General features: G+C 63.2%; 54 protein-coding genes and 1 tRNA gene (2 of these 55 only partly in view). 20 read left to right on the top strand and 35 right to left on the bottom strand.

The features are described 5' to 3' along the window. From KF827_RS01085 to KF827_RS01065, 5 genes are all read left to right on the top strand, one after another. On the top strand, window positions 1–193 hold the end of the coding sequence (locus KF827_RS01085; protein WP_290998484.1) for an ABC transporter substrate-binding protein. It extends 1361 nt beyond the left edge of the window; the window shows 193 of its 1554 coding nt (coding positions 1362–1554); its start codon lies off the left edge, out of view; it ends in the stop codon at window positions 191–193. Window positions 194–265: 72 nt separating this feature from the next. Next, window positions 266–1201, top strand: a complete 936-nt coding sequence (locus tag KF827_RS01080) for an ABC transporter permease (protein ID WP_290998482.1) — start codon at window positions 266–268, stop codon at window positions 1199–1201. 2 nt (window positions 1202–1203) lie between these two features. Beyond that, the gene (locus KF827_RS01075) at window positions 1204–2037 is read left to right on the top strand and encodes an ABC transporter permease (RefSeq protein ID WP_290998478.1); all 834 of its coding nucleotides are present in this window, start codon (window positions 1204–1206) and stop codon (window positions 2035–2037) included. Between the two features lie 7 nt (window positions 2038–2044). Continuing rightward, window positions 2045–3028, top strand: a complete 984-nt coding sequence (locus KF827_RS01070) for an ABC transporter ATP-binding protein (RefSeq protein WP_290998475.1) — start codon at window positions 2045–2047, stop codon at window positions 3026–3028. Beyond that, window positions 3025–3999, top strand: a complete 975-nt coding sequence (locus KF827_RS01065) for a dipeptide ABC transporter ATP-binding protein (protein WP_290998467.1) — start codon at window positions 3025–3027, stop codon at window positions 3997–3999. Before KF827_RS01070 ends, KF827_RS01065 begins: the two co-directional genes overlap by 4 nt. Window positions 4000–4005: 6 nt before the next feature. Here KF827_RS01065 and KF827_RS01060 read toward each other — a convergent pair whose 3' ends face one another. The 3 genes from KF827_RS01060 to KF827_RS01050 are packed head-to-tail and all read right to left on the bottom strand — an operon-like array spanning window position 4006 to window position 6408. Continuing rightward, the gene (locus KF827_RS01060; protein WP_290998464.1) at window positions 4006–4776 is read right to left on the bottom strand and encodes an SDR family oxidoreductase; all 771 of its coding nucleotides are present in this window, start codon (window positions 4774–4776) and stop codon (window positions 4006–4008) included. Window positions 4777–4784: 8 nt separating this feature from the next. Then, complete coding sequence (locus tag KF827_RS01055; protein WP_290998460.1) at window positions 4785–5702, bottom strand: amidohydrolase; 918 nt, start codon at window positions 5700–5702, stop codon at window positions 4785–4787. Further along, window positions 5683–6408 carry an RraA family protein gene (locus tag KF827_RS01050; protein WP_290998452.1) on the bottom strand — a complete coding sequence of 242 codons (726 nt, stop codon included), beginning with the start codon at window positions 6406–6408 and terminating at the stop codon, window positions 5683–5685. Before KF827_RS01050 ends, KF827_RS01055 begins: the two co-directional genes overlap by 20 nt. Window positions 6409–6522: 114 nt before the next feature. Here KF827_RS01050 and KF827_RS01045 point away from each other — a divergent pair, with 114 nt between their 5' ends. Further along, window positions 6523–7896 (top strand): FAD-binding oxidoreductase, encoded by a 1374-nt coding sequence (locus KF827_RS01045; protein WP_290998449.1) that lies wholly within the window; start codon window positions 6523–6525, stop codon window positions 7894–7896. Between the two features lie 23 nt (window positions 7897–7919). Further along, a complete protein-coding gene (locus KF827_RS01040; RefSeq protein WP_290998446.1) occupies window positions 7920–9104 on the top strand; it encodes a 3-hydroxybenzoate 6-monooxygenase in 1185 nt (394 codons plus the stop codon). 40 nt (window positions 9105–9144) lie between these two features. On the opposite strand, the gene KF827_RS01035 is transcribed toward KF827_RS01040, so the two are convergent. From KF827_RS01035 to KF827_RS00990, 10 genes are all read right to left on the bottom strand, one after another. After that, entirely contained in the window at window positions 9145–9867 is a 723-nt protein-coding gene (locus tag KF827_RS01035) for a hypothetical protein (protein ID WP_290998440.1), read from the bottom strand. Between the two features lie 2 nt (window positions 9868–9869). Then, window positions 9870–11807, bottom strand: a complete 1938-nt coding sequence (locus KF827_RS01030) for an adenylate/guanylate cyclase domain-containing protein (RefSeq protein ID WP_290998436.1) — start codon at window positions 11805–11807, stop codon at window positions 9870–9872. Between the two features lie 14 nt (window positions 11808–11821). Then, window positions 11822–13669 (bottom strand): caspase family protein, encoded by a 1848-nt coding sequence (locus KF827_RS01025; protein ID WP_290998433.1) that lies wholly within the window; start codon window positions 13667–13669, stop codon window positions 11822–11824. A 340-nt stretch (window positions 13670–14009) separates the two neighbouring features. Beyond that, window positions 14010–14085: transfer RNA gene (locus tag KF827_RS01020), tRNA-Lys, on the bottom strand. 124 nt (window positions 14086–14209) lie between these two features. After that, window positions 14210–15358, bottom strand: coding sequence for a rod shape-determining protein RodA (gene rodA, locus KF827_RS01015; RefSeq protein ID WP_290998430.1), 1149 nt, complete (start codon window positions 15356–15358; stop codon window positions 14210–14212). A 1-nt stretch (window position 15359) separates the two neighbouring features. Further along, the gene (mrdA, locus tag KF827_RS01010) at window positions 15360–17279 is read right to left on the bottom strand and encodes a penicillin-binding protein 2 (protein WP_290985703.1); all 1920 of its coding nucleotides are present in this window, start codon (window positions 17277–17279) and stop codon (window positions 15360–15362) included. Between the two features lie 9 nt (window positions 17280–17288). Next, a complete protein-coding gene (gene mreD / locus KF827_RS01005) occupies window positions 17289–17810 on the bottom strand; it encodes a rod shape-determining protein MreD (RefSeq protein ID WP_290998419.1) in 522 nt (173 codons plus the stop codon). A 60-nt stretch (window positions 17811–17870) separates the two neighbouring features. Continuing rightward, on the bottom strand, window positions 17871–18737 hold the full coding sequence (gene mreC / locus KF827_RS01000; RefSeq protein WP_290985697.1) for a rod shape-determining protein MreC: 867 nt from the start codon (window positions 18735–18737) through the stop codon (window positions 17871–17873). 67 nt (window positions 18738–18804) lie between these two features. Continuing rightward, complete coding sequence (locus KF827_RS00995) at window positions 18805–19848, bottom strand: rod shape-determining protein (RefSeq protein WP_290985694.1); 1044 nt, start codon at window positions 19846–19848, stop codon at window positions 18805–18807. An 81-nt stretch (window positions 19849–19929) separates the two neighbouring features. Beyond that, on the bottom strand, window positions 19930–21510 hold the full coding sequence (locus KF827_RS00990; RefSeq protein ID WP_290998415.1) for a 2-isopropylmalate synthase: 1581 nt from the start codon (window positions 21508–21510) through the stop codon (window positions 19930–19932). Window positions 21511–21977: 467 nt separating this feature from the next. Between KF827_RS00990 and KF827_RS00985 the strand changes: the two genes are divergently transcribed. After that, a complete protein-coding gene (locus KF827_RS00985) occupies window positions 21978–22436 on the top strand; it encodes a helix-turn-helix transcriptional regulator (protein ID WP_290998412.1) in 459 nt (152 codons plus the stop codon). Window positions 22437–22517: 81 nt separating this feature from the next. Here KF827_RS00985 and ilvD read toward each other — a convergent pair whose 3' ends face one another. The 5 genes from ilvD to miaA all read right to left on the bottom strand — a co-directional run bounded on the left by ilvD (window position 22518) and on the right by miaA (window position 29012). Then, window positions 22518–24350, bottom strand: a complete 1833-nt coding sequence (gene ilvD, locus KF827_RS00980; protein WP_290998409.1) for a dihydroxy-acid dehydratase — start codon at window positions 24348–24350, stop codon at window positions 22518–22520. Window positions 24351–24476: 126 nt separating this feature from the next. Beyond that, entirely contained in the window at window positions 24477–25499 is a 1023-nt protein-coding gene (ilvC, locus tag KF827_RS00975) for a ketol-acid reductoisomerase (RefSeq protein ID WP_290998406.1), read from the bottom strand. 99 nt (window positions 25500–25598) lie between these two features. Then, complete coding sequence (gene ilvN / locus KF827_RS00970) at window positions 25599–26117, bottom strand: acetolactate synthase small subunit (RefSeq protein ID WP_290998403.1); 519 nt, start codon at window positions 26115–26117, stop codon at window positions 25599–25601. Window positions 26118–26146: 29 nt separating this feature from the next. Further along, window positions 26147–27928 carry an acetolactate synthase 3 large subunit gene (locus KF827_RS00965; RefSeq protein WP_290998400.1) on the bottom strand — a complete coding sequence of 594 codons (1782 nt, stop codon included), beginning with the start codon at window positions 27926–27928 and terminating at the stop codon, window positions 26147–26149. 97 nt (window positions 27929–28025) lie between these two features. After that, a complete protein-coding gene (miaA, locus tag KF827_RS00960; protein ID WP_290998395.1) occupies window positions 28026–29012 on the bottom strand; it encodes a tRNA (adenosine(37)-N6)-dimethylallyltransferase MiaA in 987 nt (328 codons plus the stop codon). 27 nt (window positions 29013–29039) lie between these two features. On the opposite strand from miaA, the gene serB reads away from it, so the two are divergent. The 4 genes from serB (at window position 29040) to KF827_RS00940 (ending at window position 33340) form a co-directional block, all read left to right on the top strand. Beyond that, on the top strand, window positions 29040–29942 hold the full coding sequence (serB, locus tag KF827_RS00955) for a phosphoserine phosphatase SerB (RefSeq protein ID WP_290998392.1): 903 nt from the start codon (window positions 29040–29042) through the stop codon (window positions 29940–29942). 382 nt (window positions 29943–30324) lie between these two features. After that, window positions 30325–31071 (top strand): helix-turn-helix transcriptional regulator, encoded by a 747-nt coding sequence (locus KF827_RS00950; protein ID WP_290998388.1) that lies wholly within the window; start codon window positions 30325–30327, stop codon window positions 31069–31071. Window positions 31072–31915: 844 nt separating this feature from the next. Beyond that, window positions 31916–32371 carry a helix-turn-helix transcriptional regulator gene (locus KF827_RS00945; protein WP_290998385.1) on the top strand — a complete coding sequence of 152 codons (456 nt, stop codon included), beginning with the start codon at window positions 31916–31918 and terminating at the stop codon, window positions 32369–32371. Window positions 32372–32536: 165 nt separating this feature from the next. After that, on the top strand, window positions 32537–33340 hold the full coding sequence (locus KF827_RS00940) for an inositol monophosphatase (protein WP_290998382.1): 804 nt from the start codon (window positions 32537–32539) through the stop codon (window positions 33338–33340). Here KF827_RS00940 and KF827_RS00935 read toward each other — a convergent pair. The 3 genes from KF827_RS00935 to KF827_RS00925 all read right to left on the bottom strand — a co-directional run bounded on the left by KF827_RS00935 (window position 33304) and on the right by KF827_RS00925 (window position 35257). Continuing rightward, complete coding sequence (locus KF827_RS00935; RefSeq protein WP_290998379.1) at window positions 33304–34155, bottom strand: carbon-nitrogen hydrolase family protein; 852 nt, start codon at window positions 34153–34155, stop codon at window positions 33304–33306. The genes KF827_RS00940 and KF827_RS00935 overlap by 37 nt on opposite strands. A 5-nt stretch (window positions 34156–34160) precedes the next feature. Further along, window positions 34161–34421: a glutaredoxin 3 gene (gene grxC, locus KF827_RS00930; protein WP_290998375.1), complete on the bottom strand. Its 261-nt coding sequence runs from the start codon at window positions 34419–34421 to the stop codon at window positions 34161–34163. Between the two features lie 68 nt (window positions 34422–34489). Beyond that, window positions 34490–35257 (bottom strand): ComF family protein, encoded by a 768-nt coding sequence (locus KF827_RS00925; protein WP_290998373.1) that lies wholly within the window; start codon window positions 35255–35257, stop codon window positions 34490–34492. Window positions 35258–35331: 74 nt separating this feature from the next. Between KF827_RS00925 and KF827_RS00920 the strand changes: the two genes are divergently transcribed. From KF827_RS00920 to ada, 3 genes are read left to right on the top strand one after another with little or no spacing between them, the layout of a single operon-like run. Next, entirely contained in the window at window positions 35332–37182 is a 1851-nt protein-coding gene (locus KF827_RS00920; RefSeq protein WP_290998371.1) for an acyclic terpene utilization AtuA family protein, read from the top strand. A gap of 25 nt (window positions 37183–37207) precedes the next feature. Next, a complete protein-coding gene (locus KF827_RS00915; protein WP_290998369.1) occupies window positions 37208–38161 on the top strand; it encodes a methyltransferase domain-containing protein in 954 nt (317 codons plus the stop codon). Window positions 38162–38194: 33 nt separating this feature from the next. After that, entirely contained in the window at window positions 38195–39280 is a 1086-nt protein-coding gene (ada, locus tag KF827_RS00910) for a bifunctional DNA-binding transcriptional regulator/O6-methylguanine-DNA methyltransferase Ada (protein ID WP_290998361.1), read from the top strand. Here ada and KF827_RS00905 read toward each other — a convergent pair. The 4 genes from KF827_RS00905 to KF827_RS00890 form a co-directional block, all read right to left on the bottom strand. Continuing rightward, window positions 39277–39714, bottom strand: coding sequence for a hypothetical protein (locus KF827_RS00905; RefSeq protein WP_290998357.1), 438 nt, complete (start codon window positions 39712–39714; stop codon window positions 39277–39279). The genes ada and KF827_RS00905 overlap by 4 nt on opposite strands. 131 nt (window positions 39715–39845) lie before the next feature. After that, window positions 39846–40316: a GNAT family N-acetyltransferase gene (locus KF827_RS00900; protein ID WP_290998354.1), complete on the bottom strand. Its 471-nt coding sequence runs from the start codon at window positions 40314–40316 to the stop codon at window positions 39846–39848. A gap of 96 nt (window positions 40317–40412) precedes the next feature. Then, on the bottom strand, window positions 40413–41210 hold the full coding sequence (locus tag KF827_RS00895; protein ID WP_290998350.1) for a PhzF family phenazine biosynthesis protein: 798 nt from the start codon (window positions 41208–41210) through the stop codon (window positions 40413–40415). Window positions 41211–41306: 96 nt separating this feature from the next. Beyond that, window positions 41307–41573, bottom strand: a complete 267-nt coding sequence (locus KF827_RS00890) for a DUF1127 domain-containing protein (RefSeq protein WP_290998347.1) — start codon at window positions 41571–41573, stop codon at window positions 41307–41309. A gap of 115 nt (window positions 41574–41688) precedes the next feature. Here KF827_RS00890 and KF827_RS00885 point away from each other — a divergent pair, with 115 nt between their 5' ends. Together KF827_RS00885 and KF827_RS00880 are read left to right on the top strand one after the other, a co-directional pair. Beyond that, window positions 41689–43122 (top strand): PLP-dependent aminotransferase family protein, encoded by a 1434-nt coding sequence (locus KF827_RS00885; RefSeq protein ID WP_290998344.1) that lies wholly within the window; start codon window positions 41689–41691, stop codon window positions 43120–43122. Window positions 43123–43151: 29 nt separating this feature from the next. Further along, window positions 43152–44606 carry an L-lactate permease gene (locus tag KF827_RS00880; protein WP_290998342.1) on the top strand — a complete coding sequence of 485 codons (1455 nt, stop codon included), beginning with the start codon at window positions 43152–43154 and terminating at the stop codon, window positions 44604–44606. An 11-nt stretch (window positions 44607–44617) separates the two neighbouring features. On the opposite strand, the gene thiD is transcribed toward KF827_RS00880, so the two are convergent. From thiD to KF827_RS00850, 6 genes are all read right to left on the bottom strand, one after another. Next, entirely contained in the window at window positions 44618–45424 is an 807-nt protein-coding gene (thiD, locus tag KF827_RS00875) for a bifunctional hydroxymethylpyrimidine kinase/phosphomethylpyrimidine kinase (RefSeq protein ID WP_290998338.1), read from the bottom strand. Next, window positions 45421–46767 (bottom strand): phosphoglucosamine mutase, encoded by a 1347-nt coding sequence (gene glmM, locus KF827_RS00870; protein WP_290998334.1) that lies wholly within the window; start codon window positions 46765–46767, stop codon window positions 45421–45423. Before glmM ends, thiD begins: the two co-directional genes overlap by 4 nt. 45 nt (window positions 46768–46812) lie before the next feature. Next, window positions 46813–47721: a dihydropteroate synthase gene (gene folP / locus KF827_RS00865; RefSeq protein WP_290998332.1), complete on the bottom strand. Its 909-nt coding sequence runs from the start codon at window positions 47719–47721 to the stop codon at window positions 46813–46815. A 28-nt stretch (window positions 47722–47749) separates the two neighbouring features. Then, window positions 47750–48337 (bottom strand): hypothetical protein, encoded by a 588-nt coding sequence (locus tag KF827_RS00860; protein ID WP_290998327.1) that lies wholly within the window; start codon window positions 48335–48337, stop codon window positions 47750–47752. A 6-nt stretch (window positions 48338–48343) separates the two neighbouring features. Further along, entirely contained in the window at window positions 48344–49993 is a 1650-nt protein-coding gene (locus KF827_RS00855) for a 3-(methylthio)propionyl-CoA ligase (protein ID WP_290998323.1), read from the bottom strand. 160 nt (window positions 49994–50153) lie between these two features. Beyond that, complete coding sequence (locus tag KF827_RS00850; protein WP_290998319.1) at window positions 50154–50930, bottom strand: enoyl-CoA hydratase-related protein; 777 nt, start codon at window positions 50928–50930, stop codon at window positions 50154–50156. A gap of 228 nt (window positions 50931–51158) precedes the next feature. Here KF827_RS00850 and KF827_RS00845 point away from each other — a divergent pair, with 228 nt between their 5' ends. Beyond that, on the top strand, window positions 51159–51923 hold the full coding sequence (locus KF827_RS00845) for a TorF family putative porin (protein WP_290998316.1): 765 nt from the start codon (window positions 51159–51161) through the stop codon (window positions 51921–51923). Between the two features lie 119 nt (window positions 51924–52042). Here the strand turns inward: KF827_RS00845 and KF827_RS00840 are convergent, their stop codons facing one another. Continuing rightward, complete coding sequence (locus KF827_RS00840; protein ID WP_290998311.1) at window positions 52043–52498, bottom strand: thiamine phosphate synthase; 456 nt, start codon at window positions 52496–52498, stop codon at window positions 52043–52045. Between the two features lie 131 nt (window positions 52499–52629). Here KF827_RS00840 and KF827_RS00835 point away from each other — a divergent pair, with 131 nt between their 5' ends. Then, window positions 52630–53295, top strand: a complete 666-nt coding sequence (locus KF827_RS00835; protein ID WP_290998307.1) for a YggS family pyridoxal phosphate-dependent enzyme — start codon at window positions 52630–52632, stop codon at window positions 53293–53295. A gap of 2 nt (window positions 53296–53297) precedes the next feature. On the opposite strand, the gene KF827_RS00830 is transcribed toward KF827_RS00835, so the two are convergent. The 3 genes from KF827_RS00830 to KF827_RS00820 form a co-directional block, all read right to left on the bottom strand. Next, a complete protein-coding gene (locus KF827_RS00830) occupies window positions 53298–53561 on the bottom strand; it encodes a hypothetical protein (RefSeq protein WP_290998297.1) in 264 nt (87 codons plus the stop codon). 61 nt (window positions 53562–53622) lie between these two features. Next, window positions 53623–55197 (bottom strand): phosphoglycerate dehydrogenase, encoded by a 1575-nt coding sequence (serA, locus tag KF827_RS00825; RefSeq protein ID WP_290998293.1) that lies wholly within the window; start codon window positions 55195–55197, stop codon window positions 53623–53625. An 81-nt stretch (window positions 55198–55278) separates the two neighbouring features. Beyond that, the gene (locus KF827_RS00820) at window positions 55279–56445 is read right to left on the bottom strand and encodes a phosphoserine transaminase (protein ID WP_290998289.1); all 1167 of its coding nucleotides are present in this window, start codon (window positions 56443–56445) and stop codon (window positions 55279–55281) included. A 227-nt stretch (window positions 56446–56672) separates the two neighbouring features. On the opposite strand from KF827_RS00820, the gene KF827_RS00815 reads away from it, so the two are divergent. Continuing rightward, on the top strand, window positions 56673–56897 hold the beginning of the coding sequence (locus KF827_RS00815; RefSeq protein ID WP_290998285.1) for an LTA synthase family protein. Its footprint extends 1794 nt past the window's final position; the window shows 225 of its 2019 coding nt (coding positions 1–225); it begins with the start codon at window positions 56673–56675; its stop codon lies off the right edge, out of view.

Genomic DNA, 56897 nt, shown 5'->3' with positions numbered 1-56897 from the left:
CGTGACCTTCGACGACAAGGAACGCGCGGCGATCTATGCCGAAGCGCTGAAGCGCATCGCCGAGGATAGCCCGGCGATTCCGCTTACGCTGGAACTCAACACCTACGTGGTGCAGAACTACGTGAAGAACCTCTCCACCTATCGCGTGCCGGAAAATGCCCCGGCGCTCGAAATGGCGTCCATCGAGAAATAATCGAGACACGCCTCCCCCGCAAAGAGCCATGGCCCCGCCGGGCCATGGCTCTTCATGGTATATAGACGGATCATGGGCCTTTTGACGCGCTTTATTTTCCAGGCTGTGCCGACCCTTATCGGGGCGGTTACGATCCTGTTCCTGCTGTTGCGCATGATCCCAGGCGATCCCGCGCAGGCGATGCTTGGCGCCGATGCCACTGCCGTGGATCTGGCGCGCATGCGCCATGAGCTTGGCCTTGATCAGCCGATCTGGGTGCAATACGGCCTTTACCTGCGCGATTTCCTTACCGGCAATTGGGGCAATTCCATCGTCAGCAAAACGCCTGCGCTGGACCGCGTGCTGGAAGCCCTGCCCGATACGCTGATGCTGTGCGGCATGGCCATTGTCATCATCATCGGCATCAGCCTGCCGGCCGGCGTGCTGAGTGCGGTGCGCCGCGATAGCTGGGTGGATTACGGCGTATCGGTAGCGGTATTCCTGCTGATGTCGATGCCGCAATTCTGGCTCGGCCTGCTGCTGTTGCTGGTGTTGTCTTATTGGCTCGACTGGTTTCCGATCTTCGGCACCGGCGATGCCGGCGACCCGCTTTCGATCCTGCATCATCTGGTGCTGCCGGCCCTCACGCTGGCGGCCGGTTTCCTCGGCCTCGTCACTCGCCTCACCCGCTCCAGCATGCTGGAAGTGCTGGGCCGCGAATATGTGCGCACCGCGCGCGCCAAGGGCCTGCGCGAGGGCGTGGTGATCGTGAAACATGCCCTGCGCAATGCGCTGCTGCCTGTCGTCACCGTGATCGGCCTCACCATGGGGCAATTGCTGGGCGGCGCAGTGATCGTTGAAGTGGTGTTCGCCCGGGCCGGCGTGGGCACCATGATCTGGGATGCCATCCTGCAGCGCGATTATCCGCAGGTGCAGGCCGCCGTGGCGGTATTCGCCGCCTTGTTCATCACCACCAATTTCCTCACCGATTTGCTGTATGGGTTGCTGAACCCACGGATCAAGATCTGACCATGGTTTTCTCGCGCATATTGAAAAGCCCGAAAGCGCTGACCGGCCTGGTGCTGGTGGGCAGCATGGTGCTGCTGGCGCTGTTTGCGCCCTGGATCGCGCCTTACGATCCGCTGGCGATAGATCCGGTGGCCTCCAACCAGGCGCCATCGGCGGAGTATTGGCTGGGCACGGATTTCTTCGGCCGCGATGTGCTGTCGCGCATGATCTGGGGCGCCCGGCCTTCGCTGCTGATCGGCTTTGCCAGCGTGTTCATCGGCTGCGTGATCGGCAGCCTGATCGGCGTGACGGCCGGTTACTTTCGCGGCTGGGTGGATGCCGTGCTGATGCGGCCGGTGGATGTGCTGCTCAGCTTTCCCATCGTGGTGCTGGCGCTGGCGATGGTGGCCGCCCTGGGCCCCAGCCTGATCAACCTGATCCTCACCATCAGCCTGCTGTTCGTGCCGCGTTTTGCCCGCGTGGTGCGCGGCGAGGCGATGGCCTTGCGCGAGTTGGATTACGTGGAAGCCGCCCGCGCCTGCGGCCAGCGGCCCTTCACCATCATTCTGCGCCATGTGCTGCCCAATGCCACGGCGCAGATCATCGTTACCTGCACGGTCTTCATGGCCAATGCCATCCTGGTGGAAGCCGGGCTGTCTTTCCTGGGCGTTGGCGTAACGCCGCCTGAACCCTCCTGGGGCAACATGCTGGCGGATGGCCGCAACAACATTCTGGGCGCGCCCTGGCTGACCACCTTCCCCGGCCTGATGCTGACCTTGACGCTGGTGGGCTTCAACCTGCTGGGCGATGCCCTGCGCGACATCCTCGATCCGCGCCTGCGCGGCCTGCATAATTGAGCGCGCCATGGCTTTGCTGGACGTAAGAAACCTCGTTACCGAATTCACCACCCCGGCCGGCCCGCGCCGGGCGGTGAACGATGTGAGCTTTGCCGTGCAGCGCGGCGAGATATTGGGCCTGGTGGGCGAAAGCGGCTCGGGCAAGAGCGTCACCGCACTTTCCGTGATGGGCCTGGTCGACAACCAGGTGGGTCGCGTCACCGGCGGCAATATCCTGTTCGACAACACCGATCTCACCGCCCTGCCGGCCGCCGCGCTGCGCGCCCTGCGCGGCAAGCGCTTGTCGATGATCTTCCAGGAGCCGCTTTCGGCGCTGAATCCCTGCTACACGATCGGCGACCAGATATCCGAAGCCTTCGTGGCGCATGGCGACAGCGATACGCGCAAGAATCACCAGCGTGTTTTGGAATTGCTGCGCCTGGTGCATATCCCGGATCCCGAAGGCGTACTGCGCCGCTATCCGCATGAAATCAGCGGCGGCATGCGCCAGCGCGCCATGATTGCCATGGCCTTGGCCTATACGCCGGATCTGCTGATCGCCGATGAGCCAACCACCGCGCTGGATGTGACCATCCAGGCCCAGGTGCTGAACCTGATCGACCGGTTGCGCCGCGAACTCGGCCTTGGCGTGCTGCTGATCACCCATGATATCGGCATCGTGGCGCAATATACCGATCGCGTGGCGGTGATGTATGGCGGCCGCATCGTGGAGACCGGGCCAACGGCGCAGGTTTTCGCCACGCCGAAACATCCCTACACCATCGGCCTGCTGGGATCGGTGCCGCGGCTTCGGCATCGCAAGCCCGGCGAAAAGCGCACGCGACTGCAAGAGATTCCCGGCAGCGTGCCCAGCATTGCGCAAGTAACCCAGGGCTGTCGCTTCGCCGGCCGCTGTAGCCATAGCATGCCGCAATGCGAACAGCAGATGCCGCCGATGCGCGAGCGCGGACCGGGGCATGATGCTGCCTGCTATTGGGAGGGCCCGGCATGAGCGGCGGGAAAGACGACATGCTGCTGGAAGTGACCGACCTTTCCATGCGTTTTGCGCTGCGCTCCGCGCCGTTCAAGCCCAAACGCCATGTGCATGCCGTGAACGGCATCAATATCCGGCTACGGCAAGGCGAGACGCTGGGCATCGTGGGCGAAAGCGGCTGCGGCAAAACCACGCTGGCCCGCTGCATTCTGCGCCTGCTGGAGCCGACCGGCGGCAGCATCAAATTGAATGGCCGGGATATCACCCATGCCAAGGGCCGTGCCCTGCGCGAGGCACGCCGCGACATGCAATTCGTGTTTCAGGATCCTTATGCCTCGCTGGATCCGCGCATGCGGGCCTTCGAGCTGGTGCGCGAACCGCTGGATGCATTGACCGACCTGCCGCGCAAACAGGCCGATGAACGCGCCATCGCGCTGCTGGAGAAGGTGGGCCTTACGGCGGCCCAGGCCCGGCAATATCCGCATCAGTTTTCCGGCGGCCAGCGCCAACGCATCGGCATCGCCCGCGCCCTGGCGCTGAATCCCAAACTGGTTCTGGCCGACGAGCCGGTGAGCGCGCTGGATGTTTCGGTGCGCGCACAGATTTTGAATCTGATGGCCGACCTGCGCGCCGAATTCGGCCTCAGCTATATCGTGATCTCACACGATCTGGCGATCATCGAACATGTTTGCGACCGCGTAGCCATCGTCTATCTCGGCCGCATCGTGGAACAGGGCGCGGTGGAAACCATCTTCAACGCGCCCAAGCATCCCTACACGGAAGCCCTGCTGGCGGCGATCCCCGATCCCGACCCGCAGCAGCGCCGCCGCGCCGCCGATATCCAGGGCGACCTGCCCAATCCATCCGCACCGCCGCCGGGCTGCGCTTTCCATCCGCGCTGCCCCAAGGCCACCGCCTTGTGCAAGCAGCAGGCGCCGGAACCGCGGATGCTGGATGGCCGCGAAGTAAGCTGCCATCACGCAGTGTGAACAGGGTCAGGTGGCGCCGCCATCCACGTTGAAGCTCTGGCCGCTGATCAACCGGCTATCCTCGGCAGCGAGGAACAGCACCATCGCGGCCACATCCTCGGGATAAAGCTTTTCCTTCAATGCCTGATTGCGCATCAGCATCACTTCGGCCTCTGGTGTGAGCCATTTCTCGATCTGCCGCTGGGTCATGATCCAGCCCGGCAGCACGGCATTCACGCGGATGCCATCGCCGCCCAATTCGCGCGCCATCGCCTTGGTAAGCCCCACGATGCCGGCCTTGGCCGTGACATAGACCGGCAGGCCCGGCGTGCCTTTCAGCCAGGTGATGGATGAAAGATTGATGATGCTGCCGGATTTGCGCGCCCGCATGCCAGGCGCCACCGCCTGGATGGCGAAGGCATGATGGCGCAGATTCACATCGATCAGCGATTGCCAAAGCTCCGGCGTCAGATCCGCCAGGCTGTGGCGTTCGTCATAGGCGGCGTTGTTCACCAGCACATCGATGGCGCCATGGCGCTGCGCCGCCTGCGCGATGGCAGCCTGCAGCGCGGCGATATCGGTGACGTCGCAACGGATATAGAGCGGCGCCGGCAAGCCCTGTTCGATCAGTTGCGCGCAAAGTGCCTTGGCCGGCGCATCGGCGATATCGATGAAGCAGACCTTCGCTTTCTGGCGGGCGAAAAACTCCACCAGCATGGCGCCGATGCCGCTGCCGCCGCCGGATATGAAAACCGAACGGCCTGCCAGCGAAGGATAATGCGCGCGCTTGTTGCTCATGGCTCTCTCTATGCTTTGCGCGCCGGGCGGTAAATCGCCTGCGCGGTATCGAAAAACAGTGCCCGCTGTTCGGCCGGGCTGAGATCGGCGGCCAAGCGGCGATAAGCATCATAAACCCGGCCATAGCTGCCATAGAGCCGGTCGATGGGAAAATTGGAAGCAAACATCAGCCGATCGGGGCCGAATTTTTCCAGCATGAAATCGAATAGCGGCCGCACGCTGTTTGCATCCCAGGCCGGATCAACCATGCCGAGGCCGGAGAATTTGGCCGCGACATTGGGGCTGGCCGCCAGGGCGGCCATACCGCGCTGCCAGACATGAAAACCCGCATCGCGGTATTCGAACGGCGTGCCGGCATGGTTGAGGATGATGCGCAATTCCGGCAGCGCGCGCGCCATGGCTGCTGCTTCTTCCAACTGCCAGGCATTCACCTGCAGATCGAAACTCAAGCCACGCGCGGCCAGGCGCTTCAGCCCGGCAAGCCAGGCGGCATCCTGCATGTAATCGCCCCGGTCGCAGAGCCGGTAGCGATCCGTCTCGCCCCAATTGAGCATATGGCGAATGCCGCGAAAGCCGGCATGGGCGGCATGGCCATCCAGCAGGGCATCGAATGCCGGCAATGCCGGATTGCCATAACCGACGATGGCGATGGCATGGCCGGCAGCATCGGCCTGCTGCTGCACCCAGGCGGTTTCCACCAGCGGATCGGCGATATCGCGGCCGCATTGCAAATGCACGCTGGCCGCCAGGCTTACGCCTGCACCCGCCGCCTCGGCACGGAAATCGGCTATCTCGTAATTCGTGCAGACCGGCGCCGGGTCGCCCATGAATTTGCTATTGCCGGCCTGCATCCAGGGATAGCGGCCGGCACCGGGCTGCCAGATATGATGATGGGCGTCGATTGCCTCAATGGATATTGCGGGCATCGCCGATGGCCTTGCGCAGCATGGCGATGCTGAAATCCGGCTGCCTGGCCGCCGCGATCAGCACCGCTTCGCGCTTTGCGAGGGTTTCCGCCATTTCGGGAATTTTGGCAGCATGTTCGGCCGGGATGATCACCGTGCCATGGCGATCGGCATGCAGCAGGTCGCCATGATTGATATACAGGCCCGCCACGCTGACCGTGCCGCCGAAATCGACGATGTGATAATGCGCATGCGAGGGCACCACCATGCTGCACAGCATCTGGAAACCCGGCGCATTGGTATCCACATCGCGCACGCTGCCATCGGTGACCACGCCCAGACAGCCCAGGCCCTTGTGGATATTGGTGTTCACCTCGCCCCAAAACGACCCGAAGCCGGCCCGTGCCCCATCCAGATCCTGGATGACGCAGATCGAGGGACGCGGCCCGCCATCGGCGATATATTCGTAATAAGCCATGGTGCGCGGCCCGATCTGATCCGGCGGAATCCGCTGCGGCTGGATCGAACGCATGGTGGCGGTGCGGGCATAGCCCACCATCGGCTTGAGATCGGGATAGAGGCAGAGCAGCGGCTCGGTGGTGAAGCCCACGGCACGGCGCTCGGGCGCGATCAGTTCCAGCGCATTGCAAATCGTTGGTGTATCGAATTCGGCCAGGCGGGCCAACAGATCGGCCGGCACGCTTTGGACCTGATCGGGCTGAGACATCATTTCCTCCTGGCGCCCCTGATTTTGGGCGGCGATAATACTGGCAAGGCCGCGCTGAAACAAGTTAGTATGCGACCTAATCGGACGCCACGATCCGCCCCGTTCGGAGGAAACATGCATCCAGTTGTTGACACGATCCGCAGCCGCCTGGGCGATGCGGCGATACTGACCGGCGAGGATGTTAAGGCTCGCCCGGTTTCGCGTATTGTCAAGAGCGGTTGCGAGGCCATGGCCATCGTGCGGCCGAAAACCACCGAGGAGGTGGCCCTGGTGATGCGGCTTTGCCATGAAGCCGGGGTGCCGGTGGTGCCGCGCGCGGGCATGACCGGCCTGGTAGGCGGCAGCCTGGTGGGTCCGCATGAAATCGCCCTGTCGCTGGAGCGCATGACCGCCATCGAGGAAATCGACCCCATCGCCCAGACCATGACCGTGCAGGCCGGCGTGCCCTTGCAGGCGATCCAGGAAGCCGCCGAGGCGGAGGGCCTGCTGTTTCCGCTGGATCTCGGCGCACGCGGCTCGGCCACCATCGGCGGCAACATCGCCACCAATGCCGGCGGCAACAAGGTGCTGCGCTATGGCATGACGCGCGAGATGGTTCTCGGCCTGGAAGCCGTGCTGCCCAATGGCGAGATCGTCTCGTCGATGTTCAAGATTCTGAAAAACAATACCGGGCTGGATATCAAGCAGCTTTTCATCGGCACCGAAGGCACGCTGGGCATCGTCACCCGCGCTATCCTGCGGCTGCAGCCGGCGCCGCGTTCGCGCCAGACCGTGCTGGCCGCCTGCAGCAGCTTTGCCGCCGTGACCGACATGCTGGGCTATTTCCGCGCCGCCTCGGGCGGCAATCTTTCGTCGTATGAAGTGATGTGGCTGGATTATTACCTGCTGCTCACCGCCGAAGGCCGCCACAAGCCGCCGCTGCCGCAGACTTTCCCGTTTTATGTGCTGGTGGAATGCGAAGGCGCCGATCCCGAGACGGACGATGCCGCCTTCGAGGCGATGCTGGAAAAAGCCATGGAGCATGGCTGGATCGAGGATGCGGTGCTGGCACGTTCAGAGGCCGAGCGTGTGCAGCTTTGGCGCATCCGCGACGACGTGCATTACCTGCTCACCCTGTCGCCGCTATTCGTTTACGACATCAGCCTGCCGATCCCCGAGATGGAAGGCTATGTGAACAATCTGCGGGCCGAACTGGAGGCGCGCTGGCCCAGCCCGAAGCCCACCGTGATCAGCTACGGCCATCTGGGCGATGGCAACCTGCATATCGCATTGAGTTGCGGCACGGCGGCCGACAAGCCTGCGGTGAACAAGCTGGTTTATGGCCCTCTGGCCGCTTTCCGTGGCTCGGTTTCCGCCGAGCATGGCATCGGCGTGGACAAAAAGCCCTATTTGCAGATCACCCGCAGCGAAACCGAAATAGCGATCATGCGCGCGGTGAAGGCTGCTCTGGACCCGGCCGGGCTGCTGAATCCCGGCAAGATCGTTTGAACCTCAACACCCGGTAACGCGACATGACCACGCAGACCATTCTGATTTCCGGCGGCGGCATCGGCGGCTTGGCCGCAGCGCTTTCGCTCTCCCGCCAGGGCTTTTCCGTCACTGTACTGGAACAAGCCCCCAGCCTGGGCGAAATCGGCGCCGGCATCCAGATCGGGCCCAATGCCTTCCATGCCATGGATGCCTTGGGCGTGGGCGAGTTGGTGCGTGCCAAGGCGGTATTCATCGATGGCCTGGTGCTGATGGATGCCAGCACCGACGAGCAGGTTTGCGTGGTGCCGCTGGACGAACCCTTCCGCAAACGGTTTCGCAATCCTTATGCGGTGATCCACCGCGCCGATCTGCATAGCGCCCTGCTGGAAGCCTGCCGTAAGGATGCCAAGGTAACCCTGCGCACCAGCGCGCGTGTGCAATCCTACAGCCAGGATGCCGGCGGAGTGCGCGCCACCCTGACCAATGGCGAAACGCTGGAGGGCATTGCCCTGATCGGCGCCGATGGCCTGCATTCGGCGATCCGTGCACAAATGCTGAAGGATGGGCCGCCTATGGTTTCCGGCCATACCACCTTCCGCTCGGTGATCCCCACCGAGCAGATGCCCGAAGAATTGCGCTGGAATGCCGCCACGCTCTGGGCCGGGCCGAAATGCCATATCGTGCATTACCCCTTGCAGGGCTGGAAGGTGTTCAACCTGGTTGCCACGGTGCATAGCGGCGCCACCGAAGCGGTGGCCGGCGAGCCTGTGCCCACCGAACTTGTGCATCAGGCTTTCGCCCATGTGGTGCCGCGTGCGCAGCGCATCATCCATGCCGCCGATAGCTGGAAACGCTGGGTGCTGTGCGACCGCGAACCGCAGGAAGGCTGGTGCGATGGCCGCGTGGCCCTGCTGGGCGATGCCGCGCATCCGATGCTGCAATACATGGCGCAAGGCGCCTGTATGGCGCTGGAAGATGCGGTCTGCCTGGGCGAGCAACTGGCCGCCCGACCGGACGACATGACGGCTGCGCTGGAAGCCTATCGCCAGGCCCGCCTGCCGCGCACCACGCGGCTGCAACTGGCATCGCGCGCCATGGGCGAATACGTGTATCACCCCGATGGCCCGCGCCGCATGGCCCGCAATGCCTGGCTGCAAGCCAAATCCGGCGAGGATTTTCATATCAGCCTGGAATGGCTGTATGGCCATGGCCGCAAGGCGGCCTGAGCGCCCTGTATTCTATTTCGCCTGACGGCGGCGCCTTGTTCTATTTCGCCTGACGGCGCATGAGCGCCAGCAGCATGCGGGCCTGCTCGGCACAGCCGGCATTGGCCATCTCCACCGCCTCGTGGGCCACGGTGGGATAATTGCCAGACACCTTCACCAAGGTGATCAGCGTGCGGCTATCCTTGCCATCCTGGCTGACGATGAACCTGGCGCCATCCTCCACCTTGGCCGGGATCGGCCAGGCGGTGCGGTCGGTGCCGCTGGGCCAGACGATCTCCACTTCGCTGCTATCGGCCACCACGGTGATGCTGATCTTGGGCGCGGTTTCGTGCTTGTAGCGCGTGATCATCAGCTTGGCGGGCTCGGCCACACAGTAATCGCCGCTCTCCGACAGATTGACCATCAGCGCTTCGTCGCGCGTGCCGATGCCGGCGGCACGCACCGCACCCACCGAGCTGGTTTCTTCCTGCGCGCTGCGCACCAGGCTGGCCAGCGCGGTGCTGAAAGCCTTGTTGCCGCCGCCGCCCGCAGCCATCTTCGACTTCGCATTGCCCTGGAACGGGCCGGTCAACACCACACTGCGGCCATCTTCCGCCACCAGCACAAGGCGCGATTTATCCGGCAGGTTGAGCGCCGCATCGGCCGATACTTCAGCGCCCAGCGCATAGTTGGGCAAGCTGGATTCCAGCACGATCAGGCTTTGCGCCAGGGCCGGCAGCGGCGCGAGCAGGGCAACCAACAAGGCAAGCGTGAAGCGGCGCATGGCTATTTATCCTTCATCACGATCAGATCGGAGATGTCGTCTTCCTTGAGCCGCTTCACATGGAATCGGCTGAGCGCATCGTTGTATGTGTCCACCAATGCCTGGAACATGGCAGGCGCTTTGGCATCGCCTGCCTGCAGGGCGGCATAGGCCTTGGCGTATTCCTCGGCCAGCGCCTCCTCGCCGGCCAGCACCGGCGTGAAGGTGCCCAGCGGATCGACACGGCCTTTCACCACCAGCCGGCCGATCGGCCGCAGCGGCAGCTTGCAGGTGGCAGCCGAGCTTTCGGATACGCAGATCGAGGTGCCGAGATATTTGTTCACGCCCTCGAGCCGCGAGCCGGTATTCACCGTATCGCCGATGGCGGTGTAATCGAAACGCAGGCTGCCGCCCACATTGCCCACCACGGCATCGCCGGTATGCACGCCAAGCCGCGTGCGCCCCCAATCGATGCCGGCCGCACGCTGCTTGTTGGCGAAATCGGTGGCGAATAGATGCATATCGATGGCGCAGGCAATCGCCTTCTCGGCATGATCCGCGCTCGGCTCCGGCGCGCCGAACACTGCCATCACCGCATCGCCGATGAATTTATCCACCATGCCGCCATGCACATGCACGCAATGCACCATGCCGTCGAGATACTCGTTCAGCACCCGCACCAGCATATCGGGATCCAGGGTTTCCGACAGGCCGGTAAAGCCTTCCACATCGGTGAACAGCACGGTGACGCCGCGCTTCACGCCGCCGAGATTGAGTAATTCCGGATGCTCCTGCATGCGGCTGACCAGGCTGGGTGCCACATAACGCGAAAAGGCCTCGCGGATGAAGCGGGTTTCGCCGTCGCGCAATTGCGCGGCGTGATAGCTGCTCACCCCCATGGTGAAGGCAAAGACCAGCACCGGCGACACCACCGGCAGCGTGAGCGAGGCATGGCGGAAGAGCAGGAAGTTGATCGCCAGAAAACCCGCCACCGCCAGGCCGGCCAGCAGAAAACGCCAGGCCAGCGCAATGCGCGTGAAACTGAGCGCGATGGCAATTGCTGCCAGCAAAGCGGCGCTGAGCAATTCGAGCGAAACATCGCCGCGCGGCGGATTTTCCCTGGCCAGCAATTGCGCCAGGCCATGGGCATGGATCACCACTCCCGGGATCACGCCTGCGGCATGGCCCTGGGCCGCGGCCAGCGGCGTGCGATGCCGATCATCGAACGGCAGATCGGCGCCCACCAGCACGATCTTGTCGCGGAACCAGGCCTTGGGCAGAACCGGCACGGCATGGGCAGGAAACTGCCGGAAGGCCGGCTTCTCGCTATCGCCGGTGATGCGATAGCGGATGGTCTGCGCCTCGCGCGGGGTTTCGATGCCGAGCTGCTTGGCGATGGCGGGACCGAAAGCCAGGCGATAGCTGCCGTCTTCCTCCTCGCGGCCCGGAAAGATGCGGCGGATGGTGGAATCGCTCACATCCTTCAGGGTATTCGACCAGGCCGGCAGCATGCCCTTGAGATAGTCATGCTGGAAGGCCCATTGCTTTTCGGTCAGGCCGGTCTGGCGGTCGGTCCAGCCGGTTATCACCGGCGTGGGAAAAGCCAAGGCCGCCTCGCGGAAAGCCGCATCTTTCGCCGCTTCGGTGGGCTGGTCGAACAGAATATCGAAGGCCACCAGCTTGACGCCGGCATCCTTGAAATACGTCATCAACTGTGCCAGGAAACCGCGATCCACCGGAAAGCGATAGGGAAACCGCGCCAGCGTATCCTCGGTAATCGCCACCACCACGATTTCGGGATGGGTTGGCTCATGCGGGGCATAATAGCTGGCGCGAAAATCCTGCGCCCAGTTTTCCGCAATCGCCGTGAAGGCCAGATGGCGCGGCAGAGCCCATGCCAGCGCCACGGCCACCAGCAGCAGCGCCAGCTCGAAGCCCCAGACCCGGATGCGTTTCGACACGGATCAGGGACCGATCAGAACACCGCCACCGGAAAATCCATACCGCGTGAATCGACGACCGGAAATTGCGACACGCCCTTATGGGCCTGGCTGATCTCCGGCAATTGATCCTCGATGTAATTGGTCAGCGAGCGCACGGTGACGAAATTCTGATCCTTGCGGCTGGCCTTGCCCGACAGGCCCTCCAGCAAAGTATAGGTGAAGATGCCGTGGCCAAGCTGCGACACTTCGGCGGCAAACTGATCCTTGCCGGCAGCCGCCACCACATGCACGCCGGAAGCGCGCGCCACCTTCATCAGCGCCTTGCGATCTTCGAAGCCACGATACTTCACCAGCGCCGCACCGGATTTGCAGGCATCCATCATCAGCAGCACCTTCTGGGCGCCCATATTCTTCACATATTCATTGATCTCGGCGGTGGCCAGGCCGCGCGACTTCACCTCATCCTCGCGTTCGGGATAGCGCACCTCATGCGGCATGAAATACCAGGAATCGCCGAAGGTATCGCCATGGCCGGCGAAATACAGCAGCACCATGTCTTCCGGATTGGTTTCCGAAAGCTTGGCCAGGGCGGCCTGGATATTGGCCTTGTTCGCCTGATCGTCGAACAGCGTATGCACCACGATCTCACGATAGATGGTGGTAGGCTGCTTGCGGAAATACTCGGCAATCGCCGTGGCGTCTTCCACCGCGAAATTCAGGTTCAACGCCGGATTGCGATATTGGTTCACGCCGATGGTGAGCACATGCAGGCGGCTCTTCTTCTCCGCGCCGGTGTAATTCACCTTGGCCTTCACCGGGCGGCTTTCGATGCGATCCACCGACAGCGCCACCAGGCGGAATTCATTCGGGCCATTCACCAACCGCGCCTTGAAGCTGCCCTTGGCGCTTCCGGCGGAAAGCTTTTCCTTCTTCACCGGATCGGCATGCACCAGCTTGCCATTCTGGAACACACGGATTTCTTCCACGCCGCCGCCCAGATTCTCGGCCGCATAGGCGATTTCGAAATCCTCATTGTCGGACTCGGCATCGGCTTTCAGGCTGGCGAAGCTGGCCCGGGGCGGCATGGCGAATTCCTTCGACACCACCACCTTGGGCGCCGGCGGCGGGGCCGGCGGCGGCAATTCCACCAGCACCGGCTCGGCTTTCGGCTCGGGCTTGGCGGTCGCCGTTGCAGCAGGAGCAGTAGTGGGTGCGGCAGCAGGCGCCTCGGCCACCTTCAGCGGCACGCGGCTCAGCCGCGCCAGCAGGCCTGGCTCGTAATATTGCTCGCTGAACTGATCGAGATCGAAGGTGAGATCCTTGGCGGCCCACTTAACGGCTTCGATGCCATCGCCTTCGGAATCGAACAGGCCGGTTTCCGCCACCACGGCCCAGCCATCCTTGGCCAGCACCAACCGGCCGAGATTGTTGTTGCGGCCCTGGCCATCGAGCATGCCGACGCCATCCTTCACATTCAGCGTCACCTCGCCCAGCGCCACACGGCTGGCCGGCTTGGCATTGGCCAGGCCATCGGGCAAGGCCGCGCCGGATTTCAGACGGCGCAATTCACGACCGGTCTGCATGTCCCACACCGAGCGCGTGCCATCGGAGGCGACCAGCAGCAGATGCGCGCCATTCTCGGCCAACGCGGCGCCCTCGATCTTCAGCGCCACGTCGTCATTCACCTTCATGCGGGCATTGAAGATGGAGGCGATGTTGCCGGAAATCGCATTGGTCATGTTCTGGGTGGATACCGCGCCGGGCGAAAAGCCCCCGAACTGCGCCTGAGCCGGCGGCGAAACCAAAACCAGCAGAGCCGCGCCGACCGCCAGCAGTGGAAAAGTAAGCCCTTGCCTGACCTGAATGCTTTCACCAATCATGAACGCCTCCTGTCATTCTGTTGCCGAACGAGCCGGCGGAATTTCTTGAGGACAATTCTATAGGTAAACGGCACACCCCCATCCATTGGCAATTCGAACGAGAAATTGGGTGTGCCTCCACAATCCATACAACTATACCGTCTTTTGCCGCCCTTGGATCACCAAAGCATGACAAAACGCGATTATTGCACGCTCGGCCCGTAATCGGGCCGCATGGCCGGCCTATGCGCAAAGGCGCGAGCAGAAACCCGCCCGTCAGCCCAACCTGAGATATGCCTAAGCTGAGATATCTATGAGAAATGCTTTCCGACCTGAGGGAAAATGCCAATCAGGGGGAAAATGGTGGGCGCACTAGGGCTCGAACCTAGGACCCGCTGATTAAGAGTCAGCTGCTCTACCAACTGAGCTATGCGCCCATTTTCCCCGGACCGCCCAGGGGTACAAGTACCCGGGGGCCATTGAAAGCGGGCGAAACATACCCGGATTCGCGCCGAATGCAAGGCTTTTGCGGGCGGGAAATTCCTGTTTCTTGCCAGCGGGTTAGAAGCTGCTCATATGGCGCGGGATTTCCACATCGCGGTGGACGTAAACATTGATCAGCAGGCCGATGCCGATCAGCAGGGTCATCATCGCGGTGCCGCCATAGGAAACCAGCGGCAGCGGTACGCCCACCACCGGCACCACGCCGGAAACCATGGCGATATTGATGAACACATAGAGGAACAACATGGCGGTGAGCCCGCCCGCCACCAGCCGGCCATACTGGCTGCGCGAACGGAGCGCGATGGCATAGCCATAAGCCAGCATCAGGATGTAAAGCCCGATCAGCGCCATCGCGCCGATCAAGCCATGCTCCTCGGCGAACATGGTGAAGATGAAGTCGGTCTGCTTTTCGGGCAGGAAGCTCAAATGGCTCTGGCTGCCCTGCAAAATGCCCTTGCCGGTGAAGCCGCCCGAGCCCAGCGCGATCTTGGATTGCAGGATGTGATAGCCCGAACCGAGCGGATCCTGCTCCGGATTGAGGAAGGTGAGCACGCGTTTCCTCTGATAATCGTGCAGCAGATTCCAGGCCACCGGCAAGCTGGCCAGACCACCGGCCACCACCAGGGCGAATTTCCAGAGCCGCACGCCGGCATAGAAAAACACCGCCCCCGAACTCATCAGCAGCAGCATGGCGGTGCCCAGATCGGGCTGTTTCATCACCAGGATCACCGGCGCGCCAACCAGCGCCAATGGCACGAAAAGCCAGCGGATGCGCCCCACATCTTCGAGATTGAGGCCATGGAAATACCGCGCCAGCGCCAGCACGATGGAAATCTTCATGATTTCGGAAGGCTGCACATGCACCACGCCAAGATCGAGCCAGCGTTGCGCACCCATGCCGATACGGCCGAACAATTCCACCGCCACCAACAGCACCAAGGCCACGGCATAAAACAAATACGCCATGCGCAGCCAGATACGGATATCGGTAACCGCGATGGCCACGGCGATGGTGAGGCCCACGGCGAAACGCGCCATCTGGCGATCCGCCCAGGGGTCGATATCGCCGCCGGCCGCGGAATAAAGCTGCATGAAACCGACGCAGGCAATCGCCGTGATCAACAGCACCAGGCCCCAGGTGATATCGCGCAGCTTGCGCCCCAGGCTGGGATTGTTGAAACGATCATGGAAGCGGGCCTGGCGCATCTCAGCCTCCGGATTCCGATGCGGCCGGCCGCGCCTGCCGATCCGCCGTGGAACCGGCAGGACGTTCCGGCGGCGGCGCCTTGCGCGAGGGATCGCGCAACTGGGTTTGCAGCAGGATATCGCGCGCCACCGGAGCGGCCGCCTTGGCGCCGGAGCCACCATGTTCGATGATCACCGCGCAGGCATAGCGCGGGGATGCGATCGGCGCATAGGCCACGAACAGCGCATGGTCGCGCTCTTCCCAGGGTTTCTCTTCGTTTTTGCGCACGCGGGTTTCGCGTTCCAGGCGCGAGATGCGGCGCACCTGGCTGGAGCCGGTCTTGCCCGCCATGGCGAATTGCGGCTGCGTGATGCGGGCGCCCTGGGCGGTGCCGCGCGGCGGCGAGGTGACGCGGATCATGCCTTCCAGCGCCAGATCGAGATGTTCGCGCTTGAGATTGGCGGAAGCATAGATCTGATGCGCCAGCCGGCTTTCCGGCGAAGGGCCAAGCTTGCCATCGTTGCGCACGAGGCGCGGTGTCACATTATAGCCGCCATTGGCCAGCCGCGCGGTCATCACCGCAAGCTGCAGCGGCGTGCTGAGCACATAGCCCTGGCCGATCCCGACCACCAAGGTTTCGCCCTGCGCCCAGGGCTGGTTCAACGCTCCCTGTTTCCAGGCCCGGGTGGGTATCAGGCCGCGCCGCTCGCCCGTGAGGTCGATCTTGGTAACCTCGCCCAGACCCAGCCGGCGCGACATTTCGGCGATCTTGTCCACGCCGATGCGGCGGGCGGCCTCGTAGAAATAAACGTCGCAGCTTTCTTCCAGCGCCTGCACCAGATTCATGCTGCCATGGCCGCCCTTCTTCCAGCAGTGGAAGGTGTTGTTGCCCAGTTCCATATGGCCGGGACAGAACACACGGGTATCGGCGGTGATGGCGCCGGCTTCCAGCGCAGCCAGACCCACCACCATCTTGAAGGTGGAACCCGGCGGATACTGGCCCTGCACGGCCTTGTTGGTCAGCGGCTTGTGCTTGTCGCCATTCAGCATGCGCCATTGCGCCTGGGTGATGCCGACATTGAACCAGTTGGGATCGAAACCGGGATTGGAAGCCAGGGCCAGCACATCGCCGGTATGGATATCCATCACCACGGCGGCGCCGCTCTCCTCGCCCAGCCGCTCCATGGCATAGCGCTGAATTTCGGAATCGATAGTGAGCACCAGATCGTCGCCGGCCTGGCCATCGGTGCGATCCAGTTCGCGGATGGCGCGGCCGAAGGCGTTCACCTCGATCTGGCTATGGCCGGCGCGGCCGCGCAGATTGCCATCGAACAGCTTTTCCACGCCGCTCTTGCCGATGCGGAAGCCGGGCAATTCCAGCAACGGATCCTCGCCGATTTCCTGCTCGGATACCGCGCCGACATAACCCACCACATGGCTGAACACATCGGCCATGGGATAATCGCGGGTTTCGCCCACATCCATCTGCACGCCGGGCAGATCGGGGCTGTGCAGGTTCACCTTGGCGAAATCCTCCCAGCTCAGGTTTTCCGCCACCACCACCGGCACGAATTTGCGGCGCCGTTCGATCTCGCGCTTCACGCGCTGCTTCTGGTTTTCATCGAGCTGGATCAGTTCGGCCAGCGCCCCCAGCGTGGCATCCACGTTGCGCGCCTGCTCGGCCACGATCAGCACACGATAATTGCGGCGGTTGGAGGCAAGCTCGATGCCATTGCGATCCAGCACGCGGCCGCGGCGCGGCGGCAGCAGGCGCATGGAAATGCGGTTCTCATCGGCCAACAGGGTGTATTTATCCGATTCCAGAACCTGCAGGTAATAAAGCCGCCCGGCCAGGCCGGCGAACAGCGCCAGCTTGGCGGCGCCCAGCATCAGGGCGCGGCGACCGAAAACCCGTTGCAGATCGTTGTCGCGGCGGTTCATGGCGCTGCCTCAGATCGGCAGGGCCGGGCGCAGCAGGCGCCGCTCCAGCCGGCTCAGCAGCCAATAGACCAGAGGGTAAAGCCCGAGCGAAAGGCCAAGCTGCGCCAGCAACGGACGCGGATCGTGCAGATACCAGTTCAGCAAACAGGCCACCGACCAACTCACGAAGGCGGCGCCCAGCGCCACCATGCCGTAACCCCACCAATTGACCAGGAAAGACGAGCCGAGAAACACCCGGCGTTGCGAAACCGCCAGCGCATGGGTGAGCAGCAGCAACACCGCATGCAGCCCGATCGGGCCGCCCGACAGCAGGTCCACCACCAGGCCGATGCTGAAGGCGCCCAGCATCGTCATCAGATCGGCGCGGAAGATGCTCCAATAGAACACCGCCATCAGCGCCAGAACCGGACCCACGGGGCCGAAATGCGGCAGCTCCAGCGGCGCCGTGCCGATGATGGCCAGCATCAGGCAAGACAGCACGGGCAGCAATCCATGCAGGCGGCGTGCGGCCAGCGCCAGGCCGATCTTCATACCGGCCTCGCCGACATTACAGGCGCCCCCAAGGCAGCAGTATCGGCGCCATGCGGAAGATCATGGCCGCCTCGCGGGGCTGCGCGCCGGATCGCGGGCATATTCCTCGCCATCCAGCCGGGTTTCCTCGAATTGCACCACGCGCAGGAAATCCATCCGCCCGAGATCAACGAAAGGCCGCACGCGAATGCCGCCATCGCCCACCTGAACGATCTCGCCCACCGGAATGCCGGCGGGGAACTGGCCGCCATCGCCGGAGGTGACCACGGTCTGGCCCACCAGGGGCCGTGCGCCGGCCGGCAGATATTCCAGCTTGGGCTGCGGCGAGTTGTCACCCGACAGCACGGCGCGATGCCCGCCTTCCTGCAGCATCACGGGCAGGCGCGAGTTCATGTCGGTGAGCAGCAGGATGCGCGCGGCGCGCTGGCCCAGATCGGCCACCCGGCCGGCATAGCCGCCCTCGCCGATCACCGCCTGGCCCTTCCGCACGCCATCGCGGGTACCGATATTGATCAGTGCGGTGCGCACGAACAGGCCGCCGCCATCGGCGATCACCCGGCCGGTGACGAAGCTGTGGCCGAGATCGGGGCCGGCGGAAAGCAGCCGGCGCAGCGAGGCATTATCCTGCTCCAGCCGGCGCGCCACATCCTGCCATTGCAGCAGGCGGGCATTCTCGGCACGCAGCCGCACATTCTCTTCATGGGCAAAGATCAGATCGTCGATGGCGCCAACCACATGGCTGACGAAGGCCACCGGCTGCGACACCGCGGTCAGCACCGGCTCGAACACATCCACCACCACGGCGCGGACGCGTTCCACCGCCGGGCGGTCGATGCGCCCGAGCAGGATCAGCCCGATACCGGCCGCCAGCAACAGCAGAAAGGCAAAGCGCTGCACCAGCGCCTTGATCGGCGCTGCCAGTCGCATCCCCCGTCCCATTCCTCGTCCCGTCCTGGGCCGCATGTCCCCGCCGTCGATTCCCCGTCAACCGGCCTCAATAGGCCGGGTTGTACAACACATGCTTCAAGGTCTTCATTTCTTCCAGCGCACGGCCGGTGCCCAGCGCCACGCAGCTGAGCGGTTCGTCGGCAATCGTCACCGGCAGGCCGGTGGCATGGCGCAGCACCAGATCCAGATTGCCCAGCAGCGCGCCGCCGCCAGTGAGCACGATGCCCTTGTCGACGATATCGGCAGCCAGTTCCGGCGCGGTATGCTCCAGCGCCACCTTCACGGCTTCCACGATGGCGCCTACCGGTTCGGCCAGGCTTTCGGCGATCTGGCGCTGATTGATCACCAGTTCCTTCGGCACGCCGTTCATCAGGTCGCGGCCCTTGATCTCCATGGACAGGCCGTTGCCATCTTCCGGCGGACAGGCCGAGCCGATCTGCTTCTTGATGCGTTCGGCCGAGGCCTCGCCCACCAGCAGGTTATTGTTGCGGCGGATATAGGCGATGATGGCTTCGTCCATCTTGTCGCCGCCCACGCGCACGCTGCGCGAATAGACGATGCCGCCCAGGCTGAGCACGGCCACCTCGGTGGTGCCGCCGCCGATATCCACCACCATCGAGCCGGTCGGCTCGGTGACCGGCAAGCCGGCACCGATGGCAGCCGCCATCGGCTCTTCGATCAGATGCACGCGACGGGCACCGGCCGACTCGGCCGATTCCATGATGGCGCGGCGTTCCACCGCCGTGGAGCCCGAGGGCACGCAGATAATCACCTGCGGCGAGGCAAAGCTGCGGCGGTTATGCACCTTGCGGATGAAGTGCTTGATCATTTCCTCGGCGACATTGAAATCGGCGATCACGCCGTCGCGCAGAGGGCGAATGGCTTCGATATTGCCCGGCGTGCGGCCCAGCATCTGCTTGGCTTCGTCGCCCACGGCAAGCACTTCCTTCTTGCCGCGCATGTTGGAAATCGCCACCACGCTCGGCTCGTTGAGCACGATGCCGCGGCCCTTCACGTAAACCAGCGTGTTGGCCGTGCCGAGATCGATGGCCATATCGGCCGACATGAAACCCATCAAACGCGAAAACATCGAGACTTCACCTCATCAACCGGATTTTGCGGTGGTTATGGTGCCTTGGGCTGCCATGCGCAAGGCTCCAGCCACGGGGATTCAGGCAGACATTGCTGCTGGCGCGGTCTTTTCCCGCTTTACCAACAGTTTGTTCAAAGCATGGATATAAGCACGCGCCGAGGCCACCAGGGTATCGGCATCGGCACCCTGGCCGTTCACGGTCTTGCCGCCCTCGGCCAGCCGCACGGTCACTTCCGCCTGGGCATCGGTGCCCTCGGTGACGGCATGCACCTGATAGAGCTGCAACTTGGCTTCGTGCGGATACAGCGCCTGGATGGCATTGAAGGTAGCATCCACCGGACCATTGCCGGTGGCCTTCACACTGGCCGGACGGCCATCGATCTCCAGGTCCAGCTCGGCCGATTGCGGCCCCTTGGAACCGGCTACCACCTGCAGCGAAACGAAGCGGATACGATCATTCTCGCGGCCCACCGTATCGTCCACCAAGGCCAACAGATCCTCGTCGAACACTTCCTTCTTGCGGTCGGCCAGATCCTTGAAACGGTTGAAGGCATCCTGCACCTGGTTTTCGCCAAGCTGCAGGCCCAGCTCCTCCAGCTTCTTGCGGAAGGCATGGCGGCCGGAATGTTTGCCCAGCACCAAAGTCGAGCGGTTCAGGCCCACCGATTCCGGGGTCATGATCTCGTAGGTGCCGGCATGCTTGAGCATGCCATCCTGATGGATGCCGCTTTCATGGGCGAAGGCATTGGCGCCCACGATGGCCTTGTTGGGCTGCACGTTGAAGCCGGTGATGCCCGACAGCATGCGCGAGGCCTTGGTGATCTCGGTGGTCTTGATGCCGGTTTCAAACGTCATCGCATCGGCGCGCGTGCGCAGCGCCATCACGATTTCTTCCAGCGCGGCATTGCCGGCGCGTTCGCCGATGCCGTTGATGGTGCATTCCACCTGGCGCGCACCGCCCATCACGGCAGCCAGCGAATTGGCCACCGCCAGGCCCAGATCGTTATGGCAATGGGCCGAGAAACGCGCCTTGTCGCTGTTGGGCACGTTCTCGATCAGATAGCGCATCAGGCGGGTATATTCCTCGGGGATAGTATAGCCCACCGTATCGGGTACGTTGATCGTGGTGGCGCCGGCCTTGATTGCGCTTTCGATCACGCGGCAGAGGAATTCCGGCTCCGAACGCGTGCCATCCTCGCAGCTCCATTCCACATCGTCGCAGAGATTGCGCGCATGGGTTACGCTGTCGATCACCGCCTGATGCACCGCTTCGGGCTCCATCTGCAGCTTGAATTTCATATGCAGCGGGCTGGTGGAAATGAATGTGTGGATACGGGCGCGCTTGGCCGGCTTCAGGGCTTCCCAGGCGCGGTCGATATCCTTGCGGCCGGCACGCGACAAACCGCAGACAATGGAAGTGGTGACGCGTTTGGCAATTTCGTTCACCGCCTCGAAATCGCCGTTCGATGCAATCGGAAACCCGGCCTCGATGACATCGACACCCATGCTTTCGAGCTGATGCGCCACGCGCAGCTTCTCTTCCAGATTCATCGAACAGCCGGGCGATTGCTCGCCATCGCGCAAGGTGGTGTCGAAAATGATGATGCGCTCGCGGCCGGTTTTGGCGCTGGCTGTGTTGGCTGTGCTGGTGCCGGTCATGCTGATGCCTTTCCACCCGGCGAAGCGCAAAGCCGGGCCTGATCGCCCGCGGCACCGCGATTTCGCCTGAATTTCTTTGATTTAAGCATAACTTATACGCTCCGGCGGGCTGCACGCAAATGGCACGCGAGGGGATTACTGGGTCTCGCGCAAAAGGATGACTGGCAAGCACTGGAAACGCTGCCGCAGTGTCGCCCGACAGGCTTAACAGAGGGTGAATTTCCAACCGGTTCACTATCTTGCAGGATTACGGCGAAAGCGTGGTCTACGACTTTAGGTTTTCAGACCGAAAGCCCGCCGCCGAGGCATGTTAACGAATTTATTATCGAAAAATAACTCTCTAGGCATTCATTCCCTTTGTATATTCTGTCGAATTGTGACGAATCACAGCTAAACAGTGGGTAAGTTGCTCCATTATAAGCCATTGATAATATTTGGCTTTATTGGAGGGAGGAGTGAAAGAAAGTATGACGAATCAGGCCAGTCCCCGCATCACCAAAAGCCGCGGCACCAATGAATTCGACAGCCATGTCGGTCGCCGCCTGCGGGCAGCACGCACACTGGCCGGAATGAGCCAGACCCGACTGGGTCAGGCCGTGGGGCTCACCTTCCAGCAAATCCAGAAATACGAAAAGGGCGTGAACCGGATCGGTGCCAGCCGGCTGCAGCAATTCGCCGCGCTGCTGAATGTGCCGCCCAGCTATTTCTTCGAGGGCCAGGCCACCGAAACCCTGCCCAGCACCCTGCCGGTGGATGAGATCGACCCCAACATGATCGGCGCGGTTTCCCAGCGCCAGGCGATGGAACTGGTGCGCAATTTCAGCCGGATCGATTCAAAGTCCCTGCGCCGCCATATCTTCGATCTGGTGAAGGCAGCCGCCGGCGGCAGCATCCGCGACAGCGACGCCCCCGAGGCGAAAGACTGATCGCGCCGCAAGCAACCCTGCAAAAGCAAACGGCCGCCGGAGCTATTCGGCGGCCGTTTTTCGTTGCCTTACCCAGGCCGATCAGAGCACGCGCACAGCACCCTTGGCGGCCGATGTGGTCAGCGCTGCATAGGCCCTAAGCGCGGTAGACACCTTGCGCTTGCGCGGCTTGGCGGGCTGCCAGCCGGCGGCTTCCTGAGCCTTGCGGCGCTCGGCCAGCACGGCATCGCTGACAGCCAGATGAATGCGGCGATTGGGGATATCGATCTCGATGATATCGCCGGTCTGCACCAAGCCGATGGTGCCGCCCTCGGCGGCTTCCGGCGACACATGGCCGATGGAAAGCCCCGACGAGCCGCCGGAGAAGCGGCCATCGGTGACCAACGCGCAGAGCTTGCCCAGGCCCTTGGATTTCAGGTAGCTGGTGGGATAGAGCATTTCCTGCATGCCGGGGCCGCCGCGCGGGCCTTCATAGCGGATCAGCACGATCTCGCCGGCCTTCACCTTGCCGGTGAGGATGCTGGACACCGCATCATCCTGACTCTCGAAGATATGCGCCGGGCCGGAGAATTTCAGGATCGATTCATCCACGCCGGCGGTTTTCACGATGCAGCCATCCTCGGCAAGATTGCCGAACAACACAGCCAGGCCGCCATCCTTGGAGAAGGCATGCTCCGCGCTGCGCAGCACGCCGGTCTTGCGGTCGGTATCCAGGCTGTCGTAGCGGCGCGATTGCGAGAAGGCTTCCTGCGTGGGCACGCCACCCGGCGCGGCACGGAAGAAATCAACCACGGCAGGATCCTTGCTGCGCATCACATCCCAGCGGTTCAACGCATCGGCCAATGTAGGCGCATGCACGCTGCCCACCGAGGTGTTGAGCAAACCGGCGCGATCCAACTCGCCCAGAATGGCCATGATGCCGCCGGCGCGATGCACATCTTCCATATGCACATCCGACTTGGCCGGCGCCACCTTGCACAGCACCGGCACGCGGCGCGACAGCCGGTCGATATCGGCCATGGTGAAATTCACCTCGCCCTCATAGGCGGCAGCCAGCAGATGCAACACGGTGTTGGTGGAACCGCCCATGGCGATATCCAGCGTCATGGCATTCTCAAACGCCGCGAAATTGGCGATGCTGCGCGGCAATACGCTGGCATCGTCGTTTTCGTAATAGCGGCGCGCGAGATCGACCACCAGGCGGCCGGCTTCCAGGAACAGCCGCTTGCGGTCGGCATGGGTGGCCAAAGTGGAACCGTTGCCGGGCAAGGAAAGGCCCAAAGCCTCGGTAAGACAGTTCATTGAATTGGCGGTGAACATGCCGGAGCAGGAACCGCAGGTGGGGCAAGCCGAACGCTCGTAGGTCTTTACATCCTCGTCGCTGATCTTGTCGTCGGCAGCGGCCACCATGGCATCGATCAGATCCACCGCCTTCTGCTCGCCGCTGCCCAGCAGCACCTTGCCGGCTTCCATCGGGCCGCCGGAAACGAACACCGCCGGGATATTGAGGCGCAAAGCAGCCATCAGCATGCCGGGCGTGATCTTGTCGCAATTGGAAATGCACACCATGGCATCGGCGCAATGGGCATTCACCATGTATTCCACGGAATCGGCGATGATCTCGCGCGACGGCAGCGAATACAGCATGCCGTCATGGCCCATGGCGATGCCGTCATCCACCGCGATGGTGTTGAATTCCTTGGCCACGCCGCCGGCCGCTTCCACCTCGCGCGCCACCATCTGGCCGAGATCCTTCAGATGCACATGGCCGGGCACGAACTGGGTGAAGGAATTGACGATGGCGATGATCGGCTTGCCGAAGTCCTCGTCCTTCATGCCGGTGGCGCGCCAAAGGCCGCGTGCGCCCGCCATGTTGCGGCCGTGGGTGGTGGTTCTGGAGCGATAAGCAGGCATGTCACACCCTAAAATGCTGGTTGTCTTTTTTCGCGTCGGTTATCGCTGGCAGCATAACCGAAAACGGCCGCCGGGTCGCAAATCAATGCGCGATCCGGCGGCCGTCTTTTGTGTGCCGGAAAGGCCTTAGTTGGAGCGGGCCTTGTCGACCAGCTTGTTCTTGGCGATCCAGGGCATCATGGCGCGCAGCTTGGCGCCCACATCCTCGATCGGGTGTTCGGCATTGCGGGCGCGGATGGCCTTGAACGAGGTCTGGTTCACCTTGTTCTCCAGCATCCAGTCGCGGGTGAAGCGGCCGCTCTGGATATCGGCCAGGATGCGCTTCATTTCCGCCTTGGTTTCCGGCGTGATCAGGCGCGGGCCAGACACGTAGGAGCCGTATTCGGCGGTGTTGGAGATCGAGTAGTTCATGTTGGCGATACCGCCTTCGTAGATCAGGTCCACGATCAGCTTCACTTCATGCAGGCACTCGAAATAGGCCATTTCCGGCGCATAGCCGGCTTCCACCAGGGTTTCGAAACCCGCCTTGATCAGCTCCACCAGGCCGCCGCACAGCACGGTCTGCTCGCCGAACAGGTCGGTTTCGCATTCTTCCTTGAAGGTGGTCTCGATGATGCCGGCCTTGCCGCCGCCATTGGCCGAGGCATAGCTGAGCGCGATTTCCAGCGCATTGCCGGATGCATTCTGATGCACCGCAACCAGCGAAGGCACGCCGCCGCCCTTGAGATATTCCGAACGCACGGTGTGGCCTGGGCCCTTCGGCGCGATCATGAACACGTCGAGATCCTTGCGCGGCTCGATCAGGTTGAAATGGATGTTCAGACCATGGGCGAAGGCAAGGGCTGCGCCTTCCTTCATGTTGTCGCGCAGGTCGTTCACCCACAGATCGGCCTGGCCTTCATCGGGGGTGAGCACCATCACCACATCGGCCCACTTGGCGGCCTCGGTGGGGGTCATCACCTTGAAGCCGGCTTCCTCGGCCTTCTTCACGCCGGCCGAGCCCTTGCGCAGAGCCACAGCGACATTCTTCACGCCGCTATCCTTGAGGTTCATCGCATGGGCATGGCCCTGGCTGCCATAGCCCACGATGACAACCTTTTTGCCCTTGATCAGGTTCAGATCGGCGTCGCGGTCGTAATACACACGCATTTTCGTTTCTCCTTGAGGTACTGCGTTCTGGTTGTTGCTTCTCGGGGTTTGGAATAGTCGAAGCGGTCTATTCTCTGAAGTCTTAAAGTGGCGTGATTCTTAAAGTGGCGTGGCGCCGCGGCTGATCGCCACCACGCCGGTGCGCGATACATCCACCAGGCCGAGCGGCTGCATCAGCTTGATGAAGGCATCGACCTTCTCGGTGGTGCCGGTCACTTCAAAAACGAAGGATTCGATGGTGCTGTCCACCGCGCGCGCACGGAAGATATCGGCGATGCGCAGGCTTTCCACCCGCTTCTCGCCGCTGCCGGCCACCTTGATCAGCGCCAGTTCGCGCGCCACATGCGGACCTTCCACAGTGAGATCGTGCACATTATGCACCGGCACCAGGCGGCCCAACTGGGCCTTGATCTGCTCGATCACCGGCGCCGGGCCGGAGGTGACGATGGTGATGCGCGAGAGATGGGCGGCGTTGTTCACCTCGGCCACCGTGAGGCTCTCGATATTATAGCCACGGCCCGAGAATAGGCCGACGATACGGGCAAGGATGCCCGGCTCGTTATCCACCAGGATGGACAGGATGTGAGATTGGATCGGCAAAGCGGCTTGCGCTGACATGACTGGGTATCCGGATTGAAATCGCTGACCTAGACCAGCGCCATGCCTTCCTCGCTCACCGAAGCCCCCGGGGCGGAGGCCGGCTGATCGGGAAGGATCATCTCGTTATGGGCAGCGCCCGAAGGCACCATCGGGAAACAATTCTCGGCCTTGTCGACCGCTACATCGACCAGCACCGGCCGGTCGATCTTGATCATCTCGTCGATGACCCCATCGAGATCGGCAGGGTTGGTGCAGCGCAGGCCCACGCAATGGAAGGCCTCGGCCAGCTTCACGAAATCGGGCAGAGATTCCGAATAGCTCTGGGAATAGCGGCCGCCATGGAGCAATTGCTGCCATTGGCGCACCATGCCCATATATTCGTTATTGAGCACGAACACCTTCACCGGCAGGCGGAATTGCGCCGCCGTGCCCAGCTCCTGGATATTCATCAGGATCGAGGCCTCGCCGGCGATATCCACAACCAGCTTGCCGGGATGGCCGAGTTGCACGCCGATGGCGGCCGGCAGGCCATAGCCCATGGTGCCCAGGCCGCCCGAGGTCATCCAGCGATTGGGCTGCTCGAACTTGTAATACTGCGCCGCCCACATCTGGTGCTGGCCCACCTCGGTGGTGATGAAGGTGTCGCGGTTCCTGGTCTTCTCATACAGCCGCTGGATGGCGTATTGCGGCTTGATGATATCCTTGCCCTGGGTGAAATGCAGGCAATCGCGGGCGCGCCATTGATCGATCTGCGCCCACCATTTCTTCACCGCCTTGGTATTCGGCTTGAAGCCGCCTTCTTTCCACGCGGAGATCATCTGCTCCAGCACCCGGCAGGCATCGCCCACGATGCAGAGATCGGCACGCACGGTTTTGTTATGCGACGACGGGTCGATATCCACATGGATCTTGGTGGAGCCCGGCGAAAACGCATTCAGCCGACCGGTGATGCGATCATCGAAACGCGCGCCGATATTGATCATCACATCGCAATCATGCATGGCATGATTGGCTTCCCAGGTGCCATGCATACCCAGCATGCCGAGGAAATGCTTGTCGGTACCAGACACCGCGCCAAGCCCCATCAGCGTGTTGGTGACCGGGAAACCGGTCAGCTTCACCAATTCGCGCAGCAATTCCGAAGCCTTCGGGCCGGCATTGATGATGCCGCCGCCGGTATAGAAGATCGGCCGCTCGGCCTTGGCCATCAGCTCGACGGCCTGGCGGATCTTGTCGGCCTCGCCCTCGACACGCGGACGATAGGTCTTGTGGCGCACATTCTGCGGGCCGGTGTAATGGCCCTGCTGCACCTGCACATCCTTGGGCAGATCGATCACCACCGGGCCGGGGCGGCCATTGGTGGCGACGTAAAACGCCTCATGCACCACGCGGGCAAGATCTTCGGCATTCTTCACCAGGTAATTATGCTTGGTGCAGGGCCGGGTGATGCCGGTGGTATCGCATTCCTGGAAGGCATCCGAGCCGATCAGATGGGTGGCCACCTGGCCGGTGAGGCAGATCACCGGGATGGAATCCAGCAGCGCATCGGTCAGGCCGGTCACCGCATTGGTGGCGCCGGGGCCGGAGGTGACCAGCACCACGCCGGGCTTGCCGGTGGACCGCGCATAACCTTCCGCGGCATGCACCGCACCCTGCTCGTGACGCACCAGGATGTGGCGAATGGCATTCTGCTTGAACAGCGCATCGTAAATCGGCAATACCGCGCCGCCCGGATAGCCGAAAATGACCTCGACGCCCTGATCTACAAGCGCCTTGATCACCAGCTCCGCGCCGGACATGGTCTGCTTTTCACGCTGTTCGGTAGCCATAACTCCATTCCTTGTGTTGCCCTGAGTATTGTTCTGGGTGTTGCACTGGCAAAAAAGGGGCGAAAAACCATCCGCCCCCTCGAAAAAGCGGGCCAACCTATACGGCGGGCCACCGCATGGTCAACAGGTATCTCACAATGAATGGAAAGATTTTTGCCTCTGGCTTGAAATTTTCTTTCTCGCCAAGGTCGGTTTCCTCAACCAGCAGGCAATCAGCCGCTCGGGGCACCAATTGGTGCCGAAACCAGGTGGTCTGCCGCTTGGCGTAATGCCGCGTATTAAGCTGCCCTATTCGGATGGCTTCGGCCAGCGAAATCCTGCCCGCCAGGTGTTCCAGCAATTCCGGCAGGCCATGGGCCTTGCGCATCGGGGCATCCGCCGGCAGATCCTGCCGCGCGGCCACCGCACGGGCCTCGTCCAGCGCCCCGGCCGCCATCATCGCCTCGAAACGCCGGTCTATCCGCGCATAAAGCGCGGCGCGCGGCGGCCGCAGCAGAATCCAGGCCACCGGATTGGCCAGGCCTGGCGCATTGCCGGCCAGGCGCCAGGCAGCCAGGCCCTTACCGGTGCCCAGCAGCACTTCGGTGGCGCGCAACACCCGCTGGCTGTCATGCGGCTGCAGTTGCGCCGCGGTTTCCGCATCCAGCCGGGCATGCAGCGCGGCCGCGCCTTCGGCGCTCAGCATGGCCTGCGCCTGCCGGCGCGCTGCTTCCGGGATCGGCGGCACCTCTACCATGCCTTCCAGCAGCCCGCGCAAATACATGCCGGTGCCGCCCACCAGCACCGGCAGCCGGCCTTTGGCGGCAGTTTCGGCAATCGCCTGCCGCGCCAGGCCGCGCCAGCGCGCCGCCGTGCCATGGTCTGCGCCATCCAGCACGCCATAAAGCCGGTGCGGCAGGCGGGCTTCTTCCTCCGGCGTGGGACGCGCGGAAAGAATCCGCAGGTCGCGATAGACCTGCATGCTGTCGGCATTGATCACATCGCCGCCGAAATGCTCGGCTATCGCCAGCCCAAGCGCCGACTTGCCGCTGGCAGTGGGCCCGGCAACGATGACAAGCGGCAGATCGGCAGGTATATCGGTCATCCGTATTTCATACAGTGGGACGCCGCCATGCAAAACCTTCTCACCCTGATCGTCGATCCGCATGGCTCCGCTTTAAGCGAGCGCATGGTTGGGGCGGTGCGCGACGCCCTGGCCCTGGCCGGCGCCAAGGTGGCCAAGCCGGATTGGCTGGATCAGGGCATTGCCTGCGATATCGGCTATGAGCGGCTGGGCCGCGAAGCCGTGATCAAGGCAGCCGAAACCGCCCTGCGCGGCGCGCCGGTGGACCTGCTGCTGGTGGATGCCGAGAACCGCCGCAAAAAGGTGCTGGTGGCCGATATGGAAAGCACCATCATCCGCAACGAGATGATCGATGAACTGGCCGAAATCGCCAATCTGGGCCCAGGCATTGCCGATATCACCCGCCGCGCCATGAATGGCGAACTGAATTTCGACACCGCCCTGCGCGAGCGCGTGGCGCTGCTGAAAGGCCTGCCGGACGATCTGCTGGACCGTGCCGGCAGCAATATCAAGCTGATGCCCGGCGCCTCCACCCTGCTGCGCACTCTGAAGCATCACGGGGTGTATTGCGCATTGGTTTCCGGCGGTTTCGACCATTACACCCGGCGCATCCAGGCCGAACTGGGCTTCGATGAGCAGCAGGCCAACCATTTGGTGGTCACCTTCGACAAACTGGCCGGCACCGTGCGCGAGCCGATCCTGGGCCGGGATGCGAAGCTGCAGGCGATGCAACGGATCGCCACGCAACAGGGCGTGACCGACGCCGATTGCCTCACCGTGGGCGATGGCGCCAACGACCTCAGCATGCTGCTGGCCGCCGGCATGGGCATCGCTTTCCGGGCCAAGCCCAATGTGCGGGCCCAAGCCAGGCTGAATGTGCGCCACGGCGACCTGACCGCCCTGCTCTATGCCCAGGGATACCGTCGCGCCGATATAATTGGACGTGCATAAGCGCCGGTTGCATGCGGGACGCATAGGATCAATACGGGAACGATCCTTGTTTCATACCTAAAAATCGCGACCCGGCTGAATTTGCCCATATTTGCAATGGCAAACAATTGTAATAAATTATTGTTATAGAACAAGCATACTTGTTTCAAATATATGATTTTTTTGTACTTTATAATGTCTCTGATGAGTCGATGATTGTCTCTTTAATTGCAACGCGGCTCGACCAAAGTTTAACAGATAAGAACATAAAGGGGGACAATAGATCAAAATATTCCTTTTTAGGGGTAGTACAACCGCATCTGTAAAACCAGATCGTGAAAAATCCATCGCACAAAGCAAGAATTTTCCCTATTCTATGCGGGATAGCGGGATGCAAGCTGCCATGAAAAAACACGCCATCAAGGATCAATCCTTGAAAACACCGCATAGCTCGAAAGCGCCGCGCCCCTCAAAAGCGCAGCGCTTCTCAAAAGCTCAGCTCTCGTCGGAAATCGCCCCTTCCTACGAAACCCCCTTGATGCAAAACCTGAAGCGCCTGATGCAGCGCCAGGGCTGGCGCCCGGCGCCGCTTTCGCAAGCAGCCGGCCTGCACGCCTCCTATGTGCGCGATATCATGCGCGGCCGGGCACGGCACCCTTCGGCTGAGCGGTTGGAGCGGTTGGCCCAGGTTCTGGGCGTACCCTTGCAGGAACTCACCGGCAGCAACCGCAACACCTCTGTGTTGCCCGCCCTCAATGCAGCACAATCTGCAAAAGGCCATACCGATGCCCTGGCCTGCGCAATGCCCGGCACGCCTGTAAATACAGGCATCGCTGCGCTTACCGGCACTCAGCAGACTGATATGTTTGCCCGTTCTATCGATGCCGAGGGCAATCTATCGCTGTCAGTGCCGCGTGAATCCCCGCTGCACGGCCAAGCGGCACAATTATTGTCGCTGTTTGCCGCCCTGCCCGCACCGCGCCGCAAGGCTTTGCTGTTCTGGTTGCTGCGTGAACGGGATTTGAGCGGCACCGAGGATCATCCCGGGCTTTGGGCCTCCGCCTTCAGCAGCGAGGGGCTCGGCCGCGAGCCGGTCTGGGATCAGGGCCAGGAGCAGAATTGGCCAGAAGCCCGCGCCGCGAAAAGCTGAGCATTCTCTGGGCCGTTTCCAGGCAGCCTACCGGGGCGGCCATGGCGTAACACCGTGCAGACTCCGCCCGCCCACAAGCCTAAGGCGTAGCGCCCGCCGGCGCCACTACATCAATTGTCGACACAAATTTACCCGTCTTCCGAGTAATGCCACAGCCTGCGGCCCAACCCGCCAAACACTCGGCATATCCCAGGCCATGCCTCGTTGAGGCTTTCAGGCCAACCCGCAAAAAAATCAATCTTGACAGTCAATTCATTGTATACATTGATACACAAAAGCTGAAGCGGACCGCAACCAGGCCCTCCGACCGACTTATCCGCTGCGCCAGAACCAGGCTTCGGAAGATCACCATATACACGTAATTAGAGAAATTGCATTTGTGCGACAGACTGTAAGATTTTGTGTAAATCGATCCCCTGAAATAAAATTAGTGAGACAGTTCATCGTTGGCGCGCATGATATTCTCTGCTGAGTTGTTGAAGTGAGACAGTCATTAAGATCGCTTTTTTTGATGCAGTACTATTCAGTGGAACAGCCATACTCTCATTACTACATGGAACTATTCAGTATTACGTGTGGCTAACTATTCTGGCGTCGTAATTTTCTCAAGAAATTGTTTGATGGGGCGTTTTTCCCTTTCCCAATCGGGATTCGTCCCACTATACTTTTCTCATCCGGATATGATTCCGCAGCAAAAAACACCCGTCTGCCTAGTGCGACGGCCGAGGGTTCTACACAACCTAAGGCCCAGGTCAGGTCAGGCCGAGGCAGCTGCGCTGAGGATCGGTCCTTCAGTCGCTGTCAGTTGTTCAGTTGTGAACTTGAACCTTGAGGAGTAGCAGTTATGAGCAAGCGTCGTCAGTTGGGTCCCAGCCCGTATGATATCCAGGTGGGCCAGCGTCTGCGCCAGGCCCGCACTCTCGCCGGCATGAGCCAGGGCCGCCTTGGCGAGGCGGTGGGCGTGACCTTCCAGCAGGTGCAGAAGTATGAGAAGGGCCTGAATCGTATCGGCGCCAGCCGCCTGATGCAGTTCTCCACCATCCTGAATGTAACCCCGGCCTATTTCTTCGACGGCATCCAACCCACCGATGGCGAATCCGGCAGCGCGCCGGCCAAGCCCAGCAACAGCTTCGATTACGGCGAGGCCTCGCAGCGCCAGGCGCTGGAACTGGTGCGCCATTTCGGCATGTTGACCGACATGAACCTGCGCACCAGCATCCTCGAACTGGTGAAGACCGCCGCCCGCGCCCAGACCAACGAAACCGCGGTCGAAGCCAGCGACGAGGCTGCTGCCGCCTGATCCTGCTGTTGTTTCCGATATCCATCTGGTGGGTATCGGATATGACGCCCGCATTGCCCTGGCGGGCCATCAATGAGAGACTCCGCCAGGGTTGCCGGCAAACATGCCGCCAGGGTCGCAGGCACGCATGCCGACACGCAGCCCATGAATGCGCGGGAGGCAATAATGGGCGGAGATGGTATCGAGCGGCGCCTGCATCTGGCCGAAGAAATCATCCGCGAAGCGGGCAAGCTGGCCCGCGCCTATTTTGAAAATCGCCACAGCCTGACCATCGAGACCAAGGGCGCGCAGGATTTTGTCAGCCGCGCCGACAAGGAAACCGAGGCGCTGATCGTATCGCGTCTCGGGCTGGAATGCCCGCAGGATGGCATCCTGGGCGAAGAAGGCGGCCGCTACGACAGCAAGGGCCATGGCGATGCCGGCCACAGCGTGTGGGTGATCGATCCGATCGACGGCACCGCCAATTTCCTGCGCGGCATTCCTTTCTGGTGCATCTCGATGGCCCTGGTGCATGAGGGCCGGTTAGAGCTGGGCCTGATCTACGATCCCATGCATGACGAACTCTTCGCCGGCCGGCGCGGCCATGGCGCCAAGCGCAACGGCCAGCCGATGCACGTAACCGGCGCCGGCGATTTCCGCCAGGGCAATATCGGGCTCGGCTATGGCCATACCCTGCCGCGCGAATTGCATGTGGGCGCCATCGATGCGCTGCTGCTGAAGGGCTGCGAATACCGCCGGCTGGGTTCGGGCGCACTGGGCCTGGCCTATGTGGCCGATGGGCGGCTGGATGGCTTTTACGAAAGCCGGCTGAATTCCTGGGATGTGCTGGGCGGATTGCTGCTGGTATCGGAAGCCGGCGGGCGACAGAACGACTTCCTGGCCAATGACGGCCTCAATCGCGGCAATCCGGTGCTGGCAACAACGCCGGCCTTCTACGATCCGCTGGCCAGGCTGGTCGGACTCGCATAATCGGTGTTGCTGTTCCAGGCGGGAATCTGCGCCCGGGCCTTGTCCACTTCCGCCAGGTCGATCTCGGCCATGCACAGGCCCACGCCTTCGCCGGCATCGGCCAGCACGCGGCCCCAGGGATCCACGATCAGCGAATGGCCATAGGTCTGGCGCGCGGCGGGATGATCGCCCCACATCGCCGGCGCGATCACGAAGGCGCCTGTTTCGATGGCCCGCGCGCGTAACAGCACATGCCAATGCGCCTCGCCGGTGGTGCGGGTGAAGGCCGCCGGAATGCTGAGCAATTGCGCGCCGGCCTGGGCCAGACCGCGATAGAGATGCGGAAAGCGCAGATCGTAGCAGACCGTCATGCCCAGCGCGCCGAAGGGCGTGGGCGTGAGCACAGCCATGTCGCCGCCGGCAATCGAATTCGACTCCCGATAGGTTTCGCCGCTCGGCAGGTCTACATCGAACAGATGGATCTTGTCGTAACGCGCCGCGATCGCGCCATCGGGCTGCAACAGATACGAACGGTTGGCATTGCGGTTGGCGCCCTCTTCGCGCACCGCCAGCGAACCCACCAGCAGCCAGGTTTGCAGTTCGTGCGCCAGAGCGCGATAGGCTGCCAGCGCCGGATGCTCGGCTTCCGAACGCCCCGCCGCCAGCGAGGCCGCGGCATTGCGCCCCATGAAGCCGGAATTCTCCGGCGTGGCGATCAGTTCGGCGCCGGCCGCCTTGGCCTGGCGCGCCAGGGCCGAGACTTGCGCGATATTCGCCGCCATATCGTCGCGCAGATTGGTCTGCAGGCAGGCAACGGAAAAGCGGCGGCGCGTCATCCGGCTCAGGCCGCCTGCAGCAGCGGATCGAGTTTGCCGGCACGATCCAGGGCATAGAGATCGTCGCAACCGCCTACATGGGTTTCGCCGATCCAGATCTGCGGCACGCTGGTGCGGCCGCCGGACAGCTCGGTCATCTTGGCGCGGGTTGCCGGATCGTAGGAAACGTCGATCTCATTGAAAGCGGCGCCCTTGCGTTCCAACAAAGCCTTGGCGCGGGCGCAATAGGGACAGAGCATGGTGGTGTAGATGGTGATGGGCTGCATGGCGAAAATCCGGAGGAAGCTGTTTCGTTACCGATTATATGGGGCGGCCCGGCAAGGAAACAACGGGCTCAAACCAGCTCCGGTCGCACCACGCGGGCCAGGGTGAGAATATCCACCGCCGTCGCGCCGGCCTGTTGCAACGCGCGCAGGCAGGCGCCGGACGTGGCCCCGGTGGTGAATACGTCGTCGATCAGCAAAACGCTCTTGCCGCGCAGCAATTCGCGCCGCACCGGATTCACCCGGATCGCGCCGGCCAGCGCGCGGCGGCGCTCCTGCCGGCCCAATCCGCCCAGGCTTGGGGTGGGGCGCAGGCGCTGCAACAGATCGGGTATCGCCGGCTTGCCGCTGCGCCGGGCCAGCGCCTGGGCCAGCAAAGCCGATTGGTTGTAGCGCCGGCGCCACAGCCGGCCGCGATGCAACGGCACCGGCACGATCAGATCGGCATCCTGCAGCAAGGCCGCCCCGGCCCGCGCCATCAAATCAGCCAGGCCACGCGCCAGATCGGTGCGGTCGGCGCGCTTGAAACGCAGCACCAGGTCGCGCCCGCCGCCGCCATAAACCAGGGCCGCCCGGGCCCGGCGATAGCGCGGCGGCTTGGCCAGGCAGGCGCCGCATAGCATGCCGGCCGGCACCGGCAGCGTAAACGGCGTGCCGCAGCAGGGGCAAAGCGGTTCGGCGATGAAATCCAGCATGGGCCAGCAGCCGGCGCAAAGCCGGCCCGGCTCGGCCACGGTTTCGCCGCACAGCATGCAGCGCGGCGGCAACAGCATGTCCAGGCTCCAACGCGCCAACTGCGCCGGTATTGCCGATAAACGCCCGAGAGCGAGATTCTTCATGGCATGACGTTGGGACAGCCATTGCTCTGCCGTCAACCGGGTTTAGACTGTCTCCGACAATTTGGGAGGAAATCATGGGCGGCAAAATCATCCGCATCGGCTGCGCTTCCGGCTTCTGGGGCGATTCCATGATCGGCGCGCCGCAATTGCTGCGCCAGGCCAAGCTGGATTACCTGATCTTCGATTACCTGGCAGAAATCACCATGTCGATCATGGCCCGCATGCGCGCCAAGGATCCGAGCCAGGGCTACGCCACCGATTTCGTAGCCGTGACCATGAAGCGTATCCTGCCCGAACTGGCGCGCAGCAAGGTGAAGGTGGTGAGCAATGCCGGCGGCGTGAACCCGGCCGCCTGTGCCGCCGCGATCCGTACCATGATTGCCGAGGCCGGCCTGGACCTGAAAGTGGCGGTGGTGCTGGGCGACGACCTGATGCCGGATATCGAGCGCCATCGCAGCGCGCTGGTGGCGATGCAGGTGGGCGAAAAAGCACCGGCCAAATTCATGTCGGCGAATGCCTATCTGGGCGCCCGACCGATTGCCGCCGCCCTTGCCGGTAGCCCAAATGGCAGGGGGGCAGATGGCAGGGGGCCAGATAGCAGGGGAGCCGACATCGTGATCACCGGCCGCTGCGTTGACAGCGCCCTGGCACTTGGGCCGCTGATGCATGAATTCGGCTGGCCGGCAGAGGATTGGGACCGGCTTTCGGCTGGCAGCCTGGTGGGCCATATCCTGGAATGCGGCGCCCAGGCCACCGGCGGCCTGTTCACCGATTGGCGCGACGTACCGGGTTGGGATGCCATCGGCTATCCGGTGGCCGAGGTATCGGAAGACGGCAGCTTCGTGCTGACCAAGCCCGATGGCACCGGCGGGCTGGTGAGCGTGGGCACCGCCAGCGAGCAGTTGGTTTACGAAATAGGCGATCCGGCGGCCTATCGGCTGCCTGATGTGACCTGCGATTTCAGCGCCGTGCATATCGAACAGGTGGGCGAAAACCGCGTGCGCATCAGCAACGCCAAAGGCCGCCCGCCCACCGACAGTTATAAGGTTTCCGCCACCTATATGGATGGCTTCCGCGCCGTGGCGCATCTCACCATCGGCGGTCGCGAGGCGCGTGCCCGCGCCGAACGCTCGGCAGAGGCCATCCTCACCCGCACCCGCAAGATTTTCCAGATGATGAATCTGGGCGATTACCGTGCGGTGGAAACCGAAACCCTGGGCAGCGAGGCGATGTATGGCCCCAACGCCGCCGCAGGCGCGCTGGCAAGCCGCGAAGTGGTGATGAAACTGGCGGTCAGCCATGCCGAAAAGGCCGCGCTGGAGATATTCGCCCGCGAAATCGCCCCGGCGGGCACTTCCTATGCCGCCGGCACGACCGGCTTTTTCGGCGGCCGCCCTTCGCCGCAACCGGTTGTGCGGCTGTTTTCCTGCTTCATCGCCAAGGCCGATATACCGCTGGCGCTGGATTTCGACGGCACGGCCCAGCCGCTGACATTGGCGCCGGTGAAAACCGGAGGCGAAGGCGGACCGGCCGGCAAACCCGATCCGGCGCGCCTGCCGGGCGGGCCGCAGGTGCCGGGAGGGCCGCAGGTGAATGTGCCGCTGATCCGGTTGGCCTGGGCGCGTTCGGGCGACAAGGGCAACGACAGCAATATCGGCGTGATCGCCCGCGAGCCGCGTTTCCTGCCCGCCATCCGCGCGGCCCTGAGCCCGGAAGCCGTGAAAGAGTATTTCCGCCATCTCTGCCAGGGCGATGTGGTGCGTTACGAATGGCCCGGCATCCATGGCCTGAATTTTCTGCTCAAAGACTCTCTCGGCGGTGGCGGAATCGCCAGTTTGCGCAATGATCCGCAAGGCAAGGCTTTTGCCCAGATGTTACTGGATCATCCGATCCCTGTGCCGATAGAATGGGGCCTGGAGCCATGAATGCGCTGCCCGTGAACGAGTCGAAATGTCTTTTGCCCATTTCATCAAGCAGAATCCACGCCTAGCAAGCCTGTATTACATCTTCGACGGATGGCGCCGCCGCCGCCGGCTGCGCCATGGCGATATCGCCACCTCTTCCGGCACGCGCCATGCCGCTCTGGATATCGAAGATTCCCTGGCCTATATCGAAAAGGTCTGGCGCGATTATCTCGCCTGGTCGGACCGCAAGACGATTGCCGGCCGGGTGGTGGAGATCGGCCCTGGCGACAATTTCGGCGTGGCGCTGCTGCTGCTGAAGCATGGCGCCACGTTTGTGGAAGCCATCGACAAATTCGCACCCTGGCGCGATCCGGAAGCGCAGGCTGCGATCTATCGCGCCCTCGCCGAGCGTTTCGATCTGGCCGGCCGGTTCGATGGCCCGCCCAGCGAAGCCGCGATCCGCGACCTGGCCTATCATCCCGGCATGCCGGCCGAGCGTTATTTCACCGATTGCGCGCCGATGGATGCGGTGCTCTCGCGCGCGGTGCTGGAGCATCTGGACGATCCGCTGGCCTCGCTGGATAGCCAATGGGCGCGGCTGAAGCCCGGCGGTTTGCTGCTGCACCGGGTGGATCTGCGCGACCATGGCATGTTCGCCGGCAACCACCCGCTGACTTACCTCACCATCGCGCCCGCCACCTACCGCCTGATCGCCGAACAGACCGGGCGGCCCAACCGCATCCTGCTGCCCTACTACCGCGAACATGTCCAGCAGCGGCGCTGGCCGGCGCGGTTCGGCATCACCCGCCTGGTGGACGTGCCCAGCGAATATCCCAACCTGCCCTGGGACGCTCTGCCCGAAGCCGACCGCATGCGGGCGCTGGCCGCCGTGATGGCGATCCGCCCCAAACTGGCCGCCCCCTTCCGCGCCCTGAGCGACAAGGACCTGGCCGTGGCCGGTTTCGTGCTGCTGGCGGAGAAGCCCGCAACAACCGGATAGCGTCCGGCGGCGCCCGGGCCTAATTTGCTGGCCATGAACAAGCAGCGCAAATTGCAGGGCCGCCAGCCCACCAAGGCCGAAACCGCCGCCATCCTGGCTAACGATGCCAGGGCGGATGGCCGTTTCATCTACGCGGTGAGCAGCACCGGCATTTTCTGCCATCCCTCCTGCCCCAGCCGACCGCCCAAGCCGGAGAATATCCGCATCTATCCCGACGCCGATGCGGCTGCCGCCGATGGGTTGCTTGCGTGCAAACGCTGCCGGCCCGATCAGCCTGGGCATGACAAACGCCTGCTGCGCGCCCGCGCCCTGATCGATGCCCGCATCGATGCCGGCGAAGCACCGCCCAGCCTGGCCGAGTTGGGCAAGGCGGCGCATGCCAGCCCCAGCCATCTGCAACGGCGCTTTGCCGCCGCCTTCGGGCTATCGCCCAAGGCCTATGCCGAGGCGCGGCGGCTGCAAACCCTGAAACGCGAATTGAAAGGCGGTGCCGACGTGGCGCAGGCAATCTACGGCGCAGGCTTCGGCGCCACCAGTCGGGTTTACGAAAAGTCGGACAAACTGCTGGGCATGACGCCGGCGGATTACAAGCGCGGCGGCGAGGGCCTCACCCTCACCTATTCCCTGAAGGCCTGGCCGCTGAAGCCTTCCTTGGGCCGCGTGCTGCTGGCGCGCAGCCCGCGCGGCCTCGCGGCCTTGCTGCTGGGTGCAAACGATGCCGCGATGCTGGCGGAATTGCACAGCGAATTTCCTGCCGCCACGCTGCTGCGCGACGATGCCGCAAACGATGCCGCGCTGGCGGCGATGACGGCATTGCTGCACGGACGCGCGCTGCCGAAGAATCTGCCGCTGGATCTGCGTGGCACGCCGTTTCAGATCCGCGTCTGGCAGGCCTTGCAGGCAATACCGCATGGCGAGACGCGAAGCTATGCGCAGATCGCGGCGATGCTGGGCATGCCGCGTGCATCCCGCGCCGTGGGCTCGGCCTGCGCCAACAATATCCTGGGCCTGCTGGTGCCCTGCCATCGTGCCTTGCGCTCCGATGGCAGCCTGGGTGGCTATCGCTGGGGCCTGGACCGGAAGCAGGCGATCCTCGATATGGAAACCGAGGCGGCTTAGCGCACGCCCTGCTGCTGCGTCAGCAGCGCGTTGAGGGCTTTCCAATCCCGATAGCCGGATGTGGGGCTGGATGCCTGGCCACGGCTTTCGATGCCGGCGATGGCATCCTTGGTCATCTGGATGTAATTGACCGGCGTATTGTCGATCTGCGCCTTCTCGGCCGGCGTGAAGGGGATGAATTGCCCATTCGGGCCGACTTTGCCCAACGGACCGGCCATCTGCAGCATGCCCAGTTGATGCAGGTCGATCTTGCCGTCATCGAACAGCTTCTTCGCCGCCGTCTTCATATCGTTGGGCGTCATGCGGGTGAAATCGCGATCCAGGCCGGCAGCCTTGGTGAGCATGTCGGCGAAGGCGGTGCCATTGGGCGCAGCCGAGGGGCCCGGCGTTTTCTGCTGAAAGGACGGCGTGCGGATTGCGGTGTCGATGATCATGCCAGTCTCCTGGAAAACCTGTGTCTTCCAGGATCGTAGCAAGTTGCTTGCCACAATATTGCAGCCCGGTTATCGGCGAAAATCAGGGCAACGGCTGATGCCTGGCGGCAAAAAATGCCGGGCAATTCCGATCAAAGCGCGACTTCGCGGTAGCGCACATCGGGTTCGGGGTTCGGCGTATAGGGCGGAATTTCGTAGAAGCCAAGCGCATCATACAGCGCATTGGCCGTCTGCATGCGCTGCAAGGTGTCGATCCGCATGCGGCCATAGCCCCTGACCCGGGCCTCGGCCATGATGGCTTCGGCAAGCTTGCGGCCAAGCTGCAGGCCACGCGCCTGGGGCTTCACATAGAGCCGCTTCATCTCGGCGATGCCCTCGCCAAGATCGCGCAAGGCGACCACTCCCATCGCATGGCCATCCACCCAGGCCAGCAACAACGCACCCGATGGCGGCGCGTATTTGCCTGGCAGGGTTGCCAGTTCGGCATCGAACCCCTGGAAGCACAGACTGAAATTCAGCGAATTGGCATATTCCACAAACAGCGACCGCGCGCGCGCCAAATCCGTCTCGCCATGCGCTTGCCTGATTTCGATCATCGCCATTGCATGATTGTGTGGAAGATGGGCGGGGCGCGCAACAGGGGAGAACACGCCCCGCCCGAGTTTCCCGAACCGGGGGACGCCGGCTCGGGCTGAAACTCACACCGTGATGCTGCCTTCAAGATAAGGCATGCAACTGCCGGCCAGCCGCACCCGCTCGCCCTCGAACCGGCAGAACAGATGCCCGCCGCGCTTGGATGCCTGATAGGCATGAATATGGCTGCGGCCCAGGCGCGCGGCCCAATACGGCACGATGGTGCAATGGGCCGAGCCGGTGACCGGATCTTCCGGTACGCCGACACGCGGCGCGAAAAAGCGCGAGACGCAATCCACGCCGGGCCGGTCGCCGGGCGCGGTGGCGATCACGCCGTATTTTTCCAGCGTGGCAAGCCGGGCCATATCGGGTTTCAGCGCATGCAGTTGATCGGCGCTCTCGTAAACCGCCAGCCAGGCCGCCGATTCCAGCACGATGGCCGGCGCGGCCCCCAGGCCTTCCAGCAAAGCCGGCGGCGGGTTTGCCGGCACGGCGATACGGGCGGGAAAATCCATTTCAAGCCGGCCGGTTTCGCCATCCAGCGTCACCGGCAGCAAGCCGCTGCGGGTTTCGAATTCCACCTTGCGCAGATGCGGCACCAGCCGGGTCAGCAGCAACCAGGCGCTTGCCAGCGTGGCATGGCCGCAGAGATCCACTTCCACCTCGGGCGTGAACCAGCGCAGGTGATAGCGGCCATCGCTGCCTTGCGGCACGAAAAAGGCGGTTTCGGCAAGATTGTTTTCGGCGGCAATGGCCTGCAGCATGGCATCGGGCAGCCAGCTTTGCAGCGGCACGATAGCCGCCGGATTGCCGCGAAACACCGTGTCGGTGAAGGCATCAACCTGATAGATCGGCAAACGCATGCTGGCCCCGCAGGATTTGTTGGGAACTGGCGCCGCTGCGATATCGTATCACCCGCGCGGCGCCGGCCCGTTTGGCATCAAACTCCGAATCTCACCTCATCGAACCCAGAAAGGCTTGCCGGATTCGGCGGCAATATCCCCCCGGCTGAGGCCGATATCCTTGAGTTGCCGTTCGGAAAGGCCGGCCAGAACCGCCCGTTCCTCTGCCCGCCGCTGCCAAGCCAGCAGGCCATACACAATGGTGCTCGCCATACCGGCGAGAGCCGCAAGGCTCTTGTCGATGGCCCGACCCAGCGTGCTACCCAGCCGCTCGGCAGGGCCTAGATACTCAGACCGTCCAATTGTATCGATACATTCAGCCATGACACCGCTCCATCTCCTTGCATTGTGCCTTTAAATTGCAACATTGAACCCCTTCAATGCTGATATTGAACTTCTATGTTGACGATTGAATGGCGTCAATGTAAATATTGTCACCATGACAATATGGACACCCGACCTGCAGCAATTCCCTGGCCCGCGCTATCAGGCCCTGGCCACAGCGATTGAATCCGCCGTGCGCTCGGGCGAATTGCCGCCCGGCACCCGCCTGCCGCCGCAACGCGACCTGGCCTGGAAGCTGGGCGTCACGGTGGGTACGGTCAGCCGTGGCTACATGCTGGCGGAGCAAAAGGGCCTGCTTTCGGGCGAGGTGGGGCGCGGCACTTTCGTGAAGCCGCCGCAGGAAGCCGGCCATCAGGGCCGCGAGCCGGCCATGCCGCATCCTGCGGCCAGCGACCTGCCGGCATTGCCAGATCTGCGCAGCCCCGGGCTGATCGAATTGTCGCGCAACGAGCCCAGCCTGCCCGATTACGAACATCATATGCAGCGCACCCTGCGCGATTTGTCGGCGCGCGACGGCGTGGGGCATCTGCTGGCTTATAGCCGCCTGCTGGGCGACCCGGCGCATCGTGCGGCAGCCGCGCAATGGATCGGCCGTACCGGCCTGAAACTGAGCCCCGATCAGATCATCGCCACGGCCGGCGCCCAGCAGGCCCTGGCGCTGGCGATTTCGGGTCTGGCCGAACCGGGCGAAACCCTGCTGGTGGAATCGCTGACCTATGGCGGCATCCACGAAAATGCGCGGCAGCGTTCGACGCGCCTGCATGCCGTGGCGATGGATGACGAAGGCATGCTGCCCGAAGCGCTGGACGAAGCCGCGGCGCGTACCAATGCGCGCAGCGTGTTGATCCAGCCCACCTTGCACAATCCCACCAATGCCATCATGTCGGCCAAGCGGCGCGAAGATATCGTGGCCGTGGCGCGCAAACGCGACCTCACCATCGTGGAAGACGATGTGTATGGTTTCGTGATCCGCGAACGGCCATTGCCGCTGGCCGTGCTGGCGCCCGAACGCACGGTGTATATCGCCTCGGCCTCGAAATGCATGGCGCCGGGCCTGCGCGTCGGCTGGCTGGCGGCACCGCCGGCTTTGATCGAGCGTTTCGGCGATGTGCTGCATGCCATCGCGGTGAACAATCCCCGCCTGAACCAGGAGATCGTGCGGCAATGGATCGAGGACGGCACCGCCGAAGCGATGCTGGAATCGGTGCGTACCGAAGCCGCCATCCGCCAGGGCATCGCCGCCGAATATCTGGTCGGCCACACCTATCGCAGCCATCCCAGCAGCCTGCATGTGTATGTGGAACTGCCCGAGCCCTGGCGGCCGAATGACTTCACCGCCCAGGCGCTGATGCTGGGCGTGCGGATCGCCAGTTGCACCAGCTTCGTGCCCGATTATCGCTCCAACCCGGCGGCCTGGGTGCGCATCTCGCTGGCCCCCTGCCCCGATCGCAGCGAATTGCGCGAAGGCCTGCGCCGCCTGCGCGGCCTGCTCGACCGCACACCGGAGGCACGCCAGGGTGTTGTGTAAGGCGGCTTTGGTATAATACACCGCACAGCATGACCGCGCTGATCTATCTCGCTCCGATTCTGCTGGTAACCGGCCTTGTGCTGGCCAGCCGCATGCCGCTGCTGCGCGCCGGCGCCTTCGGGCTGCTGGCCACATTGCTGGCCGCTTATTATGGCGCGTCAGACACCGCAAGCTATCTGGCCATGCTGCCGCTGGAACTGGCCAAAGGCGTGTGGCTGGCCTGGCAAGGCGGCAGCATCGTGTTGTTCGGGCTGTTTCTGCATCTGGTGCTGAGCGGCGGCAACACCAAACCCACCGCAGGCGCGGCGATGGCGGCTGCGCCGATCGATCCCGGAAAACTGCACCGCCATGTCTTTCTCTATTGCTTCCTGGCCGGCCCCTGCGTGGAAAGCGCGATCGGCTTCGGCATCGGCTATGCCGCCGCTATCGGCGGATTGCTGCGCCTGGGCATTCCGCCGCTGAGCGCCGCATTGCTGAGCATCTTCTGCCAGATGCTGGTGCCCTGGGGCGCCCTGGCCGTAGGCACGCAAATCGGTGCATCGCTGGCCCATGTGCCGCTGGTGGATTTCGGTTTCTATTCCTCGATCACCAGCGCGCCGCTGGTGCTGGTGCTGCTGCCATGGTTCTGGCTGCTGATGCACCGCCAGGGCATCAAGCCGGCGCCCGGCGATCTGCTGGTTGAGGCCGGCTATCTGCTGGGCCTGATCGGATTGCTGATCCTGGGCAACTGGCTGGGCGCGGTGGAAGCCTCAGGCCTGGTTGCCTGCGCGCTGATACTGGGCGTGATGGCCTGGCGCGAAGGACTGATGCAGGCGGCGCCGATACGCACCGTGCTGGCCTATGGCGCGCTGGCGCTGCTGTTGCTGGGCAGCCGCCTGATCCCCGGCATCGCGCCGCTGCTGAATGGCATTGCCGTCTTGCGGCCATTCGACAGCCTGCCGACATTTCCCCTGCTGTATCACGCCGCCAGCATCCTGCTGCTGCTGGCGATTGCCGATCTGTTGCTGCGCGGCGAGACATCGCGGCTGCCCGGGCTGTTGCGCCAGACCTGGCAAGGCGCGCGCATGCCGGTGGCCGCGATGGTGGTGTTCCTCACCATTGCGCGGATCTATACCGGCACCGGCATGGCCGATGCGCTGGCGCAAAGCTGGAGCGCGAATACCGGCAGTGCTGCAGCCTATGGCGGTCCGCTCTTTGCCATGGTGATGGGTGCGCTGACCGGCTCCACATCCGCCGTCAATGGCCTGTTGTTGCCGATCCAGAGCGCGCTCGCCCAGGCCATCAATGCCCCCGAGCTTTGGGTGCTGGGCCTGCAAAACAGCGTGGCCGGCGCGATGACGGCGATATTCCCCGGCAAGGTGGCGATGGCCTGCGCATTTGCCGGCATTCCCGGCCAGGAGCGGCTTATCCTGCGCCGCTATGGCGGCTATGCGCTATTCACCCTGCTGTGCAGCATGGGCGTGCTGGCCCTGGTTCTGCCTTAGTGTTTTCTGCGCTAGTGGTTTAGCGGCCAACCATGATTCAGCGGGCCATGGCCCTGGCCCAGGCCCGGCGCCGTGAGCATGGCCTGGCGCACATAATCGCGCGCTTCCGCCACCGCCTGCCGGAGCGGTTTGCCGAAAGCCAGCCCGGCGGCAATCGCGGATGCCAGCGTGCAGCCCGTGCCATGCGTGGAGCGGCTGTCGATCCGCTGAGCAAGGAAACGCGTCTCGCCTTCCGGCGTTTGCAGCAGATCCAGCAACTCGCTGCTATCGAGATGCCCGCCCTTGAGCAGCACCGCCTTGGGCCGCAGCCCGAGCAGGCTATGCGCGGCAGCCGGCATCGCGGCGGCATCGGGAATCGCCTTGCCGATCAGCGCCTCGGCCTCGGGCAGGTTGGGCGTGATGATCGTGGCCCGCGGGATCAGTTGTTCGATCAGCGCCACCTCGGCTTCGGGCTGCAACAGCCGCGCACCGCCCTTGGCAACCATCACCGGATCCACCACCAGCGGAATATGCGGCGCCACATCATCCAGCACGCGCACGATGGCCTCGATCACGCTGGGCGAATTCAGCATGCCGGTCTTGATCGCATCGGCGCCGATATCCTCCAGCACCACGCGCATCTGCTGGGCCACGAAGGCGGCCGGCACTTCATGCACGCCATGCACGCCGAGCGTATTCTGCGCGGTGAGCGCGGTGATGGCCGTGGCGGCGAAACCGCCCAGCATGGTCACCGCCTTGATATCGGCCTGGATGCCGGCTCCGCCGCCGGAATCGGAACCGGCCACGATCAACACGCGGCCGCGCGACGGATTGCTCATGCCGCGGCTTTCTCCAGCGCACGAACGATCTCGTCCACCACCGCGGAAACCAGCGTTTCATCCTCGCCTTCCGCCATCACGCGGATCAGCGGTTCGGTGCCGCTGGGGCGGATCACGATGCGGCCCGAACCGGCCAGCCTGGCTTCGCCGGCCTGGATGGCGCGCTGCACATCCGGTGCATCCTGCGGCTTGCCGCCGGAATGGCGCACATTGCGCAGCAATTGCGGATAGGGCTGGAAGCGGCGACAGAATTCAGATGCCCGCTTGCCGGAATCGGCCAATGCCGACAGCACCTGCAAGGCAGCCACCAGGCCATCGCCCGTAGTGGCGAAATCCGACAGGATGATATGGCCGCTCTGTTCGCCGCCGAGATTGAAGCCATGCTCGCGCATCGCCTCCAGCACATAGCGGTCGCCCACCTTGGTGCGGCGCAATTCCAGCCCCAGGCCGTTGACGAAACGCTCCAGCCCGAGGTTGGACATGATGGTGGCCACCAGGCCGCCGCGCGCCAGCTTGCCCTGGGCCAGCCAGCTTTCCGCCACAACGGCCATCAACTGGTCGCCATCGATCACCTGGCCACGTTCGTCCACCATCACCACGCGGTCGGCATCGCCATCCAGCGCTATGCCCAGATCGGCGCCATGGGCCACCACGGCTTCCTGCAGCGCGGCCGGATGCGTGGAACCGCATTGCCTGTTGATGTTGAACCCATCGGGCTTCACGCCGATGGAAATCACATCAACTTCCAATTCCCACAGCACGGCGGGCGCCACCTTGTAGGCCGCGCCATTGGCGCAATCGACCACCACTTTCAGGCCGCCCAGCTTCTGCCCCTTGGGCAGCGTGGTCTTGGCGAATTCGATATAGCGGCCATCGGCATCGTCCAGCCGCTTGGCACGCCCGAGCTTTTCCGATGCCGCCAGCACCGGCTGCGCCTGACCGGTGATCATCGCCTCGATCTCGGCTTCGGCCGTATCCGACAGCTTGTAGCCATCGGGACCGAACAGCTTGATGCCGTTATCGTGAAACGGATTATGCGAGGCCGAGATCATCACGCCGAGATCGCAGCGCAGGGCACGGGTGAGCATGGCCACGGCCGGCGTGGGCATCGGGCCGACCAGGAACACATCCATGCCCACCGAGGTGAAACCGGCGGTGAGCGCGGGTTCCAGCATATAGCCGGACAGGCGGGTATCCTTGCCGATCAACACCCGGTGGCGATGCTCGCCGCGGGTGAAATAGGCGCCGGCGGCCATGCCGACCCGCAACGCGGTGGCGGCGGTCATCGGCTCGGCATTGGCGAGGCCACGGATGCCATCGGTGCCAAAAAAAGCGCGTGTCATCAGAAATCCCGAATCGGGCCGCCCAAAGCGGCCTGGCTGCCCGGATTATGCCATATCGCCGGGCGCCTGGAAATCCAGCGCACGCCAGACTTTCAGGGCCTGCACGGTATCGGCTACGTCATGCACCCGCAGAATTTGCGCGCCCCGGCTGGCGGCGAACAACGCCCCGGCCAGCGAAGCGCCCAGGCGGTGCGCCGGATCGGGTGCTTCGGCCAGCGTACCCAACAGGCTCTTGCGCGACAGGCCGATCAGCAGCGGCAGGCCAAGCGCCGTGAAACGCGGGATCGCACGCAGCAGGGCCACATTATGCGCCACCGTCTTGCCGAAGCCGATACCGGGATCGAGGATGATGTTGTCGCGCCGGATACCTGCCGCGACGCAGATATCCACGCGCCGTAGCAGATAGGCCAGCACCTCGGCCACCACATCTTCATACTGCGGATCCTGCTGCATGGTGGCGGGCTGGCCCTGCTTGTGCATCAGCACCACCGGGCAGCCGGCCTCCGCCACTGCCGCCAGGCTGTCGGGATCGTCTTCCAGCGCGCTGATATCGTTGATGATATGGGCACCCGCAGCCAGCACGGCGCGCATCGTGGCGGCATAGCGCGTATCCACCGAGATCGGCACGCCGATATCGTGCAAGCCTTGCAGCACGGGCAGCAGGCGGGCCTGTTCGGTGGCGCTATCCACCGGTTCGGCCCCAGGCCGGGTCGATTCGGCGCCAAGATCGAGCATGTCGGCACCGGCCGCCACCATGGCGCGGGCCTGGGCTATGGCGGCATCGGGCTTTCCCGCCAGGCCATCCCCGGAGAAGCTGTCGGCGGTAACATTCACGATTCCCATTACCAGCGGGCGGCTGGCTGGCAAACGCGGCCAATCCAGCCCCGGCAGGGTTGCGGATTTCGGCAGATCAGGCATGCCCGGCAGATAGCATGGCAGGCGGCGCCAAGCCACCCCTACCTGACTCTCTTATAGAGAGCGATCAGCGCTTGATCACTTCCAGCGTCTTGGCACGGCCGGCTTGGTCGATCGCCCAGAGCACCGAGGGCGGCCCCATCTCGGATAGCGGAATCTCGAAGCTGTAGCCGAACACGGCCGTATTGGTGACGCCGAGATGCTGGGCCACATCGCCGCGCGTGACACTGGGCACGCCGCGCCAGATCACCACCCCACGCGCGATGAACAGCAGCTCAGCCGGCGGGCCCTTGCGATCGGCATCCGCAGCCCAGCCGCTCACCGCCAGAACATTGCCGCGCTGCTCGACATTCTCCACGAAACCGCGAATGGCCAGCGAGGCCGGCACTTCGCGGCCTTCGGCATCCAACAGGCATTCCGCGCAATGGCGATAGCGGGCCGGCGCTTTGACCGGCTCGGCCAACGCAACCGGCGGCGGGTCGCTGCGCCGCGTGGTCAGCCGCGAGAAGAAACCGCCGGAGCGGGGCTGTTCCGCCTGCGCGGAGGCAGGGGATTCCGCCGGCTTGGTTTCGGTTTTGCCGACAGCCGATGGGCGCTGGCAAGCCGCCAGCGCCAGCAGCAGCGCAACCAACAGCAGCGGGCGGCGCATCATCATCGGCGATCAGGCGCCCGGCGTGGGCAGCTTGTGATCCTTGAATTGCTCGCGCAGTTTGGTCTTGAGCAATTTTCCGGTGGCGGTGTGCGGCAATTCGCTGACGAACACCACGTCATCGGGCATCCACCACTTGGCCACCTTGTCTTCCAGGAAGGCGAGCAAGTCTTCCTTGCTGACCTCCTGCCCGGGTTTCCTGATCGCCAGCAGCAGCGGGCGTTCCTGCCATTTGGCGTGGAACACGCCGATCACCGCTGCTTCCTGCACGGCCGGATGGCCCACGGCGGCATTTTCCAGGTCGATGGAGGAAATCCATTCGCCGCCCGACTTGATCACATCCTTCGAGCGATCGGTGATCTGCATATAGCCATCGGCATCCAGGGTGGCCACGTCGCCGGTGGTGAAGAAGCCATCGGCATCCAGCACGCCGCCGCCCTCGCCCTTGAAATAGCCCTTGGTGATCCAGGGGCCGCGCACCTTCACATCGCCGAAGGCAACGCCATCGCGCGGCAATTCCTTGCCGGTATCGTCGGTGATCTTGATCTCGACGCCATACACCGTGCGGCCCTGCTTGGCCTGCACATCCAGGCGCTGTTGCAGCGGCAGTCCGGCATGCTTCTTCAGCAGGTTGCCGGTGGTGCCCAGCGGCGACATCTCGGTCATCCCCCAGGCATGGATCACGAAGCAATCCATCTGCTTGGCGAAACGCTCGATCATGGCGCGCGGCGCCGCCGAGCCGCCGATCACCACGCGCTCCAGCAGGATATCCTTCTTCACATCGAGATCCTTGTTGGCATCGACATGCTGGAAGAAAGCCAACCAGACGGTGGGAACGCCCAGCGAGAAATTGCACTTCTCGTCGCGCAGCAATTCATACACGCTTTTGCCGTCCAGCGCCGGGCCGGGGAAGACCAGCTTGGCGCCGCTCATGCACGCGCCGTAAGGCACGCCCCAGGCATTGGCATGGAATAGCGGCACGATCACCAGCGCACTATCGGCCGAACCGAGATTGAGGCCGTCGCGCTGGCAGACCGCATAGGAATGCAGCACGGTGGAGCGATGCGAATACAGCACGCCCTTGGGATTGCCGGTGGTGCCCGAGGTGTAGCAGAGCGAGGAAGCCGTACGCTCGTCGAAAACCGGCCATTCATACTCGCCGCTCTCGGCGCCGATCAGATCCTCGTAGCAGAGCAGATTGGGAATCTTGCTGTCCTTGGGCATATGGGCGCGGTCGGTAAGCGCCACGAAGCCCTTCACGGTCTTGAGCTGCGGCGCCAGCTTTTCCACCAGCGGCGCGAAGGTGATGTCGAAGAACAGATAGCTGTCCTCGGCATGGTTGACGATATAGTCGATCTGTTCGGGGAACAGCCGGGGATTGACGGTATGCAGCACCGCACCCATGCCCGAGACGCCGTAATACAATTCGAAATGCCGGTAGGTATTCCAGGCCAGGGTGCCTACGCGGTCGCCGAGCTTGACGCCCAGCTTGGTGAGGGCATTGGCCAGTTGCTTGGAGCGGTGGGCCAGATCCTTGTAGGTATAGCGGTGGATCGGCCCCTCAACCGTGCGGGAGACGATTTCGGTATTCCCGTGATACAGCGCCGCGAAATCGATCAGCGACGAAATCAGCAGAGGACGATCCTGCATCAAGCCAAGCATCTGTTCCCTCCCGGAACCTTTAAGATTTTATAGTGTCCCAGTGTATGAACCCGTCTCGCACCCCGCAAGATGCAGGCCGGGAATGGTGGGCCACGACGCTGGGGAAACCCCATCACTTTTTCGGCGCGGCCCTGCATCATGATTTCAGCGTGCGGTGATTTCAGCGCCCCTTGAATACCGGCTTGCGCTTGGCCAGGAAGGCATCCCGGCCCTCGGCCAGGTCTTCGGTGCCAAACAGCACCCCCTGCATATCCGCCTCCATGGCCAGCAGCGCATCCAGCGGCTGCGGTCCGCGTGCCAGGGCCTGCTTGGTCAGGGCCAGCGCCACCGGGGGGCCTTCGGCCAAACGCCCCGCCAGGCCCAGGGCATGATCCAGCGCCGCACCGCCCGGCACCACCGCATCGACCAGGCCGATTTGGCCGGCGGTGGCGGCATCCACCTCCTCGGCCAGCATCAGCAGCCGTCGCGCCCACCCAGCATTCACCCGCTGCGGCACGCTCCATAAGGCGGCCAGGTCGGCCATCAGGCCCACTCGGGTGAAGGAGGCGCAGAACTTGGCGGTCTCCGATGCCACCACCTGATCGCAAAGCAGCGCCAGCGACAGGCCGGCGCCATAGGCATAGCCTTCCACCGCCGCCACCACCGGCTTGCCGCCATCCACCAGCAGTTTTGCCAGCTTGTGCAAACGCCGCAGCCTTTCGCGGCCGCCGGAAGATGTTGCCCCGCGCATCGAGGATAAGTCGCCGCCAGCGCAGAAAACGCCGCCATTGCCGGTCAGTACCAGTGCGCGGATATCGTCATCCGCGAGCGCCGCTTCCACCGCGGCTATCAATTCGGCGCGCAAATCCAACGACAGGGCGTTGCGCCGCTCAGGCTGATTCAGCCGTAACAGCCGGATATTCGCCCGAGTCTCAACCTGCACCAGAACCGCTTGCATACAAAACTCTCCTTTGTGGCGGTTTCCGCCCAGAAATCAGGCGCCCGCACGAAACCGGAATCGCCCAAATTTGCCTATAAAGTGGTCAGAGTGGCTGCTTCTTTACGCAAACGTGACATTCCCGCAACAGCACAAACACAACCAACACCAATGATTACGCAAGTATTTGTTACGGGTGCAAGAATTTGGTTTAGTCCGGCTCGGGAAAAGTCATTGGAGGTCTCCCTCATGAATAAGAAGATTTTGGGCTTCGCGCTTGCCGCCGCCCTGTTTGCCGGCCCGGCGTTGGCCCAGGACAAGAAGTCCATCGACGTTACCGCCACTGCCGCCATTGTCTCGGATTACAGCTTCCGCGGCATCAGCCAGACCGACAACAACCCCGCTCTGCAGCTGGGTGTTGAAGGCGCGATGAAGGTGAACGACTACTTCACCGGCTTTGTCAATCTGTGGGGCAGCAACGTCGATTTCATCCCGAACGTGGATGATGGCGCCCATGCCGAAATCGACTTCACCGTCGGTTTCCGCGGTGCCGTGTCTGGCCTCGGCTACGAAGCCAAGTACATCACCTATAACTATCCGGGCGCCTCGAAGAACCTGAACTACGATTTCCGCGAAATCGCCGGTTCGGTGAATTATGACTTCGGCTTCGTGATCCCGACCGCTGGTATCAACTACAGCACCAACTACTTCGGCAATTCCGGCAACGCCACCTACTATTATGCTGGCGTGAAGGTGCCCCTGTCGTTCATCCCCTACGACACCCGCATCCTGGCCAATATCGGCAAGCAGAACATCGACAAGAATGCGGCGTTCGGCACCCCCGATTACAAGGATTGGAATGTCGGCATCTTCGCCACCTTCTTCGGCGTGGATGTGGGCGTGCAGTATGTCGACACCGACCTGAAGACCAACGAATGCTTCGGCGGCGGCGTCTCCAAGGATCTCTGCAAGGGCCGCGCGATCCTGTCGGTTGGCTACACCTACGCTTTCTAAGATTGCCCCTCACCCGAGGGTTTCCCACAAAGATCGCCGCTGCAGCAATGCAGCGGCGATTTTCTTTTGTGAACTTGGGATCGCCGCCGCAGCAATCCAGCGGCGATTTTCTTTTGGCGCTACCGCTTCTGTAAAAAAGCGCCGATCGCGCCATAGCCATCAGGCTTCAGCGGCATCAGCCGGCGCCAGGACCGCGCATCGATTCCGCCCAGCGCATAAACCCGCAAGCCATGGCGCCGGGCCAACCGCAGCAGCAGCGCAAAACGCAGCACGCCCAGCGGCTCTGCCCCCGGATGGCTGCGGGTGGCAAAAACCGGCGAGATGAACACCGCCTGGATGCCGGCCCGCCAGGCTTTGACGATGGCGGCAGCATCATGGGCGGCTGCCGTCAACGGCCTGGTACCCTGTTTGGCGCCGGGCCGGACCAGGCCCTGGGGCAGATGCGTGTTGCCCGCCACCAGCAGCAGCAAGCCGCGCGCCCGGCACAGGCTTTCGGCAGCCGCAATCAGCGCGGCGCGATCCGGCGCATCGTAATGACGCAACACCACGCCAGAACCGCGCGGCAAAACTGCCATGGCGGACAGCGGATCCGGCATCCGGGCGGTATCGGTGAATAGCCAGCAAGCCGGCAAGGCTGCGGCCGAAGGCTTCCGCCCCCGGCCATGGCTTGTTAGGGTCGCGCGTTTTCGCATTGCCGCAGAGTGCCATGACCGACACGCATCAGAAAAGCATCGCCGACGCCCTGGCCGAAATCCGCAGCCGCATCGGCCAGGCCAACCTGATCGCCGTGGCCAAGACCTTCCCGGCCGAAGCCGTGGCGGAAGCCATTGCCGCCGGCCAGCGCCATTTCGGCGAAAACCGGGTGCAGGAAGGCATGGCCAAATACCCCGCCCTGCGCGCTGCCCATCCCGATCTGGTGCTGCATCTGATCGGTCCGCTGCAAACCAATAAGGTTCGCCAAGCCGTGGCGCATTTCGATGTGATCCACACCCTGGATCGTGCCAGCCTGGCCGAGGAACTGGCGAAGGAATTCGCCAAAACCGGCCGCCGCCTGCCCTGCTACATCCAGGTGAATACCGGCGAGGAGCCGCAAAAGGCCGGCTGCGCCCCGCAGGACGCCGATGGCTTCATCGCTGAGTGCCGCGACCGCCTGGGCCTGCCCGTCGTGGGCCTGATGTGCATCCCGCCCGCCGATGAGGAGCCCGCGCCGCATTTCGCCCTGCTGGCCAAGATCGCCAAACGCAATGGGCTGGAGCGCCTGAGCATGGGCATGAGCGGCGATTATGAAACGGCCGTTGAATTCGGCGCCACCGATATCCGTGTCGGCAGCGCGATTTTCGGCGGGCGGAGCTATCCGGTCATTCCCGGATAAACTTACTTCTTCGTGCCGCCGGTGGTGAGAGCCACTTTGTCACCCGTGATGGTGAAGGTGACCTGACCATCCTTGGTCTTGTAGGTCCATTGCTCGATCGGGCCGAGCTTGGAAATCTCGCTGGGCCGGCCGACGGCCTTTTCCAGTTCGGCCTTGGTGCCGGCCTTTTCGGCTTTCTTGATCACCTGTTCGCTGCTATCGGGACCGCAGGCGGCCAACAGCAGAGGCAGCAGCAGGACGGGTAGAAAACGAGCGAGGCGGGCCATGGCGGCGACTCCTTGGTGGAATGGCCGCCAGTCTGGCCCGCCTCGCCGGGTTCGTAAAGCGTCAGAATTGCAGCGGGGTTGCCTGCCGCACGCCGGGGATCGCCTTCACCTTGGCGGCCACTTCCGCCGGGATCGGACCATCCACCTCTACCAGACAGATGGCTTCCTGGCCCTTGGCGGCGCGGCCGAGATGGAAGGTGGCGATATTGATGCCGGCATCGCCCAGCAGGCTGCCCAGCCGGCCGATGAAGCCCGGCTTGTCCTCGTTGGTGACGTAGAGCATGTTGGGGCCGAGTTCGGCGTCGATATCGATGCCCTTGATCTCCACCACACGCGGATTCTTGTTGGCGAACAAGGTGCCCGAGAGATGGCGCACCTTGTCGGCATGGATGGTGACGCGGATCAGCGTGGCGTAATCGCCCTCGCGATCATGCTTCACTTCTGACACCTCGATATTGCGCTCCTTGGCCACCAGCGGCGCATTGACCATGTTGACGCTGCTGAGCTGGCGGCGCAGCAGGCCTTCCAGCACGATGGCAGTGAGCGGCCGGGTGTTCAGCGTGGCGGCATGGCCCTCGTATTCAATCGTCACCTTGGTGAGATTGGCTTCCGCCAACTGACCCACGAAGCTGCCCAACTGGCCGGCCAGTTTCATATAGGGGCGCAGCTTCGGCGCATCCTCGGCGGAAACGCTGGGCATGTTCAGCGCATTGGTAACCGCGCCGGTGAGCAGATAATCGGAAATCTGCTCGGCCACCTGCAAGGCCACATTCTCCTGCGCCTCGTTGGTGGAGGCGCCCAGATGCGGCGTGGCGATGAAACGCGGATGGTTGAACAGCACGTTTTCCTTCGCCGGTTCGGTGACGAACACGTCGAAGGCTGCACCGGCCACCTGGCCGGCATCCAGCGCGTCTTTCAGGGCAGCTTCATCCACCAGGCCGCCGCGCGCGCAATTGACGATACGCACGCCCTTCTTGGCCTTGGCCAGCGTCTTGGCATCCAGGATATTCTTGGTCTGCTCGGTCAGCGGCGTGTGCAGCGTGATGAAATCGGCGCGTGCCAGCAATTCATCCAGTTCCACCTTCTCGATGCCCAGAGTGGTGGCGCGTTCCGGCGTGAGGAAGGGATCGTAGCCGATCACCTTCATTTTCAGGCCCTGGGCGCGGTCGGCCACGATGGAGCCGATATTGCCGCAGCCGATCAGGCCCAGCGTCTTGCCATACAGCTCCACGCCCATGAAGCGGTTCTTTTCCCACTTACCGGCCTGGGTGGAGCGGTCGGCCTGGGGAATCTCGCGGGCCAGCGCCATCATCATGGCGATGGCATGTTCGGCGGTGGTGATGGAATTGCCGAATGGCGTGTTCATCACGCAAACGCCGCGCGCGGTGGCGGCCGGGATATCGACGTTATCCACGCCGATGCCGGCGCGGCCGACAACCTTCAGCTTGGCGGCGGCTTCCAGCACCTTGGGCGTCACCTTGGTGGCCGAGCGGATCGCCAGGCCATCATACTCGCCGATAATGGCGATCAATTCCTCGGGCTTCAGGCCGACCTTCTGGTCCACCTCGATGCCGCGCGCCTTGAAGATATCGACGGCAGCGGGGCTCAATTCATCGGAAATCAGAACCTTCACCATGGCGGTGTTCCTTCTGGATGTAGCGTGTATATCGGGGGAAATGGCGGGCGTATCGGCACGCCCGCCGGAAAATCGAACCGCTTAGGCCGCCGGCTTGAAGCCGGCCTTCACCTGAGCGAAGGCCCAATCCAGCCAGGGCGTGAGCGCCTGGATGTCAGACGTTTCAACCGTGGCGCCGCCCCAGATGCGCAGACCCGGAGGGGCATCGCGATAAGCGCCGATATCCAGCGCCACGCCTTCCTTCTCCAGCACGGCCGCCACCTGCTTAGCAACGGCCTCCTGATCCTTCTCGCCCAGGGCGGTGAACCAGGGATCGACGATCTTGAGGCAGATCGAGGTGTTGGAACGCGCAGCAGCATCGGCGCAGAGGAAGCCGGCCCAATCGCTTTTCGCCACCCAATCGGCAATCGCCTTGAGATTGGCTTCCGAGCGCGCCTTCATGCCGGCCAGGCCACCGATCGACTGGCCCCATTTCAGGGCGTCGATGATGTCTTCCACGCAGAGCATGGAGGGAGTGTTGATGGTCTCGCCCTTGAAGATGCCTTCGATCAGCTTGCCATCCTTGGCCATGCGGAAAATCTTCGGCAACGGCCAGGCCGGGCTATAGGTTTCCAGCCGCTGCACGGCGCGCGGGCTAAGCACGATCATGCCATGCGCCGCTTCGCCGCCGGTGGCCTTCTGCCAGGACCAGGTGACCACATCCAGCTTGTTCCACGGCAAATCCATGGCGAACACCGCCGAGGTGGCATCGCAGATCGCCAAACCTTCGCGGTCATCCTTGATCCAGTCGCCGTTGGGCACTTTCACACCCGAGGTGGTGCCGTTCCAGGTGAACACCACGTCGCGGGTCCAATCCACCTGGGTGAGATCGGGCAGCGCGCCGTAGCCGGCCTTCAGGCTGCGCACATCCTTGAGCTTGAGTTCCTTGGTGATATCGCCGGCCCAGCCGGAGCCGAAGCTTTCCCAGGCCAGCACATCGATGCCGCGCGGGCCGAGCAGCGACCACAGCGCCATTTCCACGGCGCCGGTATCGGAAGCCGGCACGATGCCGATGCGGTAATCGGCGGGAATACCCAGCACCTGGCGATGCAGCTCGATGGCTTCGACAAGGCGCGCCTTGCCTTCCTTGGAGCGGTGCGACCGGCCAAGCAGGGCGTTTTTCAGGATTTCGGGGGTCCAGCCGGGGCGCTTGGCGCAGGGGCCGGAGGAGAAATGCGCGACAGCAGGACGCGCGGCAGGCTTAGTCATGTTGCTATCCTTCCAGATAGTAAGCGCCCCGTTGGGGGGGCGTGGCCCGCCGCCCTTTTAACGCGCTGTCTGCTCCGCCGCAATGGCCGATTTGGAATATTTTGCCGCAGGGCCCGCCCGCGACCGGCGGTCATTACCGTAAAATAAGCTGCAAGACAGGGCCGTTCAGGTGCCATTCATGCGCCCTGTCGTACCCGGGCAACATTGTTTCGGGAGACGCGCCTGTAATGTCCCACTCATCCCCCCTTGCCGGTTCGACTGGCCCCCTTGCCGGTTCGACTGGCCCCCTTGCCGGTTCGACTGGTTTTTCAGCGCCGCGTATCCGGCTCTGGCTGACCTGCATCCTGGTTTTCATCGGCATCGCCGCCCTTACCAGGTTGGCGCTTTCGATCTGGATCGGGCTGGATACGCCGGGCAGCATGCTGTCCATATTGAGCGCCTGGCCGGCCGGC

It is taken from the genome of Ferrovibrio sp. (assembly GCF_019636075.1).
Taxonomy (GTDB): Bacteria; Pseudomonadota; Alphaproteobacteria; order Ferrovibrionales; family Ferrovibrionaceae; genus Ferrovibrio.
This window is presented reverse-complemented; position numbering and strand designations above follow the sequence as displayed.

Bases quoted from the DNA above. Each gene is read 5' to 3' on its own strand.
- KF827_RS01080 (WP_290998482.1), top strand. From the start codon at position 266: ATGGGCCTTTTGACGCGCTTTATTTTCCAGGCTGTGCCGACCCTTATC.
- KF827_RS01075 (WP_290998478.1), top strand. From the start codon at position 1,204: ATGGTTTTCTCGCGCATATTGAAAAGCCCGAAAGCGCTGACCGGCCTG.
- KF827_RS01070 (WP_290998475.1), top strand. From the start codon at position 2,045: ATGGCTTTGCTGGACGTAAGAAACCTCGTTACCGAATTCACCACCCCG.
- KF827_RS01065 (WP_290998467.1), top strand. From the start codon at position 3,025: ATGAGCGGCGGGAAAGACGACATGCTGCTGGAAGTGACCGACCTTTCC.
- KF827_RS01060 (WP_290998464.1), bottom strand. From the start codon at position 4,776: ATGAGCAACAAGCGCGCGCATTATCCTTCGCTGGCAGGCCGTTCGGTT.
- KF827_RS01055 (WP_290998460.1), bottom strand. From the start codon at position 5,702: ATGCCCGCAATATCCATTGAGGCAATCGACGCCCATCATCATATCTGG.
- KF827_RS01050 (WP_290998452.1), bottom strand. From the start codon at position 6,408: ATGTCTCAGCCCGATCAGGTCCAAAGCGTGCCGGCCGATCTGTTGGCC.
- KF827_RS01045 (WP_290998449.1), top strand. From the start codon at position 6,523: ATGCATCCAGTTGTTGACACGATCCGCAGCCGCCTGGGCGATGCGGCG.
- KF827_RS01040 (WP_290998446.1), top strand. From the start codon at position 7,920: ATGACCACGCAGACCATTCTGATTTCCGGCGGCGGCATCGGCGGCTTG.
- KF827_RS01035 (WP_290998440.1), bottom strand. From the start codon at position 9,867: ATGCGCCGCTTCACGCTTGCCTTGTTGGTTGCCCTGCTCGCGCCGCTG.
- KF827_RS01025 (WP_290998433.1), bottom strand. From the start codon at position 13,669: ATGATTGGTGAAAGCATTCAGGTCAGGCAAGGGCTTACTTTTCCACTG.
- rodA (WP_290998430.1), bottom strand. From the start codon at position 15,358: ATGCGCCAGGCCCGCTTCCATGATCGTTTCAACAATCCCAGCCTGGGG.
- mrdA (WP_290985703.1), bottom strand. From the start codon at position 17,279: ATGAACCGCCGCGACAACGATCTGCAACGGGTTTTCGGTCGCCGCGCC.
- mreD (WP_290998419.1), bottom strand. From the start codon at position 17,810: ATGAAGATCGGCCTGGCGCTGGCCGCACGCCGCCTGCATGGATTGCTG.
- mreC (WP_290985697.1), bottom strand. From the start codon at position 18,737: ATGCGACTGGCAGCGCCGATCAAGGCGCTGGTGCAGCGCTTTGCCTTT.
- KF827_RS00995 (WP_290985694.1), bottom strand. From the start codon at position 19,848: ATGTTTTCGCGTTTGATGGGTTTCATGTCGGCCGATATGGCCATCGAT.
- KF827_RS00990 (WP_290998415.1), bottom strand. From the start codon at position 21,510: ATGACCGGCACCAGCACAGCCAACACAGCCAGCGCCAAAACCGGCCGC.
- KF827_RS00985 (WP_290998412.1), top strand. From the start codon at position 21,978: ATGACGAATCAGGCCAGTCCCCGCATCACCAAAAGCCGCGGCACCAAT.
- ilvD (WP_290998409.1), bottom strand. From the start codon at position 24,350: ATGCCTGCTTATCGCTCCAGAACCACCACCCACGGCCGCAACATGGCG.
- ilvC (WP_290998406.1), bottom strand. From the start codon at position 25,499: ATGCGTGTGTATTACGACCGCGACGCCGATCTGAACCTGATCAAGGGC.
- ilvN (WP_290998403.1), bottom strand. From the start codon at position 26,117: ATGTCAGCGCAAGCCGCTTTGCCGATCCAATCTCACATCCTGTCCATC.
- KF827_RS00965 (WP_290998400.1), bottom strand. From the start codon at position 27,928: ATGGCTACCGAACAGCGTGAAAAGCAGACCATGTCCGGCGCGGAGCTG.
- miaA (WP_290998395.1), bottom strand. From the start codon at position 29,012: ATGACCGATATACCTGCCGATCTGCCGCTTGTCATCGTTGCCGGGCCC.
- serB (WP_290998392.1), top strand. From the start codon at position 29,040: ATGCAAAACCTTCTCACCCTGATCGTCGATCCGCATGGCTCCGCTTTA.
- KF827_RS00950 (WP_290998388.1), top strand. From the start codon at position 30,325: ATGAAAAAACACGCCATCAAGGATCAATCCTTGAAAACACCGCATAGC.
- KF827_RS00945 (WP_290998385.1), top strand. From the start codon at position 31,916: ATGAGCAAGCGTCGTCAGTTGGGTCCCAGCCCGTATGATATCCAGGTG.
- KF827_RS00940 (WP_290998382.1), top strand. From the start codon at position 32,537: ATGGGCGGAGATGGTATCGAGCGGCGCCTGCATCTGGCCGAAGAAATC.
- KF827_RS00935 (WP_290998379.1), bottom strand. From the start codon at position 34,155: ATGACGCGCCGCCGCTTTTCCGTTGCCTGCCTGCAGACCAATCTGCGC.
- grxC (WP_290998375.1), bottom strand. From the start codon at position 34,421: ATGCAGCCCATCACCATCTACACCACCATGCTCTGTCCCTATTGCGCC.
- KF827_RS00925 (WP_290998373.1), bottom strand. From the start codon at position 35,257: ATGAAGAATCTCGCTCTCGGGCGTTTATCGGCAATACCGGCGCAGTTG.
- KF827_RS00920 (WP_290998371.1), top strand. From the start codon at position 35,332: ATGGGCGGCAAAATCATCCGCATCGGCTGCGCTTCCGGCTTCTGGGGC.
- KF827_RS00915 (WP_290998369.1), top strand. From the start codon at position 37,208: ATGTCTTTTGCCCATTTCATCAAGCAGAATCCACGCCTAGCAAGCCTG.
- ada (WP_290998361.1), top strand. From the start codon at position 38,195: ATGAACAAGCAGCGCAAATTGCAGGGCCGCCAGCCCACCAAGGCCGAA.
- KF827_RS00905 (WP_290998357.1), bottom strand. From the start codon at position 39,714: ATGATCATCGACACCGCAATCCGCACGCCGTCCTTTCAGCAGAAAACG.
- KF827_RS00900 (WP_290998354.1), bottom strand. From the start codon at position 40,316: ATGGCGATGATCGAAATCAGGCAAGCGCATGGCGAGACGGATTTGGCG.
- KF827_RS00895 (WP_290998350.1), bottom strand. From the start codon at position 41,210: ATGCGTTTGCCGATCTATCAGGTTGATGCCTTCACCGACACGGTGTTT.
- KF827_RS00890 (WP_290998347.1), bottom strand. From the start codon at position 41,573: ATGGCTGAATGTATCGATACAATTGGACGGTCTGAGTATCTAGGCCCT.
- KF827_RS00885 (WP_290998344.1), top strand. From the start codon at position 41,689: ATGACAATATGGACACCCGACCTGCAGCAATTCCCTGGCCCGCGCTAT.
- KF827_RS00880 (WP_290998342.1), top strand. From the start codon at position 43,152: ATGACCGCGCTGATCTATCTCGCTCCGATTCTGCTGGTAACCGGCCTT.
- thiD (WP_290998338.1), bottom strand. From the start codon at position 45,424: ATGAGCAATCCGTCGCGCGGCCGCGTGTTGATCGTGGCCGGTTCCGAT.
- glmM (WP_290998334.1), bottom strand. From the start codon at position 46,767: ATGACACGCGCTTTTTTTGGCACCGATGGCATCCGTGGCCTCGCCAAT.
- KF827_RS00860 (WP_290998327.1), bottom strand. From the start codon at position 48,337: ATGATGATGCGCCGCCCGCTGCTGTTGGTTGCGCTGCTGCTGGCGCTG.
- KF827_RS00855 (WP_290998323.1), bottom strand. From the start codon at position 49,993: ATGCTTGGCTTGATGCAGGATCGTCCTCTGCTGATTTCGTCGCTGATC.
- KF827_RS00850 (WP_290998319.1), bottom strand. From the start codon at position 50,930: ATGCAAGCGGTTCTGGTGCAGGTTGAGACTCGGGCGAATATCCGGCTG.
- KF827_RS00845 (WP_290998316.1), top strand. From the start codon at position 51,159: ATGAATAAGAAGATTTTGGGCTTCGCGCTTGCCGCCGCCCTGTTTGCC.
- KF827_RS00840 (WP_290998311.1), bottom strand. From the start codon at position 52,498: ATGGCAGTTTTGCCGCGCGGTTCTGGCGTGGTGTTGCGTCATTACGAT.
- KF827_RS00835 (WP_290998307.1), top strand. From the start codon at position 52,630: ATGACCGACACGCATCAGAAAAGCATCGCCGACGCCCTGGCCGAAATC.
- KF827_RS00830 (WP_290998297.1), bottom strand. From the start codon at position 53,561: ATGGCCCGCCTCGCTCGTTTTCTACCCGTCCTGCTGCTGCCTCTGCTG.
- serA (WP_290998293.1), bottom strand. From the start codon at position 55,197: ATGGTGAAGGTTCTGATTTCCGATGAATTGAGCCCCGCTGCCGTCGAT.
- KF827_RS00820 (WP_290998289.1), bottom strand. From the start codon at position 56,445: ATGACTAAGCCTGCCGCGCGTCCTGCTGTCGCGCATTTCTCCTCCGGC.